53 protein-coding genes are annotated in these 56,806 nt (G+C 66.2%); 26 read left to right on the top strand and 27 right to left on the bottom strand.

Annotated features, from left to right (window positions below; genetic code table 11):
* Both AC1D34_RS05940 and AC1D34_RS05935 read right to left on the bottom strand, forming a co-directional pair.
* Positions 1-382 (bottom strand): DUF1989 domain-containing protein (locus tag AC1D34_RS05940; protein ID WP_476823733.1); only part of this gene is annotated, 382 nt, incomplete at its 3' end.
* Entirely contained in the window at positions 379-546 is a 168-nt protein-coding gene (locus AC1D34_RS05935) for a hypothetical protein (RefSeq protein WP_441504650.1), read from the bottom strand. The genes AC1D34_RS05935 and AC1D34_RS05940, both read right to left, overlap by 4 nt.
* A gap of 169 nt (positions 547-715) precedes the next feature.
* Between AC1D34_RS05935 and AC1D34_RS05930 the strand changes: the two genes are divergently transcribed.
* Positions 716-2,302, top strand: coding sequence for an ABC transporter substrate-binding protein (locus AC1D34_RS05930; protein WP_441504651.1), 1,587 nt, complete (start codon positions 716-718; stop codon positions 2,300-2,302).
* Between the two features lie 318 nt (positions 2,303-2,620).
* Positions 2,621-4,972, top strand: coding sequence for a xanthine dehydrogenase family protein molybdopterin-binding subunit (locus AC1D34_RS05925; RefSeq protein ID WP_441504652.1), 2,352 nt, complete (start codon positions 2,621-2,623; stop codon positions 4,970-4,972).
* A gap of 116 nt (positions 4,973-5,088) precedes the next feature.
* Here AC1D34_RS05925 and AC1D34_RS05920 read toward each other — a convergent pair whose 3' ends face one another.
* On the bottom strand, positions 5,089-5,982 hold the full coding sequence (locus AC1D34_RS05920; RefSeq protein WP_476823732.1) for an AraC-like ligand-binding domain-containing protein: 894 nt from the start codon (positions 5,980-5,982) through the stop codon (positions 5,089-5,091).
* 379 nt (positions 5,983-6,361) lie between these two features.
* Here AC1D34_RS05920 and AC1D34_RS05915 point away from each other — a divergent pair, with 379 nt between their 5' ends.
* The 3 genes from AC1D34_RS05915 (at position 6,362) to AC1D34_RS05905 (ending at position 11,180) form a co-directional block, all read left to right on the top strand.
* Positions 6,362-9,055: an autotransporter family protein gene (locus AC1D34_RS05915; protein ID WP_476823731.1), complete on the top strand. Its 2,694-nt coding sequence runs from the start codon at positions 6,362-6,364 to the stop codon at positions 9,053-9,055.
* A 38-nt stretch (positions 9,056-9,093) separates the two neighbouring features.
* A complete protein-coding gene (locus tag AC1D34_RS05910) occupies positions 9,094-10,224 on the top strand; it encodes a linear amide C-N hydrolase (RefSeq protein WP_441504655.1) in 1,131 nt (376 codons plus the stop codon).
* Positions 10,225-10,391: 167 nt separating this feature from the next.
* Positions 10,392-11,180: a hypothetical protein gene (locus AC1D34_RS05905; protein WP_476823730.1), complete on the top strand. Its 789-nt coding sequence runs from the start codon at positions 10,392-10,394 to the stop codon at positions 11,178-11,180.
* Positions 11,181-11,203: 23 nt separating this feature from the next.
* On the opposite strand, the gene AC1D34_RS05900 is transcribed toward AC1D34_RS05905, so the two are convergent.
* From AC1D34_RS05900 to AC1D34_RS05875, 6 genes are all read right to left on the bottom strand, one after another.
* Positions 11,204-12,049, bottom strand: a complete 846-nt coding sequence (locus tag AC1D34_RS05900) for an inositol monophosphatase family protein (protein ID WP_441504657.1) — start codon at positions 12,047-12,049, stop codon at positions 11,204-11,206.
* Positions 12,050-12,145: 96 nt separating this feature from the next.
* Positions 12,146-12,949 (bottom strand): inositol monophosphatase family protein, encoded by an 804-nt coding sequence (locus AC1D34_RS05895; protein WP_441504658.1) that lies wholly within the window; start codon positions 12,947-12,949, stop codon positions 12,146-12,148.
* On the bottom strand, positions 12,939-13,667 hold the full coding sequence (locus tag AC1D34_RS05890) for an ABC transporter permease (RefSeq protein WP_441504659.1): 729 nt from the start codon (positions 13,665-13,667) through the stop codon (positions 12,939-12,941). Before AC1D34_RS05890 ends, AC1D34_RS05895 begins: the two co-directional genes overlap by 11 nt.
* A gap of 2 nt (positions 13,668-13,669) precedes the next feature.
* A complete protein-coding gene (locus AC1D34_RS05885; protein WP_441504660.1) occupies positions 13,670-14,368 on the bottom strand; it encodes an ABC transporter permease in 699 nt (232 codons plus the stop codon).
* A gap of 88 nt (positions 14,369-14,456) precedes the next feature.
* The gene (locus AC1D34_RS05880) at positions 14,457-15,254 is read right to left on the bottom strand and encodes a transporter substrate-binding domain-containing protein (RefSeq protein ID WP_441504661.1); all 798 of its coding nucleotides are present in this window, start codon (positions 15,252-15,254) and stop codon (positions 14,457-14,459) included.
* An 11-nt stretch (positions 15,255-15,265) separates the two neighbouring features.
* The gene (locus AC1D34_RS05875; RefSeq protein WP_441504662.1) at positions 15,266-16,042 is read right to left on the bottom strand and encodes an ABC transporter ATP-binding protein; all 777 of its coding nucleotides are present in this window, start codon (positions 16,040-16,042) and stop codon (positions 15,266-15,268) included.
* Positions 16,043-16,264: 222 nt separating this feature from the next.
* Here AC1D34_RS05875 and pdxR point away from each other — a divergent pair, with 222 nt between their 5' ends.
* From pdxR to AC1D34_RS05860, 3 genes are all read left to right on the top strand, one after another.
* A complete protein-coding gene (gene pdxR / locus AC1D34_RS05870) occupies positions 16,265-17,746 on the top strand; it encodes a MocR-like pyridoxine biosynthesis transcription factor PdxR (protein WP_441504663.1) in 1,482 nt (493 codons plus the stop codon).
* Between the two features lie 70 nt (positions 17,747-17,816).
* Positions 17,817-18,611, top strand: coding sequence for a 2-keto-4-pentenoate hydratase (locus AC1D34_RS05865; protein ID WP_441504664.1), 795 nt, complete (start codon positions 17,817-17,819; stop codon positions 18,609-18,611).
* A gap of 90 nt (positions 18,612-18,701) precedes the next feature.
* A complete protein-coding gene (locus tag AC1D34_RS05860) occupies positions 18,702-19,613 on the top strand; it encodes an aminoglycoside phosphotransferase family protein (protein ID WP_441504665.1) in 912 nt (303 codons plus the stop codon).
* A 41-nt stretch (positions 19,614-19,654) separates the two neighbouring features.
* On the opposite strand, the gene hpaR is transcribed toward AC1D34_RS05860, so the two are convergent.
* The 9 genes from hpaR to AC1D34_RS05815 all read right to left on the bottom strand — a co-directional run bounded on the left by hpaR (position 19,655) and on the right by AC1D34_RS05815 (position 28,119).
* Positions 19,655-20,194 carry a homoprotocatechuate degradation operon regulator HpaR gene (gene hpaR, locus AC1D34_RS05855; RefSeq protein ID WP_441488563.1) on the bottom strand — a complete coding sequence of 180 codons (540 nt, stop codon included), beginning with the start codon at positions 20,192-20,194 and terminating at the stop codon, positions 19,655-19,657.
* Between the two features lie 64 nt (positions 20,195-20,258).
* On the bottom strand, positions 20,259-20,672 hold the full coding sequence (locus AC1D34_RS05850; protein ID WP_441488564.1) for a 5-carboxymethyl-2-hydroxymuconate Delta-isomerase: 414 nt from the start codon (positions 20,670-20,672) through the stop codon (positions 20,259-20,261).
* 20 nt (positions 20,673-20,692) lie between these two features.
* Positions 20,693-21,853, bottom strand: coding sequence for a pyridoxal-phosphate-dependent aminotransferase family protein (locus AC1D34_RS05845; RefSeq protein WP_476823729.1), 1,161 nt, complete (start codon positions 21,851-21,853; stop codon positions 20,693-20,695).
* A 48-nt stretch (positions 21,854-21,901) separates the two neighbouring features.
* Positions 21,902-22,639, bottom strand: a complete 738-nt coding sequence (locus tag AC1D34_RS05840; protein ID WP_441488566.1) for an amino acid ABC transporter ATP-binding protein — start codon at positions 22,637-22,639, stop codon at positions 21,902-21,904.
* 20 nt (positions 22,640-22,659) lie between these two features.
* Positions 22,660-23,772, bottom strand: coding sequence for an amino acid ABC transporter permease (locus AC1D34_RS05835; protein ID WP_441488567.1), 1,113 nt, complete (start codon positions 23,770-23,772; stop codon positions 22,660-22,662).
* Positions 23,769-24,953, bottom strand: coding sequence for an amino acid ABC transporter permease (locus AC1D34_RS05830; RefSeq protein ID WP_441488568.1), 1,185 nt, complete (start codon positions 24,951-24,953; stop codon positions 23,769-23,771). The genes AC1D34_RS05835 and AC1D34_RS05830 overlap by 4 nt, the downstream gene beginning before the upstream one ends.
* Positions 24,954-25,018: 65 nt before the next feature.
* Positions 25,019-26,056 (bottom strand): amino acid ABC transporter substrate-binding protein, encoded by a 1,038-nt coding sequence (locus AC1D34_RS05825; RefSeq protein ID WP_441488569.1) that lies wholly within the window; start codon positions 26,054-26,056, stop codon positions 25,019-25,021.
* A gap of 386 nt (positions 26,057-26,442) precedes the next feature.
* On the bottom strand, positions 26,443-27,246 hold the full coding sequence (gene hpaH, locus AC1D34_RS05820) for a 2-oxo-hept-4-ene-1,7-dioate hydratase (protein ID WP_441488570.1): 804 nt from the start codon (positions 27,244-27,246) through the stop codon (positions 26,443-26,445).
* 3 nt (positions 27,247-27,249) lie between these two features.
* Positions 27,250-28,119 (bottom strand): fumarylacetoacetate hydrolase family protein, encoded by an 870-nt coding sequence (locus AC1D34_RS05815; protein ID WP_441504666.1) that lies wholly within the window; start codon positions 28,117-28,119, stop codon positions 27,250-27,252.
* Positions 28,120-28,612: 493 nt separating this feature from the next.
* Between AC1D34_RS05815 and AC1D34_RS05810 the strand changes: the two genes are divergently transcribed.
* The 14 genes from AC1D34_RS05810 (at position 28,613) to AC1D34_RS05745 (ending at position 41,862) form a co-directional block, all read left to right on the top strand.
* Positions 28,613-29,407 carry an IclR family transcriptional regulator gene (locus tag AC1D34_RS05810; RefSeq protein ID WP_441504667.1) on the top strand — a complete coding sequence of 265 codons (795 nt, stop codon included), beginning with the start codon at positions 28,613-28,615 and terminating at the stop codon, positions 29,405-29,407.
* Between the two features lie 4 nt (positions 29,408-29,411).
* A complete protein-coding gene (locus AC1D34_RS05805; RefSeq protein WP_441504668.1) occupies positions 29,412-31,475 on the top strand; it encodes a hydantoinase/oxoprolinase family protein in 2,064 nt (687 codons plus the stop codon).
* 6 nt (positions 31,476-31,481) lie between these two features.
* The gene (locus tag AC1D34_RS05800) at positions 31,482-33,032 is read left to right on the top strand and encodes a hydantoinase B/oxoprolinase family protein (RefSeq protein WP_476823728.1); all 1,551 of its coding nucleotides are present in this window, start codon (positions 31,482-31,484) and stop codon (positions 33,030-33,032) included.
* 107 nt (positions 33,033-33,139) lie between these two features.
* Positions 33,140-34,279 (top strand): ABC transporter substrate-binding protein, encoded by a 1,140-nt coding sequence (locus AC1D34_RS05795; protein WP_441504670.1) that lies wholly within the window; start codon positions 33,140-33,142, stop codon positions 34,277-34,279.
* The gene (locus AC1D34_RS05790; RefSeq protein WP_441488576.1) at positions 34,276-35,022 is read left to right on the top strand and encodes an ABC transporter ATP-binding protein; all 747 of its coding nucleotides are present in this window, start codon (positions 34,276-34,278) and stop codon (positions 35,020-35,022) included. The genes AC1D34_RS05795 and AC1D34_RS05790 overlap by 4 nt, the downstream gene beginning before the upstream one ends.
* Positions 34,991-35,956, top strand: coding sequence for a branched-chain amino acid ABC transporter permease (locus AC1D34_RS05785; RefSeq protein ID WP_441488577.1), 966 nt, complete (start codon positions 34,991-34,993; stop codon positions 35,954-35,956). Before AC1D34_RS05790 ends, AC1D34_RS05785 begins: the two co-directional genes overlap by 32 nt.
* Positions 35,953-36,801, top strand: a complete 849-nt coding sequence (locus tag AC1D34_RS05780; protein ID WP_441488578.1) for an ABC transporter ATP-binding protein — start codon at positions 35,953-35,955, stop codon at positions 36,799-36,801. Before AC1D34_RS05785 ends, AC1D34_RS05780 begins: the two co-directional genes overlap by 4 nt.
* A complete protein-coding gene (locus tag AC1D34_RS05775; RefSeq protein ID WP_476823727.1) occupies positions 36,794-37,495 on the top strand; it encodes a branched-chain amino acid ABC transporter permease in 702 nt (233 codons plus the stop codon). Before AC1D34_RS05780 ends, AC1D34_RS05775 begins: the two co-directional genes overlap by 8 nt.
* A gap of 57 nt (positions 37,496-37,552) precedes the next feature.
* Positions 37,553-37,885 (top strand): cupin domain-containing protein, encoded by a 333-nt coding sequence (locus AC1D34_RS05770; protein ID WP_441488580.1) that lies wholly within the window; start codon positions 37,553-37,555, stop codon positions 37,883-37,885.
* Between the two features lie 256 nt (positions 37,886-38,141).
* Positions 38,142-38,684: a GNAT family N-acetyltransferase gene (locus AC1D34_RS05765; RefSeq protein ID WP_441488581.1), complete on the top strand. Its 543-nt coding sequence runs from the start codon at positions 38,142-38,144 to the stop codon at positions 38,682-38,684.
* Between the two features lie 171 nt (positions 38,685-38,855).
* The gene (locus AC1D34_RS05760; protein WP_476823726.1) at positions 38,856-39,947 is read left to right on the top strand and encodes an alpha/beta hydrolase; all 1,092 of its coding nucleotides are present in this window, start codon (positions 38,856-38,858) and stop codon (positions 39,945-39,947) included.
* A 78-nt stretch (positions 39,948-40,025) separates the two neighbouring features.
* Positions 40,026-40,454 (top strand): carboxymuconolactone decarboxylase family protein, encoded by a 429-nt coding sequence (locus AC1D34_RS05755; RefSeq protein ID WP_441488583.1) that lies wholly within the window; start codon positions 40,026-40,028, stop codon positions 40,452-40,454.
* A gap of 175 nt (positions 40,455-40,629) precedes the next feature.
* A complete protein-coding gene (locus tag AC1D34_RS05750; protein ID WP_441504673.1) occupies positions 40,630-41,112 on the top strand; it encodes a cytochrome P460 family protein in 483 nt (160 codons plus the stop codon).
* A gap of 18 nt (positions 41,113-41,130) precedes the next feature.
* On the top strand, positions 41,131-41,862 hold the full coding sequence (locus tag AC1D34_RS05745; RefSeq protein WP_441488585.1) for a DUF4405 domain-containing protein: 732 nt from the start codon (positions 41,131-41,133) through the stop codon (positions 41,860-41,862).
* A gap of 34 nt (positions 41,863-41,896) precedes the next feature.
* Here the strand turns inward: AC1D34_RS05745 and AC1D34_RS05740 are convergent, their stop codons facing one another.
* Entirely contained in the window at positions 41,897-42,790 is an 894-nt protein-coding gene (locus AC1D34_RS05740; protein ID WP_441488586.1) for a LysR family transcriptional regulator, read from the bottom strand.
* A 107-nt stretch (positions 42,791-42,897) separates the two neighbouring features.
* Here AC1D34_RS05740 and AC1D34_RS05735 point away from each other — a divergent pair, with 107 nt between their 5' ends.
* Positions 42,898-43,893, top strand: coding sequence for an aldo/keto reductase (locus tag AC1D34_RS05735; RefSeq protein WP_476823725.1), 996 nt, complete (start codon positions 42,898-42,900; stop codon positions 43,891-43,893).
* 17 nt (positions 43,894-43,910) lie between these two features.
* Here the strand turns inward: AC1D34_RS05735 and AC1D34_RS05730 are convergent, their stop codons facing one another.
* From AC1D34_RS05730 to AC1D34_RS05705, 6 genes are all read right to left on the bottom strand, one after another.
* Positions 43,911-45,089, bottom strand: coding sequence for a mandelate racemase/muconate lactonizing enzyme family protein (locus AC1D34_RS05730; RefSeq protein WP_441504675.1), 1,179 nt, complete (start codon positions 45,087-45,089; stop codon positions 43,911-43,913).
* 11 nt (positions 45,090-45,100) lie between these two features.
* The gene (locus AC1D34_RS05725; protein ID WP_476823724.1) at positions 45,101-46,588 is read right to left on the bottom strand and encodes a M81 family metallopeptidase; all 1,488 of its coding nucleotides are present in this window, start codon (positions 46,586-46,588) and stop codon (positions 45,101-45,103) included.
* 62 nt (positions 46,589-46,650) lie between these two features.
* On the bottom strand, positions 46,651-47,514 hold the full coding sequence (locus AC1D34_RS05720) for an ABC transporter permease (protein WP_441488590.1): 864 nt from the start codon (positions 47,512-47,514) through the stop codon (positions 46,651-46,653).
* Between the two features lie 2 nt (positions 47,515-47,516).
* Positions 47,517-48,461 (bottom strand): ABC transporter permease, encoded by a 945-nt coding sequence (locus AC1D34_RS05715; RefSeq protein WP_441488591.1) that lies wholly within the window; start codon positions 48,459-48,461, stop codon positions 47,517-47,519.
* Positions 48,462-48,568: 107 nt separating this feature from the next.
* On the bottom strand, positions 48,569-50,107 hold the full coding sequence (locus tag AC1D34_RS05710; protein ID WP_441504677.1) for an ABC transporter substrate-binding protein: 1,539 nt from the start codon (positions 50,105-50,107) through the stop codon (positions 48,569-48,571).
* Positions 50,108-50,139: 32 nt separating this feature from the next.
* Entirely contained in the window at positions 50,140-51,177 is a 1,038-nt protein-coding gene (locus AC1D34_RS05705) for a succinylglutamate desuccinylase/aspartoacylase family protein (RefSeq protein WP_476823723.1), read from the bottom strand.
* A 99-nt stretch (positions 51,178-51,276) separates the two neighbouring features.
* Between AC1D34_RS05705 and AC1D34_RS05700 the strand changes: the two genes are divergently transcribed.
* The 3 genes from AC1D34_RS05700 (at position 51,277) to AC1D34_RS05690 (ending at position 55,194) form a co-directional block, all read left to right on the top strand.
* Complete coding sequence (locus AC1D34_RS05700; protein ID WP_476823722.1) at positions 51,277-52,023, top strand: GntR family transcriptional regulator; 747 nt, start codon at positions 51,277-51,279, stop codon at positions 52,021-52,023.
* A gap of 23 nt (positions 52,024-52,046) precedes the next feature.
* Positions 52,047-53,219: a mandelate racemase/muconate lactonizing enzyme family protein gene (locus tag AC1D34_RS05695; RefSeq protein WP_476823721.1), complete on the top strand. Its 1,173-nt coding sequence runs from the start codon at positions 52,047-52,049 to the stop codon at positions 53,217-53,219.
* Between the two features lie 370 nt (positions 53,220-53,589).
* Entirely contained in the window at positions 53,590-55,194 is a 1,605-nt protein-coding gene (locus AC1D34_RS05690) for an ABC-F family ATP-binding cassette domain-containing protein (protein ID WP_476823720.1), read from the top strand.
* A gap of 187 nt (positions 55,195-55,381) precedes the next feature.
* Here the strand turns inward: AC1D34_RS05690 and AC1D34_RS05685 are convergent, their stop codons facing one another.
* Entirely contained in the window at positions 55,382-56,185 is an 804-nt protein-coding gene (locus AC1D34_RS05685) for a lipid II flippase Amj family protein (protein WP_441504682.1), read from the bottom strand.
* Between the two features lie 120 nt (positions 56,186-56,305).
* On the bottom strand, positions 56,306-56,806 hold a 501-nt coding region (locus tag AC1D34_RS05680), incomplete at its 5' end, for a hypothetical protein (RefSeq protein ID WP_476823719.1).

The following is a 56,806-nucleotide window of genomic DNA, read 5'->3' as shown; positions in this document are numbered from 1 at the left end:
GCCCGTATTCGCGTTGCGCTTCGGCCTGGATGTCGTGGCAGTTGGTGTGCCGTGCGAAGCCATAGGCGCTCTCATAGAGATAGGCGCTGCAACGCGGGAAGAGCACATCGTTCCGGCCGTAGGTATCTTCAAAAATATAGAGCATCGCCCGCTCGCGCGGCGGCGCCGACCAGAGGAACGTGCCCTTGCTGGGATTGAAGCCGTGCACCGTGCGCGTGCGCCCGCAATGCATGAATTCCTTGTAATCATGAAGATTGAAGCAGTTGAAGTCGACGCATTGCTGCCCCTCGATCTGCTGGATACGCAGAATCTGGCCCGCCCTGACTTCGATGGCCTTCCCGGTACCGGGCTCGAGCCGGATCCTGGCGACTTCCGTCCTCATTGCCGTGCGCTCCCGCCATTCGTCGTCGCCTGCTTCGCCGCAGCCTCGCGCAGCGCGAGTTGTACGAGCGCCTGCACATCGCGCTCCCCGGTCGCTGCGATCGCGCGCCCGAGTAACTCGATCTGCTGCTGATTGAGCTGAAGAACCACGCGACGGGTTGTCATTTGTGCCTACCGTTTTTGCCTCGCCACCGTGACGCTAGCACAGGATTGCATACAGTCACCCCTAAAAACACGCCACAATCCATAAAGGCTATTGCATGCAAAAACAGAACAATATCGTATGCATTTATTGTCGACAGTGCGATCCCGCACGACAATGGTGGAGGGATGGATGGGCCGTTTGCTTTCGATGGTGATGGCAGCCGCTTTCGCGGCGGGCGTCGGACATGCCGGAATGGGAGGCGCCGAAGCGCAGACTCTCAAATGGGGGTCGCCCCGCGAGATCGGCTCGCTGGACCCCTACTCCTACGGAGATACTTACGCCCTGTCGGTGCTAAACCATGTCTATGAGGGGCTGGTTCGCTACAGCGGCAAGCAGGAAATCGAACCCGCCCTCGCCACCGCCTGGACCGTCGCCTCGCCGACGCTCTGGCGCTTCACTTTGCGCCCCGGCGTCACCTTCCACGACGGCGCCCCCTTCAGCGCTGACGACGTTATCGCATCGCTGGAGCGGATCACGCATCCGACCTCGCCCATGCGGGGAGAGCTGCACGGCTACAAGAGCGCCCGAAAGGTCAACGACTCCGTCATCGAGATCGAGCTCGACAGCCCCAATCCGCTGCTTCTGAACGACCTGACCAATGTCCACATCTTCAACAAGGCGTGGCTGGTCGCGAATAACAGCCTTCTGCCCACCGATGCCGGCAAGGGCGTCGAGGGTTTCGCCACAAACAACACGAACGGCACCGGCCCGTTCAAGGTCGTCTCGCGGCGACGGGACACCCAGACAGTCTTCGTCAGGAACACTGGCTGGTGGGACAAGCCCGTCCATAATCTGGAGCGCATCGAATTCGTGCCGATTACGTCGGCGGCGACCCGCGTCGCGGCCATGCTGTCGGGCGAGATCGATTTCACAAACTCCGCTCCGCTCCAGGACCTGAGCCGTCTCGCGGCCTCGCCGGATATCAAGGTCCTGCAGGCGAACGAGGTGCGCTCGACATTCTTCGGGTTCAACTGGCGACAGCGGCTCGTGGAAAGCGATGTGCAGGACAAGAATCCGCTGCGCGACATCCGCGTCCGCGAAGCCATGTATCGCGGCATCGACGTCGCCGCGATCCAGTCGCGCGCCATGCGTGGCCTGTCTCGCACCACCGGCGCCCTTGTCGCGCCATCGATCCCGGGCTTCACGCCCGAGCTCGACCAGCGCCTGCCCTTCGACGCCGCCGAAGCACGCCGGCTTCTGACCGAGGCCGGGTATCCCAACGGCTTCTCCTTTCTGATGAACTGCGCCAGTGACGCACTCATCAACGAGGAGGAATTCTGCCAGGCCGTCGCCTCGATGTGGTCCCGCATCGGCCTGCGGCCCAATCTCAGCATCGCCCCGCGCAGCCAGCAGACGCCGAAGCGGGTTCGCGGCGAGTTCGACGTCGTCGCCTTCGGCTGGGCCAATGAGCCCACCCTGGATTCGTCCTCGCTGTTGACACAGGTGATCCACAAGAAGGACGCCGCGGCCGGCGTCTTCAACTGGGGCGAATGGGGCGATGACAGGATCGACGCCCTGAACGCCCAGGCCGCCGTCGAGAACGACGCCGCCAAGCGCACCGCCATGCTGACCGCGGCGATGAAAATCGCCAAGGATCAGCACATGTTCCTGCCAATGCATCAGCAACCCATGGCCTGGGCCGCCCGGTCGCGGATCACGTCCCTGGTGCAGAACTCGGACAACAAGCCGCGGATGTGGCTCACCGTCGTGAAGTAGAACCCGGCCCCGGTCAGCCCCGTGGCCTATCCGCCCGCACGCTGCTTCGCCATGATGCGCCGCGATCCCGATCGCGGCGCATCTCTTGTTCCAGGCCTACGCCGAGCCAGATAGAGCGGCCGTGCCCCTCCCAGGGTTCAGCGCCACCCCTTCGGATGGCGCCCAGAACCAGAACCTCCCTCCGGGCGGCTGACTTTTCGGAATGCGCCGCCTGCGGATAGCGCCTATGCGACATCTGCAGGACAGGCGCCGCCATTTTGGGTCAGTCTAGCGACGTTGCCTGCCGGTCGGCTCGCACGTTACTCACGGTGCCTCCTGATGAATAAGCACACGCCCTCAGCGGAGCTTTCGACGATGCCATTCGAGGTCGGCCAGCCCGTCCCGCGCAACGAGGACCCCGTGCTCGTGCGCGGCGAGGGCCGCTATACCGATGACGTCTCGCTGGAGGGGCAGCTCTACGCGGCCTTCGTCCGCAGCCCGCACGCGCATGGCGTCCTGCGCGGCATCGATATCTCGCAGGCCGAAGCCATGAAGGGCGTCGTCGCGATCTATCGGGGGGAGGATCTCGCGGGCCAAGGCTACGGCTTGCTGAAATGCGTTGTCGAGCATCCCAATCGGGACGGCAGCCCGATCAGGAAGCCCGCCCGCAACGCCCTGGCGACCGACAAGGTCCGCTTTGTCGGCGATCCCATCGCGATGGTCGTGGCTCGCACGGCCGTCCAGGCGCGCGATGCGGCCGAGGCCGTGCTGCTCGATATCGAGATCCTGCCCGCGGTCACGGCCAACGAGGATGCCCTCAAGCCGGACGCGCCGCAACTCTATGACGACGTCCCCGGCAATGTGGTCCTCGACTATCATTTCGGCGATGCCAGCAAGGTCGCGGCCGCTTTTGCCAGCGCCGCCCATGTCACGAAGCTGCGCATCGTCAACAGCCGCATCGTGGTGAACCCGATCGAGCCGCGTGCGGCGGTCGGAACCTATGACCGCAAGACCGGCCGCTACACGCTGCATGCGCCGAGCCAGGGCGCGTTCGGGATGCGCAACAACCTGGCCGCGGCAATGGGCGTGCCGGCGGAACGGATGCGGCTGCTCACCGGCCATGTCGGCGGCTCCTTCGGGATGAAATCCTCGGTCTTCCCCGAATATGTCGTGCTGCTGCACGCGGCCCGCCTGCTGAAGAAGCCGGTGAAATGGACCGATCAGCGCTCCGAGAGTTTTGTCTCGGACTATCATGGCCGCGACATGGTCTTCGAGGCCGAGCTGGCGCTCGACGCGCGCGGCCGGTTCCTGGCGACGCGCTTCAGCGGCATCGGCAATATGGGCGGCTATCTCTCGCCTGTCGGGCCGATGATGGCGACGACGAATATCGGCAAGAACAGCATCGGCATGTACCGCACGCCGCTCGTCGAGGTGCAGACCAAATGCGTCGTCACCAACACGGCACCGATCGGCGCCTATCGCGGCGCCGGGCGCCCCGAAGGCAATTACTTCATGGAGCGGCTGATCGATGCGGCCGCCGTGGAAATGGGGATCGACAAGACCGTCCTGCGGCGGCGCAACCTCGTCGCTCCGCAGCAACTGCCCTGGGCGACGCCGGTCGGGACGCTGTATGACAGCGGCGATTTCCCGGCCCTGTTCGCAGAAGCGCTCAAGGCGGCCGACTGGAAGGGCTACGGGGCGCGGCAGCGCCAGAGCCGGAAGGCCGGCAAGCTCCGCGGCCGCGGCATCGGCTGCTATCTCGAGGTCACCGCGCCGCCAAGCAATGAAATGGCCGGCCTCCATTTCGAAGCCGATGGCAGCGTGACCATCGTCACCGGCACGCTCGATTACGGACAGGGCCACTGGACGCCCTTCGCCCAGGTGCTGACGAGCAAGCTCGGCGTGCCCTTCGACAAGATCCGACTCGTCCAGGGCGACAGCGACCGGCTGATCGCGGGCGGCGGCACCGGCGGCTCCAAATCGATCATGGCGAGCGGGTCGGCCATCATGGAAGCGGGCGATCGCGTCATCGAGAAGGGCAAGCTCCTGGCCGCCCATTTTCTGGAAGCCGGCGTCGCCGATCTCGAGTTTGGCCGTGGCCGGTTCACGATCGCCGGGACCGACCGCGCGATCGGTATCATGGAGCTCGCGGAACGGGTGCGCATGACCCCCGACCTGCCCAAGGAGCTGCCCCGGAGCCTGGATGTCGATCATGTCTTCAAGTCGGCGCCATCGGCCTATCCCAATGGCTGTCATGTCGCCGAGGTCGAGATCGATCCTGAGACCGGGGAGGTCGCGGTGGTCAGCTATGTCATGGTCAATGATTTCGGCACGATCGTGAACCCGTTGATCGTCGCGGGGCAGCTGCATGGCGGCGTCGCGCAGGGCATCGGCCAGGCGCTCTACGAGATGACCGCCTATGACGAGGCCGGCCAGCTCATGACGGGGTCCTATATGGACTACGCGATGCCGCGCGCTGCCGACCTGCCCTTCTTCTCATTCGCCAGTCAGGGCAGCCCGACCGCGACCAATCCCGTCGGCGCGAAAGGCTGCGGCGAGGCCGGCTGCGCGGGCTCGCTGCCCTCGGTGATGAACGCGCTCGTCGATGCGCTCTCGCCCTATGGCGTGCGGCATGTCGACATGCCGGCGACGCCACAGGCGATCTGGCGGATGATTCACGGGGGGAAGTGAGAGATCATTTCGGCAGGGGGCCCGCCCCGAGCTGCTGCGCATATTGGTCGAAATGAACCTGCACATGCTGGAGGCGCTGATCGGCGAAGGGGCGTGCGGCTGCCGCGTCACGGGCTTCACCCGGGGCCATTCCGAAGCGCGCGCGGAAGGCGCGGTGAAACTGTGGCCAACTCGCGGAACGAGGCGTCGAGCCGCTTCTCGCGGATGATCGTGGCGACACCGCCATCGCCGGCAAACATCCGGTAGAGATGCGCGCGCGAGACCCGGAAGCGGGAAGTCAGCACGGCCGGGTTGAGGCCGGGATCCGACAGATTGGCCTCGATGAACGCCAGGATGCGCTGACGCAGGACGTTTCCCAGCACGGGGTCCTGAAGAGCGATCCCCGGCGCGTGACGAGCGAGGCCCGAGGCGATGAGGAAGATCGCCGATTCCTCGATCGCCCGCAGGTCGTCGTCGCTCATCACGGGCGAGACATGGGACAGGCTGACGATGAAGTCGCTCAGGAGGCGCGTGATCGGATCTCCGGTCCTGAGCACCAGGCCATGCAGGTTGCGCCCCCCCGCCACCCGGTCGACCCGCTCCCGCGGCAGGACCAGCGACAGCGTGGAGCCGGTCCGGACCCTGCTCCTGAAGGTCCGGGCGAGGTCGAAGACGCAGATATCGCCAGGGCCGACCGATATCGCCTCCCCCTCGCAATCGGCCTCGAGTGTGCCGGCGACGAAGAGCTGGACGAAGTACTGATCCAGCCCGCCCTGCAGGATGGTGCGCCGGTCCCGGCTGTATTGCTGCTGGTTGAAGCTGGTCGGACCGATCAGCAGTGCGCCCAGCGCCCGCGAGCGGATCGAGCCCTCAAGCACAGCTCCGCGATCGTCGGGATGCGCCGTCGTCTCGAAGAACGGGCGGGAGATCTCGCGCCAGAGATCGCTGCGCAGGTCAGGCTCGACCATGTCGGTCGACAGGACGAGCTCTTCCGCCGCCACCGGAGCAGTCGCCCCCCGGGCCTGCCGCATCGCTCGCTCTCCCCCGCCAAGATCGGAACTTGCCCCGCACGTTCGGAACCTGCCCGATCACTCCTAGGGTGATTTGCCTGGTGGAACCAATGCCGCCGACGCAGGGGCATAGGCCGTCCCAGGACGAGACGACGTCCGGACGATTGAGACGCAGCGTCATCACAAATGAGACGCAGCGCTACAGGCGGGCGCTCGCGAATATGCGATCCTGGCAGCGCGGCGGCACTGCTGGGGGGCATGTTGCGCAGCCTTGCGGCTGCGTGCGCCGCCTTCGGCACCTGACAGCAACGCCCCCGACATCACAGCGCTCCGGGGGATGAGGCCCCCGGCTTCGGAGTGGCCTATGCCTATCGAATTGACCATCCAGCCATCGGGAATCATGTCTGGACRTTCCGCATTGCCGGGGCTCAAGCGGAGTGCCAGCGCAACGGCGATCATTCTCGCGCTGACGGCGGCCTCGGCGGCTTCGGCAGCGGATTATCACTACGTTGCGTCCAGCGACGCCCTGTGGGGTCAGTTTGGAGGCACCCAGTGGGGCGTCGGCATACCAGGCCCCAACGACCGGGCGATCTTCGACCTGGCGGGAACCGGATCCACCTACACCTGGGGCAGCGCACGCAGTGTCGGACAGATCGTGTTCCTGGCTCCCTATACCGGGTTTGGCTTCGTCAATACCCCAGTGTCGACGAACGGTCTCGTCAGTATCGGCGGTATCGACGGGCTGGGCGTGGTCAGCCAGGTCAATCAGGCGATCACGCTCAGCGAGAGGATTACGCTGACAGGCAGCCAGGAATGGCGGATCGACAGCCAGAGCGGCAGCATCAGCCAGCTTTCCAAATCCGGGGCGGCCGCCCTCAATCTCGGCGCGCAGACCCTGACGCTGAACCCGGTGCAGAGCGGCAATRCCTTCTACCTGAACAACCCGATCTCCGGCACGGGCGGCCTCGTCGTGACCGGCGCCGGCACGGTCTATCTCATCGCAGCCAACACCTATTCTGGCGGGACGGTCCTCAACGGCGGCACGCTGTCGATGTCCTCGGACGCCAATCTCGGCAGTGTCGCGGGAGCACTGTCCATCAATGGTGGCGTGCTGCAGATCACCGGCACCGGCTTCAACAGCACCGGGCGCACCATCAACTGGGGCGCCAATGGCGGCGGCTTCGACATCGCCGATGCCAGCAACAATTTTGCCGTCGGCCAGGCGCTCGGTGGCGGGCCACTCACCAAGCTCGGGGCCGGCTCGCTGACGCTGACCGGAGCCAACAGCTTTACGGGCGCGACGACGATCCAGTCGGGCAGGCTCGCCCTCACCGGTGCGGGCAGCATCGCCGCGTCCAGCGGCGTGCGCAACAACGGCGTGTTCGACATCTCCGGAACCGCGGCCGGCGCCTCGATCAGGACGCTTTCGGGCAGCGGCGTGGTCGCGACCGGGGCGCAGACTCTGACCCTGACCGCCGCCGCCGACACGTTCGCCGGCCGCTTCGAGGGAACGGGAGCGCTGGTTCTCGCCGCTGGCCACGCAAACCTCACGGGCGACAGCTCGGGCTTCGGCGGCGCCACCACGATCCAGGCAGGCGCGCTCTCGGTGAATGGCATCCTCGGCGGCACGCTGGCGGTGCAGGGCGGCCGGCTGCAGGGCATCGGCACGGTCGGCACCACGATGAACGCAGCCGGCGGCACGATCGCGCCCGGTAACTCGATCGGCACGCTGACCATCAATGGCAATTATCGCGGCAATGGCGGCAGGCTCGAGATCGAGACGGTGCTCGGCGGCGATGCCTCGCCTTCCGACCGGCTGGTCATCACCGGCAGCAGCGCCGGATCGACGCTGGTCAACGTGCTGAACCAGGGCGGGACTGGCGCACCGACCGTCGAGGGCATCAAGATCGTCGATGTCGGCGGCGCCTCGAATGGCAGCTTCACCCTCGCCAATGGCGACTATGCCTTCCAGGGGCAGCCCGCCCTGATTGCAGGCGCCTACGCCTATACGCTGCAGCACAACGGCGTCAGCACGCCCAACGACGGCGATTGGTATCTGCGCTCGGCCTATGTCCCGCCGGCAGCCGCGGCGGCGCCAGTCGGCAGCCCGGCGCGCACCGTGCCGATCCTGCAGCCCGGCGTGCCGGTCTACGAGGCCTATGGCCAGGTGCTGCAAAGCCTGAACGGCCTGCCGACGCTGCGCCAGCGCGTCGGCGACCGCATGCATGGCGACGGCACGGCCCCGGCGGGTACGCCCGAGAGCCAGGCGATCTGGGCCCGGATCGAGGGCGCCCATAGCCGGATCACGCCCAGGCTCTCGACCAGCGGCACCTCCTACGAGATCGACAGCTGGCGGCTCCAGGCCGGGCTCGAGGGACAGCTTCTGGCGAACGGCGCCGGCACGCTGGTCGGCGGCCTGACCGCGCATCACGGCGGGGCCACGGCCGATATCGCCTCGGTCTTCGGCCGCGGCAAGATTGCGACCAGCGGCACCGGCTTTGGCGGCACGCTGACCTGGTATGGCGAGAGCGGGCTCTATGCCGATGCCCAGGCCCAGGCGAGCTGGTTCGACAGCGATCTCAGCTCGACCACGCTCGGGCGCCGGCTCGCCGACGGCACGGGCGGGTTCGGCTATGCCTTCGGCCTGGAGCTCGGCCAGCGGATCGCGCTGAACGGCGCCTGGTCGCTGACGCCGCAGGCGCAACTGATCTATTCCAGGGTCACTGGCGACAGCTTTACCGATCCGTTCGGCGCCCGCGTCTCGCTCGGGGATGGCGACAGCCTGAAGGGCCGCCTCGGGCTCGCGGCGGACTATCGCAGCATCTGGCGCGACAGCGCCGGACAGCTCGTCAGCACCACGCTCTACGGCATCGCCAACCTCTCCTACGAGTTCCTCGACGACACCACGGCCAGCGTCGCCGGCACGCGCTTCAGCAGCGCCGAGGAGCGGCTCTGGGGCGGGGTCGGCCTCGGCGCGAAATATGATTGGGGCCGCTACTCGCTCTATGGCGAAGCCTCCGTCAGGACGAGCCTCGCCCAGTTCGCCGACAGCCACGAACTCAGCGGACGCGCCGGCTTCCGCATGAGCTGGTGAGCCCTCCCCTGAACTAAACGAACCCGAGAGGAGGACCCATGCGTCTTCGTGCATCGTCCCCATGGCACCACGCCAAGCGCGCCGCAGCCGCCACACTGGTCGCGGCGATGCTGGCGACACCCCAGTCCGTGCTCGCCTGCACGAGCTTCCTGATCCGGACGACCGATGACGGCGCCGTCTATGGCCGCACCATGGAGTTCGGGTTCGAGCTCGAGTCGCGCGCGATGGTGATCCCGCGCAACTACAAGCTGGCTTCGACCGGGCCGGGCGGAAAACCGGCGATGAGCTGGACCGGCAAATATGCGGCCGTCGGGCTCAATGCGCTCGGCGTCTCCGCCCTGGTCGACGGCATGAACGAGAAGGGCCTCTCCGGCGGCATTCTCTATTTCCCGGATTATGCCGGCTACGCCGACCCGGCGAAGACCGACCCGGCCAAATCCCTCGCGCCATGGGACCTGCTCACCTGGGCTCTGACCAGTTTCGCGACGGTCGCAGAGGTCAAGGCGGCGATCGGCGACGTCGCCGTCATCCATGTCGTGCAGGAGGCGATGAAGATCGCGCCGCCAGTGCATTACACCTTGCACGATGCCTCCGGGGCCTCGCTGGTGATCGAGCCGGTCGATGGCAAGCTCAAGGTCTATGACAACCCGCTCGGCGTGATGACCAACGCGCCATCCTTCGACTGGCACCTCACCAATCTCAGGAATTATGTGAAGCTGTCGCCCGTCAACGCGCCGCCGCTGAAGGTCGGCGAGCAGTCCTTCGCGCCGCTCGGCCAGGGCTCGGGCATGCTCGGCATTCCCGGAGATCCGACGCCGCCATCGCGTTTCCTGCGGGCGCTCGGCTATACGATGTCCGTCGAACGCAAGCCGAGCGGCCCGGAAAGCGTCCGGCTGGCAGAGCATATCGTCAATAATTTCGATATTCCGAAGGGCTGGATCAGGCTGCAAGACAAGGGCCAGGGAGACAAGCCCAGGGAGCCGCTGGAATACACGCAATGGTCGACGGTGGCCGACCTCGTGAACCGGGTCTACTACGTCAAGACCTATGAGGATCCGGTCCTGCGCGGCATCGACCTGAAGAGCTTCGACCTCGACGCCAAGACGATCGTCAGCGCGGCGCTGGTGCCGGCGATGACGCCTCCCGCCCTGCCTTTCGCCAAACCCTGATCAGTGATCGCGTCCAGCCAGACGCCGGCGGCCATGGCCGTCCGGCCGCCTTGCCGCGGCGCACAGCCTTCATCCGCATCTCATCGATATCGCCAGGGCCGGGGGGCCACAGCACCATGACGTCAGCGACATCCGGCAAGCGGCATCGCTCCCGCCGGACCAGAGCCATGATCGGCGCGGCCGCCCTGCTTGCGGCGGCGGCGCCTGCTGCGGCAGCCGATCTCACCCCTGTCCGCATCGCGCAGGCAGGCGCCCCCCTCGCCCAGAGCGACTGGTCGGTCACCCTCAGCCCCTATCTCTGGGCGGCCTCGCTCAACGGGGATGCGGCCGTGCTCGGGATACACCGGCATGTCGACGTCCCGTTCCGCGACACCCTGAAGAATCTCGACCTCGGGCTGATGGGCAATCTCGAGATCCGCCGCGGCGCCTTCGGCGCCTATGTCAATGGCGAGTATGTCGATGTCTCCAGCGACGAAARGATTGCCTCCCTCAACATCGGCACCGGCATGAAGTCCTATCTGGTCAGCGCCGGCGTGTTCTACCGCGTCTATCAGTCCGAACTCGGCGGCAATACCGTGTTCGGCGCACCCCGCGTCTTTGCACTGGAACCGACGGCGGGCGCCCGCTGGACGCGCCTGACGGGCCGCATCCGGGTCGCCGGGCTGCATGTTTCCGACAGCGAGAGCTGGCTCGACCCCTTCGTGGGGGCGAGGCTGAATCTCGACCTGACCGACCGCTGGAACCTCTTCATGGAAGGCGATGCCGGCGGCTTCGGCGTCGGCTCGCGGCTGAGCCTCAACGGACAGGCGCTTCTCGGCTACCGCACCACGCTGGCGGGCTACAAGACCATGGTTCGCACCGGCTACCGCGTCCTGCACCAGGACTACCGGGATGGCGGCTTCCAGTGGAAGGTCACTCAGCACGGGCCGATCATCGGTGCGTCGATCGAGTTCTGAGGCCCCAAGGACCGCCAAGCACGCTATCGCGGGCGGGCCTCGCAAATAGCGTTCGTGGCAGAGGCGGTCCGGAAGATGTCGATGAAGAGGCTGTGAAACTGGCGCGGGGCGACGACAAGGCTGCGGCAGTGCAGCGGGTCGCCCTCGCCATCGATTTCCGTCGCGATGCAGCCGGCTTCGCGGGCGATGATCACGCCCGCAGCGAGGTCCCAGAGATCGAGCTTGGCGCCCGAGGTCCAGAACCCGTCGAAGCGCCCTTCTGCGACGTAGGCGATCTCGAGGGCGGCGGAGCCCGGACTCCTGATCCCTGAAACCTGCGGCATGATGGCTGCCATTTCACGCGCGGCTTTTTCCGTGTCGCCCTTGCCATGATAGGGGAAACAGGTGCCGACGACGGCATGGGCGAGCGAGTTGCGCTTCGAGCCCGTGAGGCGCTGGTCGCCGAGAAAGGCGCCCTCTCCTTTCGCGGCCCAGAACATGTCGTGGCTGAGCGGATGATAGGTGACGCCCGCTGTCACCTCGTCGCCCTCCATCAGGGCGAGCGACACGGAAAACTGCGGGATGCCGTGCAGGAAGTTGTTGGTGCCGTCGAGGGGATCGATGACGATCCTGCGACCGTCACTGGCGCCTGGGGATGCGCCGCTCTCTTCGCCGAGCACCGCGATATCGGGCAGCGTGTCCCCGAGATGCGCGATGATCAGCCGTTCGGATTCGATATCCGCGGCAGAGACGAAATCCGACGGCCCCTTCTCCAGGATCGGCAGGGCGGCGAGGCGGGCGAAATTCCCGGCGAGCGATGCGCCGCCGATCCGGGCAGCCTCCTTCATGCACTCGACGATATGGCTCCTGGAACGCGTGCGGTCATGCATGGCGAAGTCTCGACTGGGGATTGTGAGTGCTGCGCCCGGTGCGGCTGCGTGAGCCCTGGCCGAACACAGGTTTGGAATGCGGCATCGCTCGCTGTGTCAGGCGGCCGGCAGGGTTCGGTGCGAGGGTGCGATCCGGCCCAACGCGGCTGCGTGCAGGGCGGAGTTTGCCGCGGCCAGACAATGCCCGCCCGAGCGGATCGTCAGCGGCGCGCCGTCCCAATCCGTCATGACGCCGCCGGCATGGGTGATCACGGCGACATGGGCGAGGTAGTCATGCGGATTCTCGAAGCGGTCGATGGCGATGTCGATCGCCCCGGAGGCCAGCCGTCCATAGGAATAGCAACTGCCGCCATAGACGCACCAATGGACGGAGGAGCGCAGGGCCTTGAAGGTCGGCAGGCTGTCCTCGTCATAGAGTTCGATATTGCTCGTCGACATCACCGCTTCCGACAGGAGGCGCCGGCCCGAGGTCGTGACGCGCGCGCCGTTCAGCGTCGTCGGAAAGCCCTCCGCGCCGACCCAGCGTTCCCGTGTCATCGGCTGGTCGATGACACCGAGGATCGGGACGCCACGATGGGTCAGAGCGACGAGCGTGCCGAAGACCGGGATGCCGGCGACGAAGGCCTTGGTTCCGTCGATCGGGTCGATGACCCAGACAAAATCCTCGTCCATTCCCTGCGAACCGAACTCCTCGCCGAGGATGCCATGGCCGGGATAGGCCGCTTCGATGCGGCGGCGGATCTCGGTCTCGGCGCGCCGGTCGATCTCGGTGACGGGGCTGTCGTCGCCCTTGGGGATGAAGGCGTTGTTGTGCCTTGCCGCCTCGCGGATGATCTCGCCGCTCGCCTCGACCAGCTCCTGGGCGAAGGCAATGAAATTCCTGATGTCGCTAGTCGGCATGTCTGACCTGTCCGGGGATCGCTGCGCGGCTCTTGAGCGGGCGCTGGTGCTTGCTGAGGCTGTATTCGGCGAATTTGAAGCAACGCGTGATGACGAGCGTGATCGAGAGATAGATCAGCGCAGCCATGATGAAGATCTCATAGGGCGAGAACGTATCGGCCACGATGGTATTGGCCACGCCGGTCAGCTCCATCAGCGTGATCGTGCTGGCAAGCGAGGTGCCCTTCAACATGCCGATAGCCTGGTTGCTATAGGCCGGCAGCATCAGCCGCAGCGCGATCGGCAGCACGATCAGCCGCTGGACCTGGAAGGCCGACATGCCGCAGGCGCGCGCCGCCTCGATCTCGCCGGCCGGCACGGCCTGGATCGCGCCGCGCAGGATATTCGCGGTATAGGCGGCGGAATGCAGGGCACAGGCCAGCAGGGCGCAGATGAAGGGCTTGCGCAGATACGGCCAGAGAAAGCTTTCGCGCACGAACTCGAACTGCGCGAGCCCGTAATAGACGATGAAGATCTGGACGAGCAGCGGCGTGCCGCGAAAGAAATAGACGAAGCAATAGATCGGCGCCCGTACCCCCCTGCTGCCATTCGCGTAGAGAATGCCGAGCGGCAGAGCGAGCACGAAGCCGATGATCTCGGTCAGCAGCAGAAGCTGCAGGGTGACGACCGCGCCTTCGAGCAGGCGCGGGATGCTCTCGATCATGAGCGAGATGTCCATGATCAGACCCTCCGCACGCCGCGGTTCGCGCGGGTCTCGAGACATTCGATGATGAGGGAATTGATGATGGTCAGCGTGAGATAGATGACCGCCGCGAGCAGGTAGAAATGGAACGGGCTGCGCGTCACCGAGGTGGCGAGATAGCTGACGCGCATCAACTCCTCGAGGCCGACGACCGAGATCAGCGAGGTGTTCTTGATCAGCGAGATCCAGATATTGCCGAGGCTCGGCAGGGCGTAGCGCCACATCAGCGGCATGCGGATATGGATGAACAGYGTCAGCGGCGACATGCCGAAGGCCTTCGCCGCCTCGATCTGACCCGGCGGGATGGCGAGAAAAGCGCCCCGGAAGATTTCGGCCGCATAGGCGCCGAAGACGAGGCTGAGCGCGAACACGCCGGCCGCCATCGCCGGGATCTCGACATAGACCTCCGGTCCCGCGATCCAGCGCAGCATCGCCGAGAGCGCAACCGTGCTGCCGAAATAGACCAGCAGGATGATGAGCAGTTCGGGCGTCCCGCGGACGCAGGTCGTGTAGAAATCACCCGCCGCGCGCAGGAACCGCGACGAGGAGAGCTTGGCGAGCGCAACCGCCAAGCCGATCGCGAGGCCCGCCAGCAGCGACAGGAACGCGACCTGGAGCGTGACCATCGTGCCCCAGAAGAGCTGCGTTCCCCAGCCCTGGAAGAGGTCTGCCGTCATGAATCGGTCCTGTCGGGGCGGAGGTCGCGCTGGGCCTTGTCAGCCGCGCGGGCGATGCCGGGCGGCGGCTAGCGCCGCCCGGAGAGCGTCACTGAGTCCAGACGCTGGGGAGCACCGTGAACTTCCAGTACTTCTGGTTGATCGCCTTGAAGGTCCCGTCGGCGAACATGCCCTTCAGCGCATTGTTGACCTTGTCGAGCAGTTCAGGCTCGTTTTTGCGCAGTCCGACGCCGACGCCGGGGCCGAAATATTTGATGTTCTCGAGTTCAGGGCCGATATACTTGAAGTTCTTGCCCTGGGCGTCCTCGAAGAAGCCCTCCATCTTGATCGGCCCGGCCATGATCAGGTCGACGCGGCCGGAGACGAGGTCGAGGAGCAGGGTCTCGTAGTTCTCGTAGCGCGAGATCTGCACGCCGGGGAACAGTTCGGTGAAATAGCGGTCATAGGTGCTGGAGCGGATCAGCCCGACGACCTTGCCGTCGAGGGCCTTGGGATTGGGCTGCCCCTCGGCGGTGACGGGCGCGAGCGTGGACGATTTCGGGCCAACGAACCGGCCGGTCGACGAGCGGTAGGGGATGCTGAAATCGATGCTCTTCTGGCGCGCTTCGGTGATCGAAAGGCTCGCGAGGATGAGATCGAATTTGCGCGCCGTCAGGGCCGGGAGCGCACCATCGAGCGACTGGCAGACGAATTTGAGGTCGAACCCTTCACGCTTGCCGATCTCACGGGCGATATCGACGTCAAAACCCGCCAGTTCGCCGCTGGCGGTGCGGTAGTTGAAGGGTGGATTGGTGCAGTCGGTGCCGATCTTCACCTCGCGGGCGAAGGCGGTGCCGGCCAGCAGCAGCGCTGCGCCCGACAGGAGGGCGAGAGCGGTCTTTCTCATGGTTCTTCTCCTCAAAGAACGCGCTGCAGAAAGCGCCTGCACCGTTCCGACATCGGGTTGCCGAAGATCTGATCGGGGCTGTTGCGCTCCTCGATCTTGCCCTCGTGAAGGAAGAGCACCTCGTTCGAGACCTCGCGGGCGAACGCCATTTCATGGGTCACGACGATCATGGTCCGCCCCTCCTCCGCGAGAACGCGCATGACGCGCAGCACCTCGCCGACGAGCTCGGGGTCGAGCGCCGAGGTCGGCTCGTCGAAGAGCAGCAGCTTGGGCTCCATCGCCAGGGCGCGGGCGATGGCGCAGCGCTGCTGCTGGCCGCCGGAAATATGAGCGGGGTAATGATAGCGCTTGTCGAACAGCCCGACCTTCGCCAGCAGCGCCTCGGCACGTTCGATCGCCTCGGCCTTCGCAACGCCCAGCACCTTGATCGGCGCGATCGTAACGTTCTCGAGCACGGTCAGGTGGCTCCACAGGTTGAAGCTCTGGAACACCATGCCCATCCGGCTGCGGATTCGGCTGATCTGCCTGGCGTTCAGCACCGGCGGGCGGTCTCCGCTGCGCTGGAGCTTGATCTCCTCGCCCTCGAAGGAGATCGTGCCGGATTCCGGGGTCTCCAGCAGATTGATGCAGCGCAGGAAGGTGCTTTTGCCCGAACCGCTGGCGCCGATCATGCAGATCACGTCCCGTTCGCGGGCCGCGAGGCTGACACCCTTGAGAACGGGAAAGTCGCCATAGCTCTTGTGGATGACGTCCGCGGTGAGGACGGTCTTCGCCTCCGGTCGAGACACGTGATCCTCCCCTTTGCATTGCTGGATCGGCTCTGTCCGACCTCGATTGGCAGGGACGGTATCGGCGGCTCCTGGCCGCCTCAAGTACCAATTTTTCCAAATGGTACAGACCAATTGCGCCGAGCCGCTTGACCCTGCCGCCTGCGGGCGGCTCAATCCGACCCGGTGAAGGGTGAGGTGGCGACGCGCACGCTTTCGGCCTCGCGAAGGGTGCAACAGGACATGAATTCGGCCTTCAACTATCCGTTCTGGAATGCGCTGGCGCTGGAGCGGGACGGGCCGGAACCGCTCTACGACCAGATCGCGGGGCAGCTCCGTGCGATGGTCGTGGCCGGCGCCATCCCCCGCGGAGCACGGCTGCCACCGCAGCGAAAGCTCTCGGACGAACTCGATGTCTCCCGCTCGACGATCGTGCTCGCCTATGCCCGCCTGAAGAACGAGGGCTATGCGCATGGCCGCACCGGCGCTGGGACCTATATCGAGACCGACCTGCCGGAGGATCTGCACCGCCGCCTGGACGCCCCGGCCCCAGCCGGGCCGCCGCGGCAGCCGCGCATCCTGGCAAGGCGTGGCAGCGCGCTGATGGGCCTGCCGCTCCCGAGCGAGCGTGAGCTCGGCTACGATCTCAGCCCCCTGCTCCCGGCGCTCGACGAATTGCCGTTCAGCGACATCCGCCGCAGCACCGCCGAATACTGGGGCTCTGAGCCCTGGCCCCAGTTCAGCTTCAGCGAGCGCCTCGGGCTCCCGGCCCTGCGTCAGCAGATCGCCAAATATCTCGGCGAATACGAGGGCGTGCCCTGCGCGGCCGAGCAGATCGCGGTCGTCGCCAGCACGACACAGGCCTTCATCCTTCTCGCCCAGCTGCTGCTCGACCCAGGCGACGGCGTCATCGTCGAGGATCCGGGCTATCCGACCCGGGTCGCCGCGCTCGTGGCGAATGGTGCCCGCGTCCTGCCGCATGCGGTCGATCATGACGGGCTCTGCGTCGATCGCTTCAGCGCGGAGACTGAGACCGCCCGGATGGTGATCGCCTCGCCGACCAATCAGTTTCCCTACGGCTCGACGATGCCGATGGCGCGCCGGCTTTCGCTGCTGGCCTGGGCCCGCGCACGGGACGCCTGGGTGATCGAGTATGATTACAGCAGCCCGATCGGCATCAACCGCCAGCCCCTGGCTTCCCTGCTGTCGCTCGATACCGACCAGCGCGTCATCTTCATCGGCAACATCAACCGGATCTTCTCCCCGTCGCTCGGCCTGACCTATCTGGTCCTGCCCCCCGATCTGGTCGAGCTGTTCTACCGGGCCAAGCTGGTCTTCTCCTGCTATCTGCCGCCGCCGCTGCAGCAGATGGTGGCCGATATCATGGGCCGGGGCGTGCTGGCCCGGCATGTCAGGCGGATGCGGCTTCTGTATCGCGAGCGGGCGGCCATCCTCGTCGGAGCCCTGCGTGAGGCGCTCAGCGATCGGCTGGTCATTCCCGAGGTGACGGCGGGGTTGCATCTGACCGCCCATGCGCGCGGCCCGCTCGACGACCGCGCGGTCACCGATGCCGCCCGGCAGCGCGGCATCGATGTGCCGGCCCTGTCCCGCTACCGGCTGCAGAGCCAGGAGGCGACGGGGTTCATCTTCGGCTTCGGCAATACCGCGCCCGAGCGCATTCCGCCGGCGGTGCGGCGCTTTGCCGAGATCGTGGCGGCGACCTAGCGTGGCCGTGGCGAAGAATTTGAAATTTGACGCCGGGGCTCGAAGAAGCACCGGCCTGGGGGAGAACGAGATGATCGATGAGAATGGATTGGCGCAGCGCTTGATGCGCGAGCACGAGGAACAGGTGCGCTTCCGCCCGTTCGCGGCGGCGAGCGGCATCGCTTCGCTCGAGGACGCCTACAGGGTGCAGGACCGCTATGTCTCGCTGCTGCAAACCCGGTTCGGTGACGGGATCGGCTACAAGATCGGCCTGACCTCGCAGCGCATGCAGACGATGTGCGGCATCGACCAGCCGATCGCCGGGGTCGTCCTGGCCGACCGGCTGCACCATTCCGGCGCGAAGGTCGCAATCTCCGGCTATGGGCGGATCGGTCTCGAATTCGAGATCGCCGTGCGCCTAGCGAACGATCTTCCCGTCGGCGGCCCCGCCTTCACGCCCGAAACCGTCGCTGCCCATGTCGGCGGCGTCTGCGCCGCAATCGAGATCGTCGACGACCGCGCCGCCGACTATGCCGAGCTCGACGTGCTCTCGCTCGTCGCCGACAATTCCTGGAACGGCGGCATCGTCCTCTCCGAATTCCGCAGCGCATGGCCCGCGCTGGATGCGGTCACCGGCGTGGTCCACCGCAATGGCGTCGAGATCGACCGCGGCCACGGACGGGACGTGCTCGGCCACCCCTTCTCGCCCCTGGCCTGGCTGGCGAATGCGCTGGCGGCCAAGGGCCGGACGCTACGTGCCGGCGATGTGGTCATGACCGGCAGCCTGGTCACCACCCGCTTTCCGACCGAGACGGAAACCTACACTTTCGCGTTGGACGGCATCGGAGCCGTCGAACTCACTGTCGAAGCCGGCAAACCTGGCTGAAACAGGTTTGCTCCCGCCCCCTCTCCTTGCAGGCGTTTGTACCGTCGTGGCTGACTGGAAAGCCCCCGGTGCAGACTGTAAGCAAGAGCCATGGCGCAGCAGGACCATGATCTCTGTGTCCCGATCGATGCCGGACTTGTTCGACGATTGATCGCCGCACAATTCCCCGCATGGGCTGACCTGCCCATCGAGCCAATCGAGCCGGGCGGCTGGGACAATCGTACCTTTCGTCTGGGCGATCAGATGTCGGTCCGCCTGCCGAGTGCGGCTGCCTATGCGCCTCAGGTCGAAAAGGAGCGCCGCTGGCTGCCAAAGCTGGCGCCTCACCTCCCATTGCCGATCCCCGCGCCACTTGCCCTGGGCGCTCCAGCGGAGGCCTACCCGTGGCCATGGTCCGTCTATCGCTGGCTTGACGGCGAGCCAGCCGCGACCAACCCGATTGCCGATCTCACGCAGTTCGCCCGCTCGCTTGCCGGGTTTCTCGGCGCCCTTCAGCGCATCGACGCGACTGGCGGGCCGGCGGCGGGGCAACATAATTTTCATCGGGGTGGCAGGCTGGCGGTCTATGATGCAGAAGCCCGGGCTGCGCTTGCAGCGCTTGGGTGCCGCACCGACATCGCTGCGGCCGAGAGCGTATGGGCCGCCGCGCTCGGTTCGCAGTGGCGCGGCCCGCCTGTCTGGGTCCATGGCGATATTGCCCTTGGCAACCTGCTCATCAGGAATGGCAAGCTCTTTGCCGTGATCGACTTCGGGAGTTCGGGGGTCGGCGACCCTGCCTGCGACCTCGCGATCGCGTGGACGGAGTTTACCGGAGCGAGCCGCGACATGTTCCGTGCCGCGCTTTCCCTCGACGACGACACCTGGGCCCGCGCCCGCGGCTGGGCCCTGTGGAAGGCGCTGATCACGGTTGCCGGCCAYGATCGCAACCAGCGCGATGCGGACAAATCATGGCAGGTGATCGAGCGCGTATTGGCGGACCACCGGCAGTTCGACGGCAAATAGGTGAACCCGAACATCCCCGCCGGGAGCGCGCCTCTCCGGGCTTATCCCGGCCGGCGGTTTGATCCATGGGATCCGCCGCTGTCCAGGCCATCCAGGCAATCTTCGAGCTGCCGAAGCAGGCTTTGCAATTCGGCAAGACGCTCGCTGCCGTAACGTCCCGTGATCTCGCGATAGATCGCCTCGGACTCGACGCCGGCCCGCTCGATCAGCTCAAGACCCAGCGGCGAGATCGAGACGAGCCCCCGGCGCAGATCGGCCTGCGAGGTGCGCCGCAGGATGAGGCCGCGTTCGTCGAGGTCCTTCAGGATGCGCGAAAGACTGGGCGCGAGCAGGAACGTGTCCTCYGCCAGCGCCGTCACCTCGATCGTGTTCACGGCCGTCAGGGCGCGCAGAACGCGCCACTGCTGCTCCGTCATGCCGAAATGCCGAAGGCTGGCACGGAAATGGCGCATCACCGCTTCCCGGGCCCGCAGCAGGGACATCGGCAGGGATTTGGAGAAATGGCGCAGGCGCACGCGCGCTGCCGGCTGCCCGGTTTCGGCAGGCAGGTCCAGGCCCTCGGCTGGCGTCCGGTCGCTCATCAATCCCCCCGCTGCCAGGAATGGCCTGGCCAGCCCCATTTTCCGGCCTGCCGAGTCGCCCTTTTCAGGCCGACATCTTCTCTGGAATACCGCGCTGCTTCAAATACTCGCGGTAATTGCTCGTCTTGAAATTGACCGTCTCATCGGCCTCTTCCATCTGCACGGAAATGCCGAGGGGCCGCGACGCGCTGACCGGGGCGAGCAGCGCCTTCACCGCCTCGAACACCCGGCTGCCCGCCGTCTTGCGGTCGGCCTCGGAGCGCCCGGCCGCGATCCGCAGCAGGACATGCACGAACGCGTTATCGGGGTGACCGTCGACGATGAGATAGTTCGCGACGGGCACGCCGCGCGTGCGCGCCCCGGCGAAGGGGAAGATGCTGCCGTCGCCGATCAGGGCATCCTGCACGGTCTTCAGCAGCGCGGGCACGTCGACGCTGGCTTCGAGATTGGTCGAATACTCGACCCAGATATGAGGCATGGATACGATCCGTTGCTGGATTAGCGGAGGGCGGCAGCGGCGGCAGTGATGCCGGCACCGACTGAGGGGACGGGGTGACCGAGCGCAACAAGCGTGCGTTCGAGAAAATGCAGGTCGGTCAGGATATCGGCTTCGCTGATCTGGCCCATCGTGCCGATGCGGATGACCYTGCCGCTCAGCCGGTTGCGCGCACCGGCGATCATCGTGTTGTAGGTCTCGTTGAGGTGCTTGACGATCGCCCCGCCCGTCAGGGGCTCGGGCACCGACGCGACGACAACGGTCTGGGAGGCCACGGCAGGATCACCGAAAGCCGGCAGGCCAAGCGCGACACAGCCGGCGCGGAGCGCGCCCGAGAGCCGCTCGTGCCGCGCGAAGACCTGCGGCAGCCCCTCCTCGTGAATCATCTTCAGCGCCTCGTGCAGGCCAAAGAGCAACGAGACCGGGCAGGTGAAGGCGGTCTCCTGGTTGTCGACGACGGCCAGCGCCTTGCGCATGTCCCAGTAGAAGCGCGGGCAGCGGTCGGTGCGCTCGATGACCTTGCGGGCCTTGTCGCTGACGCTGGCGAGGCCGAGGCCGGGCGGGCACATCAGCGCCTTCTGCGAGCCGGTGACGACGATGTCGACGCCCCACTCGTCCTGGCGCAGCTCCATGCCGCCGAGCCCGCTGATCGAGTCGACGAGGAACAGCGTCTCGCGCTCGCGCAGGAGCGCGCCGATGCCGGCAAGATCGGTCACCGCACCGGTCGAGCTCTCGTTATGGACAGCGATCACGGCGCGGTACTCGGCCTTGTCGAGCTCGGCGGCGACCCGCGCCGGGGTCGGCGCATGCCCCCATTCGCTCTCGATGACGTCGACCTGCGCGCCCAGTGCCCGCGCGATCTGGGCATAGCGCTCGCTGAACTGGCCGTGGACCAGCGCCAGCACTTTCTCGCCGGGAGCGAGAATATTGACGAGGCTCGCCTCCATCACGCCGGTTCCGGAGCTGCCGAAGACCAGCACCGGCGCCTGCGTGCCGAAGAGCGGCTTGATCAGGCGCTGGATCTCGCCCAGCACGACACGCATCTGCGCGCCGCGATGGTTGACGATCGGCAGCGCGGTGGCACTGCGCACGCGCTCGGGGATCGAGATCGGCCCGGGGATGCGCAGGCGATAGGGATAAGCGGCGGAAGGCGTCGTGCTCACGGGGTTCAGGCTCCGGACTGGAATGATGGCTGCGGCTGGGCCGGCCGGTTAGTGAATGACCTGCTGGATGAACTGGCGGGCGCGCTCGGTTCGCGGCGCAGAGAAGAAGGCGTCCGGCGTCCCGACTTCGGCGATGGCGCCGTTATCCATGAAGACGACCCGGTCAGCCACGGCGCGCGCAAAACCCATTTCATGGGTGACGCAGATCATCGTCATGCCGGTGCCGGCGAGCTCGATCATCACGTCCAGGACCTCCTTGACCATCTCGGGATCGAGTGCGGAAGTCGGCTCGTCGAAGAGCATGACGTCCGGTTCCATGGCGAGCGCCCGGGCGATAGCGACGCGCTGCTGCTGGCCGCCCGAGAGCTGGTTCGGGAACTTGCGGGCCTGCTGGCCGATATGGACGCGTTCGAGCAGCTCCATGGCCTGGGCTTCCGCCGCGGCGCGCGGCAGGCGCCTGAGCTTGATCGGGCCGAGCGTCAGGTTGTCGAGGATCGACAGATGCGGGAACAGGTTGAACGACTGGAAGACCATGCCGACGCGCTGCCGGATCTTCTCGATATTGTCGTCGCCCTGAGACACGGTCTCGCCGCCGACCGTGATCCTGCCACCCTCATAGTGCTCGAGGCCGTTGATGCAGCGGATCATCGTCGACTTGCCCGAGCCCGACGGGCCGCAGACCACGATGCGTTCGCCCTGCTTCACCGCAAGGTCGATGCCGCGCAGGACGTGGAACTGCGAGAACCATTTATCGACGTTCTCGAGCCGGATGATGGGATTTTCCATGATTGCAATACCCGATGCGGTCAGGCCCGGTCGGCCCGTGCGAAGCCGCCCTCGATGGCGCGGCTGTAGCAGGACAGCCCAAAGCTCATGAGCCAGAAGACCAGCCCGACGACGAAGTAACCCTCGGCCTGCGAGCCGACCCAGAGCGGGTCCGCGACGCCGGCGGAGACGATGTTGAGCAGGTCGAACAATCCGACGACCATCACCAGCGTCGTGTTCTTGAGCAGCGAGATGGTGGTGTTGACGATGCCGGGCACGACCTTCCGGATCGCCTGGGGCAGGATGATGTAGAGCATCGTGCGCCAGTAGCCGAAGCCGAGCGCCATGGCCGCCTCGTACTGCCCCTTCGGCAGCGCCTGCAGGCCTCCGCGCACCACCTCGGCCATGTAGGCAGCCTCGTAGAAGATGATGCCGACCACGGCGAGCGCGAGCGGATCAGGCTTCATGCCGGAAGGCAGGAAGAAGGGCAGCATCACGATGGCCATGAACAGCACCGTGATGAAGGGCACGCCGCGGCAGAATTCGATGAAGCCGATGCAGAACCAGCGGACCAGCGGCATCTGGCTGCGCCGCCCGAGCGCGAAGAGCGCGCCGAAGGGCAAGGAGAAGCTGATGCCGGAGACGGCAAGGATCAGCGTGAGCAGGAGCCCGCCCCATTTGTCGCTGGGCACCACCGGCAACCCGGCGACCCCGCCATGCAGCAGGACGAAGGTGACGACCGGCAGGACCACCATCATGAACAGGCCGGCATAGCCCTTCCCCGGAATGCGGGGCACCATCAGCCAGGTCAGCCCGGCGATCAGCAGGGCAAAGACGGTATCCGGGCGCCAACGTTCCAGCGGAGGGTAGAAGCCGTAGATGAACTGCGAGGCCTTGGCTGCAACGAAGCCCCAGCAGGCACCGCCCGGCACGCAATCGGCCCGGCTTGCAGCGGTCCAGGTCGCCTTGAACAGCGCCCAGGGCAGGATGGTCCAGGCGATCGCCCCGAGGATGAGGGCGACCGCGAGCGACAGCAACGCGTCGCGCCAGGAGGCGAAGATGCGCCGGCGCAGCCAGAGCGCGATCCGGGCCGGCGCACCGGCATGGGCGGCCGGGCGGCGCGGCGTATCGGAGATGAGGGCGGCTTCGGTCACCGTTCGACGATCCTGGTCATGTGGTTGAACAGGTTGATCAGCGCGCCGATCAGCAGGCTGATCGCGAGATAGACGGCCATGGTCATGCCGACGATCTCGATGGCGCGGCCGGTCTGGTTGATGCTGATGCCGGTGAAGACGCCGACGAGATCGGGATAGCCGATCGCCACCGCGAGCGAGGAGCCCTTGAGGATATTGAGATACTGGTTCGACAGGGGCGGCAGCAGGACGCGCACCGCCTGCGGGATCACGATGAAGCGCAAGGTCCACCACCAGCCGAAGCCGAGCGCGGCCGCGGCTTCGCGCTGGCCCTTGCTCACGGACTCGATGCTGGCGCGTACCAGCTCGCCGATGAAGGCAGCGTTGTAGATCGCCATGGCGAAGACGAGTGCCGTCAGCTCCGGCACCAGGGCCCAGCCGCCGATGAAATTGAACCCTTTGAGCTGCGGCACGGAGACCGAGACCTGCGTGCCTGTCAGCGCGACAGTGAGGACCGGCAGGAGCACGAGCACCGCCAGCGACGGCAACCAGGCGTTCACCGAACGCCCCGTGCGCTCGGCATAGGAGGTCAGGCTGCGGAACAGGGCGAGCGCCGCAACGACTGCAATGAGGATGGCGATGACCAGGAGCCCCGGGCGATCGCTTGTCAGCGCCGGCAGGAAGACGCCGCGGTTCGAGAGATAGACCATGTCGCCGATACCGACGGCGACGCGCGGWGCGGGAAAGGCCCGGAGCGCGACATTGTACCAGATCAGGATATGGAGGAGCTGCGGCAGGTTGCGGACGAGCTCGACATAGATGCGAGCGGCGCGCGACACGGCCCAGTTGCCGGAGAGCTGCGCGATGCCGATGGCGAAGCCCAGGATCGTCGAGAGCACGATGGCGATCGCCGTCACCAGCAGCGTGTTGGTGATGCCAACGAGGAAGACCCGCCAGTAATTGTCGCTCGACGTATACGGGATCAGGTGGAACGCGATCTCGAAGCCCGCCTCCTGCCACAGGAAGTCGAACCCGAGCTTGAGGCCGCGGGCCGCGAGATTGTCGTAGAGGTTGCCGATGGCGACATGGGCCACCCAGGCCAGCGCGACCACGAGCAGCGCCTGGAAGACCCAGCCCATGACGCGGCGGCGTCCCGGCAGCGCAGTACGCTGAGATGATCGAACGGCAGGTGTGGTGGTCATTGTCCGGCTTGTCTGCGTGTGGGGAGATCGAGGCCGGCGGCTGGCGCCGGCCTCGCGCCTTTCGCTCAGCGGAGCAGCGGCGACGACATCAGGCCCTTGTTGTTCCAAAGGTTGTTGAGGCCGCGCTCGAGCTTGATCGGGCTCTTGTTGCCGAGATTGCGCTCGAACATCTCGCCGTAATTGCCGACGGCCTTGATCGCGTTGAGCGCCCAGTCATTGCCGAGCCCGAGCTTGACGCCGAAATCACCGGTCACGCCGAGCAGGCGCTGGACCTCCGGCGAGGTCGAACTCGCCTTCAGCTTCTCGACATTGGCCTGGGTGATCTCCAGCTCCTCGGCGGCGATCAGCGCATTGAGCGTCCAGCCGACGATATCCCGGAAGCGGCTATCGTCCTTGCGCACGACCGGGCCGATCGGCTCCATCGAGATCAACTCGGGCAGCACGACCCAGTCATCCGGCTTGCCGAGCTTCGACACGGCTCCGGCCAGGGCGCTCAGAACATTCGCATAGACGTCGCAACGCCCGGTTTCGAGGTTCTTCTCGTTCTGGTCGCGCGAATTGGCGGCGACCGGGGTGAACTTCAGGCCGTTCTTGCGGAAATAGTCGGCGAGGTTCAGCTCGTAATTGGAACCAGCGGAGACGCAGATCGACGCGCCATCGAGCTCCTTGGCGCTTTTGACGCCGAGCGACTTCTTCGCCAGGAAGCCCTGGCTGTCATAGAGATAGGCGCCGGGCCAGGCGACGTTCAGCTCGATATCGCGAACAAAGGTATGCGTGGCGGTGCGCGCCAGCAGATCGATGCCGCCCGACTGGAGCGTGGCGAACGCCGTCTTGATCTCGAGCGGCACGAACTTGATCTTCTCGGCATCGCCCAGCACGGCGGCGGCGACGGCACGGCAGAAATCGACCTCGAAGCCATTCCATTTCGCTGCGCTGTCGAGCGTGCTCATGCCGGTCTGCACGCCGCTGGACACGCCGCAATTGAGCAGCCCGCGCGCCTTGATCGTCTTCTGCGTGTCGCCGCTCTGGGCCGAAGCCACTGTCACGGCAGCCAGCATGCAGCCGGCAGCGAGGGTCCATTTGTTGCGCAGATATCCGAGCATTCCAATTCTCCCAGCAATTCCTACGGAGCGGTCATCGCGATCGGGGCCGCTCCGAAAACCGGGCCCCGATCTCACATAACAAGTTAATTATCAAGTTAATTATATCGGAGCGGGGAGCCGAAGAGATTGCATTCCCATTCCGATTTGATCTGGTTTGTCAGATGCTTGACTACGCGCCGGGGCTGCCGTCGCCATGACCGGGGCTGCATGGAGAGCCGACGGCTCCCCTGCCGAACGCATGCGGTGCGGCGCCCCCGCCAGCACTCCACCACTGGAGCCGAACGCCGCAAGCCGGCGCCGGCGCGACACGGCGCCGCGGGGGCCGTGGCCGCCCTCCGGGGACGCCGCCCCTTGCCCTTAGGGCAGAGGGAGCGACAGGCGTCTGCCTATTCGAAGAAGCAGCTGACGCTGCCCAGCGGGCCGTAATCGCCGGTGATGGTGTCGCCATGCCGCGCTTCCACCGGGCGAATGAAGGAGCCCGCCAGGACGATCTGGCCGGCCTCGATATGGTCGCCATAGGCGGCGAGCCGGTTCGCAAGCCAGGCGACGCCACGGGCGGGATGGTTCAGCACGCCAGCTCCGAGCCCTGTCTCCTCGACCTGGCCGTTGCGCGAGACGATGGCGCCGACCCAGCGAAGATCGACCTGGTCCGGCCGCATGGCACGGCCCCCGACGACGATGCCGGCATTGGCGGCATTGTCGGCGATCGTGTCGACGATAGTGCGGGCCTTCCCGCTCTGCGGATCGACGCGCAGAATGCGGGTATCGAGGATCTCGAGCGCCGGAGTGATGTAGTCGGTGGCATTGAGCACGTCGAAGATCCCGATATTGGGGCCCTTCAGCGGCGCCTTCATCACGAAGGCGATCTCGGCCTCGATCCGCGGCTGGATGAAGCGGTCCTTCGGCACGCTGTCGCCATCGGCGAACATCATGTCGTCGAACAGCACGCCTGAATCCGGGATGTCGATATTCAGCGCGTATTGCATCGCCTTGGAGGTCAGGCCGATCTTCCAGCCGATCACCTTTCGACCGGCGGCGATCTTGTGCTTCACCCAGGCGCCCTGGATGGAATAAGCGTCATCCATCGTCATCTGAGGATGCCTGAGCGACATCAGCCCCGTCTGGCGGCGCGTCCGTTCGGCCTCGTCGAGGCTCAGCGCCGCGGCGGCGATTTCATTGGCGTTCAGCATCGATCAGGCCTCGTCGGCAATGGTGTTGCGGAGAAGGCCGATCCCCTCGGCCTCGACCTCGACGACGTCACCGGGCTTCAGCCAGACCGGCGGCTCCAGGCGAGCCCCTGCCCCGGTCGGCGTGCCGGTGACGAGGATGTCGCCCGGCACGAGCGTGGTGAAGGTCGAGATGTAGCTGATGATCCGGCGGAAGGAGAAGACCATCCGGCTGGTCCGGTCCTCCTGGCGCAGCTCGCCGTTGACGCGGGTCGTCAGCGCGATATCGGCGATCTGCGCCTCATCGCTGAAGGGAACGAGCCATGGCCCGATGGAGCCCGAGCGGTCGAAATTCTTGCCCTGCGTGACGTTGAACTTGGCGTGCCGAACCCAGTCCCGGATCGTCCCCTCATTGCAAAGCGACAGGGCCGCGACATGGTTCAGCGCGTCGCGCTCGGCGATGCGGCGCCCCGCTTTGCCGATGACGATGACGATCTCGCCCTCATAATCGAGCTGCACGCTCTCGGGCGGGCGGATCAGCGGCTGGTCATGACCGGTGAAGGAGCGGGGAAAGCGCGGGAACAGGGAGGGATTGGCCGGGGCGGCCTGGCCATCCTTGTATTCGGCGTTGCGGTCGGGAAAATTGACGCCCACGCAGATGATCTTTTCGGGCGCGGCAATCGGAAGCTCGTAGCGGATCGCCTGGAACGGCAGATCCGGAGACAGCCCCGCCGCCGCGTCGGCAAGCTTCGCAAAGGCGCCCTCGGCTACCACCTCCTTCAGGCTCGGCCACCGAGCCGAGAAGCGGCTGGACAGGTCAATGACGCCCCCTTCCACGGCCAGGCCGTATCCGGCGCGGTTTTCAGCGGAGAAGCTGACGAATCTGGGGGCAAGCATGAATCCGGTCCTTCTGTCGCCTCGTGCCTTTGGCCGAGATCGACGTCTTCGAGAGTTGATTGCCAGGGGGATGGCGACGCGGCGGGCTGGCTTCAGCAACGGCGCAGGACCACACCGCCACGCAGGATTTATGATTATCATGTTAATTAGATAGCATGACCCGATCAAGAGGCGATCCGGCCTTATCCCCTACCCTGCCCTGACGTCCTGAGGTCGCGGCGGACATGTCGGGAAACCGCGCAGCGAAACCTGCGGTTCCGCATCGGCGCGCCATCGCTACGTGATCGATAGACGAGCAGTGGGACCACCGGTGCCCGCCCTTCACATCTGGGGAAGGCCGCCGTGACCGTTGGCGCCCATGCCGACGTCCCGTCAGCATTCCAGCCATCTCGGCGATCCGACTGACGCTTGACAGCCCGCTCGATCAAACCATAGCATATCAAATAACAAAATGATGTTTCATTATATGAAATGAAACACAGAGGGACGCTCCTTGACGCTCGATACCGACAAAGCCTCCGCCAAAGCTGTGCCTGCCGGCACAAGCACGCTCGACCTCGCCCTGCAGGCAGTCGAGTATCTGGTCCTGCAGAGCCGCCCCGTCGCACTGGCGCAGATTGCCGAGGCGCTCTCCTCCTCCAAGGCCACCATCTACCGGCATCTGGTGACGCTTCAGCGCCACGGCTTCGTCCGGCAGGATCCGAATACCGGCCGCTACGATGCCGGCATCAAGCTGATGGTCCTCGGCGAGGCGCTGCGACAGCGCTTCGATATCGTCTCGGCAGCACGCGAGGAGTTGATGACGCTCCGCGACCGCTCCGGCCAGGCCGTGACGCTTTGCGACGTGATCGATGAGGAATTGATCGTCCTCGAGCTGATCCAGGGCCGCACGATGATCGAATTCGCGATGCGGCCGGGCACGCGGCTCGCCTTCCACGCCAGCGCGCATGGCAAGATCTGGCTCGCCTTCGGCTCGCCGGAACGCAGTCGCACCGTTGCAGCCGGCGAGTTGAAGGCGTGGACGCCGAGCACGATCGTCTCCGGTGAGGCGCTTCTGGCGGAAATCGCACGCGTCCGCGAGTGCGGCTGGGCCACTGCGCCCGACCAGGTGATCACCGGCGTCAACACGCTGGCCGCCCCGGTCTTCGACCACCGCAAGGCGCTGGTCGGCTCGATCGCCATCGTCGGCTCCACGCAATTCATCGCGCCAGAACCCGATCCCGAACAGATCCGCGAAGTCGTCGGCGCAGCCGCACGCATCTCGCGCGGATTGACCTGGAAAGACTGAGATCATGACCTATTCCTTGGCCGTCGATATCGGCGGCACCTTCACGGACATCGTCCTGCGCGACTCCCGCGGCAGCCTCAGCGTCGACAAGACACTGACCACCCACCACGACCTGCTGGAGGGCTTCTTCCGGGGTGTCGATTCCGTGCTGGGCAAGGCCGGCATCGCGGCCGGCGCGATCGATGGTGTCGTGGTCCACGCCACCACGGTCGTCACCAACGCGCTGATCGAGCGCAAGGGGCTGCCGACGGCGCTCGTCGTCACGGAGGGCTTCCGCGACGTGCTCTCGATCCGCAACGAGCACCGCTATGACATGTACGATCCGCAGATCGAGTTCCCCGAGCCGCTGGTGACGCGCGAGCTGACCTTCGGCATCAAGGAGCGGGTCCTGGCAGACGGCACCCTCGCGCTTGCTCCGGCAGCCGAGGACATTACCGAACTCGCAGCCGAGATCCGCGCCTCCGGTGCTCGCGCCATCGCGATCTGCTTCCTCAACAGTTTCGCCAATCCTGAAAACGAGGTCGCGGTCGCGGCTGCCCTCTCTCGCGAACTCAACGACGTGTTCATCTGCACCTCGGCCGAGGTCGCGCCGCAGATCCGCGAATACCAGCGCGCCTCGACGGCGACGGTGAATGCCTACGCCATGCCGATCTCGCAGCCCTATCTCAAGCGGCTGAGCGACCGGCTGCGCGTCGAGGGTTTCGCCAACACGCCGCTGATCATGCTGTCCTCGGGCGGCGTCGTCGGCGCCGAGACAGCGGGCAAAAATCCCGTGCGCATGATCGAGAGCGGTCCGGCAGCCGGCGCCCTTGCTGCCTGCCACTATGCGGAGCTGCTCGGTATCGATCGACTGATGTCGTTCGACATGGGCGGCACCACGGCCAAGGCCTGCCTGATCGAGAACCGTACGCCGCTGATCACCGGGCTGTTCGAGGTCGACCGGCGCTACCGCTTCCGGGAAGGCAGCGGCCTGCCCGTCACGGTGCCTTCGATCGACCTGATCGAGATCGGCGCCGGCGGCGGCAGCATCGCCCATGTCGACGATCTCGGCCTGCTCAAGGTCGGGCCCGAAAGCGCGGGCTCCAATCCGGGACCTGCCTGCTACGGCCGCGGCGGCAAGAACGCGACCGTCACCGATGCAGATCTCGTGCTCGGCCTGATCGATGCCGAGAACTTCCTCGGCGGCGACATGTCGCTCGACAAGGCAGCCTGCGACGCCGCGATGGCGCGGCTCGGCGATGCGCTCGGCCTCAACGCCGTCCAGGCGGCGCGCGGCATCTACCGCATCGTCACGGAGGCCATGGCCTCGGCGGCGCGGACCCACGCCACCGATCGCGGCGTCGATTATCGCGGCCTGCCGCTCTTCGCCTTCGGGGGGGCCGGTCCGTTGCACGCCTGCGGCGTCGCGGACCTGCTGCAGAGCACCAGCGTGATCGTACCGCCGCAGTCGAGCGTGCTGTCGGCCTTCGGCACGCTCGTCACGCCGGTCCGGCTCGATCTGGTGCGCAGCGACCTGACGCGGGTCGACCATCTCGACTGGGGCCGCGTCGATCGTGTGCTCGGCGAGCTCGAGAGCGAGGGGCTGACGGCGCTCGGCGTATCCGGTTGCGCGGCGTCCGACGTCACGATCCTCATCGGCGCGGACATGCGCTATGTCGGCCAGCAGCACGAGGTCACGATCATCTTCGAGACCGACCCGCGCAAGAGCCGTGACAGCGCAGCGCTGACGGCACAGTTCGAGGCGGCCTATCGCACCCTCTACGGCGTCAACCCCTCGCATGTCCCGATCGAACTCGTGACCTGGCGCGTCGTGGCACGCGGTCCCCTGCCGCATTTCGACAGCCAGGCCCGGCCCCAGAACACAGCCGGTGCACCCAAGCGTCATCGTCCGGTCCATGCCTGGGAAGACGGTCAGTCGGTGCCGGTCTACGAGCGCTCCGCCCTCGCCACCGGCCAGACCATCGCCGGCCCCGCCATCATCGAGGAGCGCGAGACCACGACCGCGCTGCCCCCGGGCTGGAGCGCGACGATCGACGCGCTCGGCTGCATCGTCGCCACGAAAGGCTGAAATCCGATGGACGGAGTCGAACTCGAAATCCTCTGGTCGAACCTGATCGGTATCGTCAACGAACGCGCCAAGGCGCTGCAGCGCATCGCCTTCAGCCCGATCGTGCGCGAAGCCGGCGACCTCGCCTGCGCGCTCTTCGACCAGCGCGGACGCATGGTGGCGCAGGCCAATACCGGCACACCCGGCCATATCAACTCGCTCGCCATCGCGGGAGCCCATCTCGTGCGCCTGTTCGAAGGGCGGTGCGAACCCGGCGACGTGCTGATCACCAACGACCCCTGGCTCTCGGCCGGGCACTTCTTCGACATCACGATCCTGACGCCCATCTTCAACGGCACCAAACTGCTCGCCTATATCGGCTCGACCATCCACCACACCGATATCGGCGGCTACGGCATCGGCGCCGGTGCCCGCGACGTGCATGAGGAAGGCCTCTGGATCCCGCCGCTCAAGCTCTACGAGCGCGGCAAGCCGAGCGAGATGCTGCACGACATCATCCGCCGCAATGTGCGCACGCCCGACGCCGTCTTCGGCGACCTGTCGGCGCAGGTCTCTTCCGGCGAGGCCGCCGCCGAGCACCTGATCACGCTGTGCGAGCGCTACGGCATCGAGGACATCGAGGCCCTGTCCGACGAGATCATCGATCGCTCCGAGGAGGCGACGCGCAACGCCATCCGCAAGCTGAAGCCCGGCACCTATCATGGCGAGGCCGTCTTCGACGTTCCCGGCGGCGAGAWCATCACCTTGAAGAGCGCCGTCACCGTCGATGCCGAGAGCGGTTCGATCATCGTCGACTTCGACGGTTCCTCACCGCAGACGACGACCGGCATCAACGTGGTGCTGAACTACACCCACGCCTATTCGACCTTCGCGATCCGCTCCTGCCTCAATCCGGACCTGCCGAACAACACCGGCTCGCTCGCGCCGATCGAAGTCCGCGCTCCCGTGGGCTCGATCATCAACTGCGCCTATCCTGCGCCGGTGAATGCGCGCCATGTGGTCGGCATGTACGTCCCGATGCCGATCCTGAAGGCGCTGCATCAGGTCATGCCGGAACGGGTCCTGGCGGAAGGATCAGGCGCGGTCTGGACCATTCAGATCCAGGGCCGGCGTCCGAGCGGCGAACCCTTCACCTCGTCGATGTTCAACTATTCCGGCGGCATGGGCGCGCGCGCCGGCAAGCCGGGGCCGAGCGCCACCTGCTATCCGACAGGGGTCGCGGCTGTGCCGATCGAGATCCTGGAAGCAGCGATGCCGATCGTCTTCGACCGCAAGGAACTGCGGCCGGGGTCCGGCGGCAAGGGCCGGATGCAGGGCGGGGACGGCCAGATCATCCAGTTTCACATGCGTACCGACCATGCTTGGCTGCTCAACGCGGTGCCGAGCCGGCTCGAACGCGGGCCTGACGGGATCGATGGCGGCCTGCCGGGGGCGCCCGGGCGCTTCCTCGTCAACGGCACATCCGTCAGCGAGGCGAAGAAGCTGACGATGAAGGCCGGCGACGTCGTGCTGCTGGAGACGCCCGGCGGCGGCGGCTACGGCAAGCCGGCGGCCTGAGAACTGCCATCGGGCGCAAGACCAGATCGTTGCACAAGACCAAGAAAAAGGCGGAGCCCCGCACCGGGGCGACCAGTCGAAGCCAAGGGAAACCGGGAGGACAGTTGATGAAGCAGACCCTATTTGCGGCCGGCATCGCCGCAAGCGTCGCGATGGTCGGCGCGGCGCCCGCCCGCGCGCAGGAGCCCTACAAGATCGGCGTCTCGGCAGGTCTGACCGGCTATGCCGCGACGGTCGATCGCGCCTGGCGCGACGGCGTTGAACTGGCGGCCGCGGCGGTGAACGCCAAGGGCGGCGTCATGGGCCGCAAGATCCAGGTTGTCGTCGAGGACAACCGATCCGAGCCGCAGGAGGCGGTGACCGTCTATCGGAAGATGCTGAGCTCGGACAAGGTCGACGTCTTCGTCAGCGGCTGCGTCTCGGCCGGCAATTTCGCGGCCGCCGGCCTGCTCTTGCGCGCCAAGGTGCCGATGATGCTGTGCTCGATCCTGCCGCAGCAGGCCGAGCACCTGCCCTGGGCCTTCACCACCCTGCCGCCGGCCGGCTTCGAGGTCGACAAGCGCCTGGAATACCTCAAGGAAAAGACGCAGATCCGAAAGATCGCGGTGCTGCATGACCCGACCCCCTACGCCAATCTCCAGAAGGGCGTGGCCGAGCGCAACGCGGCCAAGTACGGCCTCGAGGTCGTCTCTGTCGATCAGTACAAGCAGGACGACCCTGATCTCAGCGTCCAGATCAGCAAGGCGCGTTCGGCGGGCGCCGAAGCGATCCTGAAGATCGGGCTCGGCGGCACGACGCTGACCGCGGCCAAGAACATCAAGCAGCTCGGCGCCGACATGCTGCTGCTGACGAGCCTCGAGGACCTGGCCGTGTTCGGTCCGGTCTCCGAGGTGCTGGGCGACAAGTTCTTCTTCGTCGCCTCGCCGTCGCAGGTCTATGAGGCGCTGCCCGAGGGCACCCTCAAGACCGGCATCAAGGCCTTCCTCGAGCCCTGGCGCGAAAAATACAGGGATCGCGACCCGAACTGGGCCTCGCGCGGCTGGGACGGCGTCATGCTGACGGTCGCCGCGATCGAGAAGGCGAAGTCCTTCGAGGGCGAGAAGGTTCGCGCCGCCTATGAGGAGTTGACCGGCTTCCAGGGCACGACCGGCATCTACAATTTCCGGCCGGACCTGCATCAGGGCATCACCGAGAACCCCTTTGTGCTGGCCACCATCGAAGCCGGCAAGGTCAAGGTGGTGCAATGAGCCTCGCGGTCGCGACCAAGATAGAAGCGAGCGCTGCTCCGCCGATCCTGGCCGCGACCGGCCTCTCGGCGCGCTATGGCCATGTCGAGGCGCTGCACGGGGTCGATCTGCACATCGGCGAGGGCGAACTCGTCGCCGTGCTCGGCCCCAACGGGGCCGGCAAGTCGACGCTGCTGCGCGCGATCATGGGGCTCTCCGCCAATAGCGGCGAGGTCCGTTTCCGGGGCCAGGCGCTGTCGCGGCACGATGCAGTCGCGGTCGCTTCGCGCGGCATCGTGCTGGTGCCGGAGGGGCGCGGTCTCTTCGCCCCGATGTCCGTTGCCGACAATCTCGAACTCGGCGCCTATCGCTTGCGGGACAAGGCCGAATTCAACCGCCGGCGCGAGCGCGTGCTGACCCTGTTCCCGCGCCTGAAGGAACGGCTCGGACAGGCCGCAGGCTCCATGTCCGGCGGCGAGCAGCAGATGCTCGCCCTTGGCCGTGCGCTGATGGCCGGGCCGAAGCTGCTGCTGCTCGACGAGCCCTCGCTCGGCCTCGCGCCGCGCGTCACCGAGGAAATCCTGGAGACGCTCGGCCTCCTGAACCGCGAAGGCCTGGCGATCGTGCTGGTCGAGCAGAAGGCGCCGCTCGCGCTCGAACTTGCCAACCGCGTCTACCTGCTTTCGCTCGGGCGCATCGTCGCCGAACTCGATCCGCGTGACATCACCTCCCATGACGAACTCGCTCAGCATTACTTCGCCTGAACGGCGCCCGCTCAGGCTGGTGGGCCTGCTGCCCTGGCTCTTCGCCGGGCTCGTCGTCGGCTATGCCATGATCGTGGGCGGCTATGCCGCAACGGTCGTCGCCTTTGCGCTGATCTACGCGGTCTTCGTGACCGGGCTGAACCTGTTCATGGGCTTCGCCGCGCAGGTTTCCTTCGGGCAGAACGCCTTCGCCGCGATCGGCGGCTATATCTCCGCCGTGCTGACCGCCACCCATGGCTGGAGCCCCCTGCCCGCCATGGTGCTCGGCATCGTCGCGGCCGTGATTGCCGCCGCGATCGTCGGCTATCCCGCGCTCAGGCTGAAGGGCCATTACCTCGCGATGGGTACGCTGGCCATCGGCCTGATCACCTACGAGATCACCGTCGAATGGCAGTCGGTGACGCAGGGCTATATGGGCATCTCCGGCATCCCGCCCTTCGGGATCGGTCCCTATGAGATCACCTCCGACCGCGGCCAGCTCATCCTGCTCTCGCTGGTTGTCGCGGCTTGCGCCTTTGCGGCAGCGCGCATCCGCCGCTCGCGTTTCGGCCGAGCGCTCTCGGCTGTCGCCGGCAGCGAGGAGGCGGCGACGGCGCTCGGCATCGACGTCGCGCGCTACAAACTCGCGGCCTTCCTGCTCTCGGCCGGTTTTGCCGCGCTCGCGGGCTCGCTCTTCGTGCATGTCGTCGGCTTCGTCAGCCCCGAGGTCTTCGGGCTGCACATGGTCATCGTCACCTTCACCATGCTCTATGTCGGCGGCATCGGCACGGTCGCCGGACCTTTGGTCGGGGCGCTGATCGTCAGCCTGCTGCCGGAGACTTTTCGCGCCTTCAAGGACTATCAGGACCTCGCCTATGGCGCGGCGCTGATCCTGCTGCTGATCTATGCGCCGCGCGGCCTCGCCGGCCTCTTTGCCCCGCGGGGGCGCTCGTGAGCCGGCTTCGCCTGGACGGCGTGACGCGCCGCTTCGGCGGCCTCGTCGCAGTCGACGATGTCTCGTTCGAGGTCCCTGCCGAGGGCGTCACCGCCGTGATCGGCCCCAATGGCGCCGGCAAGACGACGCTGTTCAACCTGATCTCCGGCTTCCTGCCGCCGAGCGCAGGCCGGATCGTCTTCGAGGGCAAGGACATCACCGGCCGGCCGCCCGCGGAGATCGCCACTGCGGGACTGGTGCGGACCTTCCAGCTCGTCAAGCTGTTCGAGGATCTGAGCGTGCTCGATAACGTCAAGGTCGGGTGTCACCTGCAGGGCAAGGCCGGCCTGTTCTCGGCATTGCTGCGGCCGGCCTCTGCCCGCCGCGAGGAGGCAGCCGTCGAAGCCCGGGCGCGCGACCTCCTCGCCTTCGCCGGTCTCGCAGGGATGGCCGACGAACCGGCATCGGGCCTGCCCTATGGCCGCCAGCGCATGCTTGAACTGGCGCGCGCCATGGCGGCGGGGCCACGGCTCATCCTGCTCGACGAGCCGGCGGCCGGCCTGAATACCGAGGAATCAGCCGTGCTCTCGCGCACCATCCGGCGCATCGCCGACGAAGGCACCAGCGTGCTCCTGATCGAACACGACATGACGCTGGTGATGAATACCGCCGACCGCGTCGTCGTGGTGGATTTCGGCCGCAAGATCGCAGAGGGCACGCCGGCCGAGGTCCGCGCCGACCCGGCCGTGATCGCGGCCTATCTCGGCACCGGCAAGTCTTTCTCGAACAAGTCCTCCTCGGACAAGTCTTCCCTGAACAAGTCTTCCACCGACACGCCCGGCACGCAGGAGGCGGCCCATGGCTGACTTGTCCTATATCCCGCAAGTGCTCGTCAGCGGGCTCGGCATCGGCTGCGTCTACGGCCTGATCGGCATCGGCTTCTGCGTGATCTACAACGCCAGCGGCATCGTGAATTTCGCGCAAGGCGCCTTCGTGATGCTCGGCGGCATGATTACCCAGGTGCTGTTCGCCCGTAACGGCGTGCCGCTGCCGGTCGCCGCCCTGATCGCGATCGCAGCCGTCGCCGTGCTCGGCGTGGCGATCGAGCGCGTCGTCGTCAGGCCGCTCTGGAACCGCAAGGCGACGATGTTCGTGATGATCCTGGCGACGCTGGCCGCCCAGATCGTGATCGAGCGGCTGACGCTGATCGCAGTCGGCGACCAGCCCAAGGCGCTGCAAGGCATCCCGGTCGCGCGCATGCTGGCACTGGCCTTCGCGCTGAGCGCGGCGCTCGGCGCCATTGCCGGCATCCTGATCACACCGACGCAGTACACCGCCTTCAATGTCGGCGTGCCCTTCGCGATCAGCGGCTTCATCGCCGCGATCGTCGGCGGCTTCGGGCGGCCTTTCGGCGCCTTTCTCGGCGGGTTGCTGCTCGGCCTGCTGCAGGCACTCGCCATCGTCGGCTTCGGCGCGGGCCTGAAGAACGTCGCGGCGCTGTCGGTGCTGCTGCTCTTCCTGTTCATCCGGCCGTCCGGCATCCTCGGCGCGGCCAAGTAGACAAGCRACGCACCCGACCGCCCGGACGGTCGCTCTTGTTCAATCGGGAGATCCACCATGGACATTCACAAGATCGACTGGAGCCAGATTCCGTGGACGCCAGTGCGTCCAGGCGTGGACCGCAAGGCCTTCTCCGGTAGTGCCGCGACAGTGGCGTTGCACCGGCTGATGCCTGGCCATGAGCCCAGGCCGCACAGCCATCCCCATGAGCAGATCGCCTATATCGTGAGTGGGACGCTGCGCTTCTTCATCGGCGGCGAAGAGCATCTCGTCGGCCCCGGCGGGCTCGTCGTGATCCCGTCCAATGTCGAGCATTGGGGCGAGGTCGTCGGCGACGAGCCCGTGCTCAATCTTGACGTCTTCACACCGCGCCGCCCGGAATACGCCTGAAACCAAGGGGTTCCAGGCCCAAGGGGGGCGCATTCGAGGGAAAAGTCACAGCCCACGAGGGAGCCGAGGGGCTGGTCGATCGCGCGTCCGGCCGCATCCCGTCGGGTCGCGCCAGTGCCGGACGTCGGCCTCTTGGCCGAATACGGACCTAGGCAGGACGGTGCGGCGGGGCCCGATGTCGCCCATTGCGGGCAATCACGACGGGCTTATCGTCATGGCCTTGGTGGCACTCATGATGATCAGCTGGCGGTAGACTATGGCTCGCATCCCTCCGCAACATTTGACAACGGATCGCCTGGTTCTGCGCCCAACGAGCCTCGCGGATGCTGATCGCGCCTTTGAAATACAGTCGGACTGGGAGGTGACGCGCATGCTGCGAATGGCGTCGTTTCCGCCCGATCGAGCAGACATCGCGCAATGGTTCGCCGACCATCCGCGCGAATGGGCAGCGGGAGAAGCCTATCGTTTTGCGGTCGAGCTCCAGGGCAGAGCCATCGGGGTCATCGACGTCGATGAGATCTCTCAAGGCGAGGGGGAACTCGGCTATTGGTTCGAGCAGGCCAGCTGGGGCTGCGGCTATGCATCGGAAGCGGCACGAGCGGTCCTGAACTTCGCGTTTCGAACAGTCGGCCTGTCGCAGCTTCTCTCCGGACATGCCGTCGACAACGCAGCTTCGGGGCAGGTGCTTCTCAAACTCGGCTTTCGCCCACTGGACACCGTTCAGCGAAGCTCCCGCTCGAGAGGCGAGACAATCCTGCAGCGCCGCTACGTCCTGCCCGCCTCCGTAACGCTGGAGTGAGCGAGGGGCGGCCGCCCCGGGACAGCCGCGTTTCCGTGCGGTGGTCGGCGATCGCGGCACCGCCGGCATTCATTAGCACCGCTTATCTGTCCTAGTGAATCATTGAGCCTAATCGAATATCGGCCAGATCGTTAGGTTCCCCGCGAAGCTGACGCAGCAACCGAGGGGCGCATGCCGACGATCAAGACGCTATTCCTGCTTCCATCCATCCTGATCGCGACCGGTCTGCTCAGTCTGACGCCTGCGCTTTCACAATCTGCCGGGAAGCCAGAGCCTTTGGTCATTCAGGACCAGGGCAGTTTCGCGGTCGGCGGCGTGATCGCCAGCGCCCCGGGCACATTCGATGCGATGAAACCCCTGCAGCCGGCCGGGCAGACCTTCCATGGCGATCATCTCTACGCCTTCTACCAGCTGCCGGTCGCCCCGCGGAAACTCCCCATCGTGATGTGGCACGGGGCCGGGCAATTCTCGAAGACCTGGGAGACGACACCAGACGGGCGCGAAGGCTTCCAGAACATTTTCCTGCGCCGCCGTTTCGCGACCTATCTCATCGACCAGCCGCGGCGCGGCAATGCCGGCCGCAGCACGGTCGAGGCGACTATCAAGCCGACTCCCGACGAGCAGTTCTGGTTCGGCCAGTTCCGCGTCGGCATCTGGCCGACCTATTTCGACGGCGTCCAGTTCGACCGCAAGCCGGAGACGCTGAACCAGTATTTCCGTGCCATGACCCCGAACACCGGCCCGTTCGATGCAAACCTGATTTCCGATGGCGTGTCGGCGCTGTTCGCCAGGATCGGTCCCGGCATCCTGATGACGCATTCGCAGAGCGGCGGGCCAGGCTGGCTGACCGCGATCAAGAGCAAAAACGTCAAGGCGATCGTCGCCTTCGAGCCCGGCAGCGGCTTCGTCTTCCCGCAGGGCGAGCTGCCGAAGCCTGTGCCGACCGCGTTCGACACGCTTGAAGGCACGCCGGTGCCGATGTCGGACTTCATGGCACTGACCAAGCTGCCGATCATCATCTTCTACGGCGACAATATCCCGTCGAAGGCGTCCGATGTTCCGACCCAGGACGCCTGGCGTGGCCGGCTGGAGATGGCTCGGATCTGGCGCGACACCGTCAACAAGCGTGGCGGCCAAGTCACTTTGGTCCACCTGCCGGAGATCGGCATACGGGGCAACACGCATTTCCCGTTCTCGGACCTGAACAACATCGAGATTGCGGACCAGGTCTCGCGCTTCCTGGCGGACAAGCAGCWGGACTGATCACTCCCAGCACTCTCGCCGGCACGACGACGGCGCATGCCTGTCGCGGCCACTCATTCGGACAAGGAAAGCCCCACCATGAGCCCCCTCGCGCGTGCCCTGCTCGCCGCCACATGCCTGTTCGCTGCTGGCCACGCAACGACCTCCTACGCCCAACCCCAGGCGCCAGCCCCGGCCCAGCCGGCGACGCCAAAGCCGCCTTCCCGGGCGCAGCAGCTGATGGGCGATATCGCGCCAAAGCTGGCCGAGCTCACCGACACTGTCCTGTTCGGCGACATCTGGGAGCGGCCAGGCCTCTCCAGGCGCGACCGCAGCCTGGTCACCGTCAGCGCTCTCATTGCCATGAACCGCCCTGATCAGTTGCGGTCCCATCTCGCCCTGGCGCGGCAGAACGGCGTGAAGGAGGAAGAGCTCGTCGAGGCGATCACGCAGCTCGCCTTCTACACGGGCTGGCCGAACGCCGTTTCGGCGGTCGCGGTTGCGCGCGACGTGTTCAAGCCGAAATGAGGCCCGGGATGGTCGTTCCAGAGCTTGCACCACCTGGTCCCGATGGAGCGAACGGTCGGCGCAGCCCCTCTGCAACGCAGGGCGTGGCCATTCCGCGACCTCCCCGGCCCTCGACGGCACGGCCGCGGCCAGAAGCAATCATGTCTCCAATGAGCAATCCAAGGACAACCCATTCATGAAGGTGCCTACGCTTCAGATCGCCCTGGCAAGCCTGTCCATGGCCGCCGTCCTCACGGTGGGCTGGCGGGTCCATGCGGAGGCCACGAGGGTGACGTTTCCCGAACTCGACACGCTGGTCCACTACACCACCGTCCGGCGCGGCAACGTCACCGAACATATCATGACGACGCCCGCGGCGATCGAGGCCGTGAAGAACCGCCAGCCAGTGCCGGCCGGAACCCATTTCGTGCTGGTCGACCATCGCGACGGCAAGCTGTTCCGCTACTTCGTGATGGAGAAGGGCCAGAACTGGGGCGCGGATTACGACGACGACCGCCGCACCGGCGACTGGCAGTTCCAGTGGTTCTGGCCGGATCGGACGATCAACACGAGCGAGAACACCGCCCGCTGCCAGTCCTGCCACCAGAGCCAGTCGGGCAGCGAATTCCTCTTCACCGGCTATCGCATCCCCCGTTTCGACGGCAAGCCGGTCGAATAGGTCCAGGGGAGCACGAAGGTGAGTTCTCTCTTCATATCCCGGCTATGGCTCGACGCTCTGGCGGCCGGCCTGCTGCTGCTCGGGTTTGCCTATTGGTGGCTTGGCAACCCCATCCATGAGATCGCGGGAACGGCGCTGTTCCTGCTCCTGATCGCCCATAACGTCTTCAACCGGCGCTGGTATGGCGCCGTCGCACGGACCCGGCACGGGCCGCGCAGCCTGTTCAACATCAGCGTCACCGTCGCGCTCCTGATCGCCATGCTGGCGCTGGTCGCGACCAGCGTGCTGATCTCGCATGCCCTTGCCGCCTATCTGCCGGCCTGGGGCGGCTTCACCATTCGGCAGATCCACACCCTTGCCGCCTACTGGGTCCTGGTGATCGTCGCGATCCATCTCGGGCTGCGCTGGCCGATGCTGATGGGCGTGGCCCGCAACCTGTTCGGCATCAGAACGCCCAGCAGGCTGCGAACGCTCCTGCTGCGGGCAGCAGCAGTGACGATCGCCGTCCACGGCGCCTGGAGTTGCATCGTCCTCGGGCTCGGAACCAGGCTTTCCATGCAGACGACACTGGATTGGTGGAATTTCGAGGAAGCGGTGGCGGGCTTCTTCATCCATTGCGCGGCTGCCGCCGGGCTGTTCATGGTCGCAACCTATTACGGCCTGAAGCTCGTCCAGCCCGGCTGGCCCATCGGCAGCAATCGCCAACGGGAATTGCCAGGCGCGGAGCCCGGTCAGGCCAGCCAGGCATGACGTAGCGCGACCGCCATCGGCTTCACCGGCGAGATCATTCCCGGTAGCGCAGGACGTCGATCAGGACGGCCAGGGCCGGCGAGACATGCCGGCGGCTCGGATAGTACAGGTGATAGCCAGGGAATGGCGGGCACCAATCCTCCAGCACGCGCACAAGGCGCCCGTCCCGGATATGCGGGATGGCCTGATCCTCTGGCAGATAGGCGAGCCCCAACCCGTCCAAGGCGGAGTTCAGCCGCATGGCGAGGCTGTTGAACACAAGCTGCCCCTCGCCGCGGACCTTGATCTCGCGGCCGTCCTTTTCCAGCCCCCAGGCAAAGAGGCCGCCATAGGTCGGCAGGCGCGACGCGATGCAGTTATGAGCGGTCAGGTCCTGAGGAGTCTCGGGAATGCCGTAGCGGGCGAAATAGTCCGGCGAGCCAATCACGGCCATGCGCATCTCCGGGCCGATGCGAACCGCGATCATGTCCTTCGCCAGTTGCTCGCCAAGGCGCACGCCGGCGTCGTAGCCAGCCGCGACGATATCGACGAGGCCATAATCGACGATGATCTCGACCGTGATGTCGGGATGATCCGGCAGGAATTTGCGCAGGGCCGGCTGCAACATGGCGACCGCCGCGTGCTCTCCGGCCGTGATGCGTACCGTTCCCGCGGGTTTACCTCGCAACTCGCCGAGCGCCGCGATCTCCGCCTCGATCTCCTCGAAGCGCGGACCGACCGTCTCCAGAAGTCTCTTGCCCGCTTCCGTGGGCGCGACGCTGCGCGTCGTACGGGTCAGCAGGCGCAGCTTCAGTCGTTCCTCGAGTGCCTTGATCGTCTGGCTCAGGGCCGATTGCGAGACGCCCAGCTTGGCCCCGGCCTTGGTGAAGCTGCGCTCCCGCGCCACCATGGCGAAGGCAGCGAGATCGTTGAAGTTCGGCTGCGCCATTGATTAGGGGACCTTATGAGCTCTTGCGGATTATAACTCCTAATCACCGCGGGCCACGCTCGCTACATACGCGCCATCAACATCGTGAGCAGAGTGTGAGGTGGACCATGCAGAAACGGACACTCGGCAAGAGCGGCCTGAACGTGTCGGCGCTCGGTCTCGGCTGCATGGGCCTGAGTTATGGTTATGGCCAAGCCGTCGAGGGGAAAGCCGGCGTCGAGCTGATCCGCCGGGCCTTCGACCGAGGGGTGACCTTGTTCGACACCGCCGAGTCCTATGGGCCGTTCGTCAATGAGGAGCTCCTGGGTCAGGCGCTCGCGCCGATCCGCGAGCACGTCGTCATTGCGACCAAGTTCGGGTTCGACATCGACCAGAATTCCGGAGAACGGCGCCCAGGGCTGAACAGCCGGCCCGAGCATATCAGGCGCGTCGCCGAGGCGTCCCTGAAGCGACTTCGCACCGATGTCATCGATATATTCTACCAGCACCGTGTCGATCCCGAGGTTCCCATCGAGGAGGTGGCCGGCGCAGTCCGGGCCCTGGTCGCGGAAGGCAAGGTCCGCCATTTCGGGCTGTCCGAAGCCGGCGCGGCGACGATCCGCAGGGCGCATGCGGTTCATCCCGTCGCTGCCGTCCAGAGCGAATACTCGCTGTTCTATCGCGACGCGGAAGCGGAGATCTTGCCTGTGCTCGAAGAGCTCGGCATCGGTTTCGTGCCGTTCAGCCCGCTCGGCGCCGGTTTCCTGACCGGCAAGATCGACGGCAACACGACCTTCGAACCGACGGATTTCCGCAATGCAGTGCCACGCTTCTCGGTGGAAGCCCGCAAGGCCAATGCAGCCTTGGTCACGCTCATTGAGGACGTCGCCGAGGACAAGGGCGCGACGCCCGCGCAAATCGCGCTGGCCTGGCTCCTGGCGCAGAAACCGTGGATCGTTCCCATCCCCGGCACGACGAAACCTCATCGCCTCGAGGAGAACATCGCAGCGACCGCGGTGCAGTTGACCGCGGCCGATCTCCACGAGATCGATCAGGCCCTGTCGACGATGACCTTGACCGGGGAGCGTTTGCCCGCAGCCGCATTGAAGTTGACAGGACTCTAGCCCCGTCAGGCCCCGCCTCAGATCTGCGGCGTCGCGTAGAGCACTTTGCCGTTCACCTTGATCTCGACATCCTGGAGATACTGGCGGATGCCCTCCTCGTCGATCTCCAGCCCCAGCCCGACCGCGTCCGGGACGCTGATGTCGCCATTCCCGTCCCTTTCCAGGTGGTTGCGGGTGAAGGCGAGCGCGACGGGCTTTGGCATGGCCGGATACTCGCAGATGACGTGGTCCTTCAGGCCGGCATAGGGCTGGATCGAGGCCGAGAGCGCCAGATGCGAGGTGAAGCTGTGATTGACGAAGGTCACGCCCCTGGCAACGGCGTAGTCGGCCACCTCCTTGGACGGGCCGACGCCGCCGATCCGGCCGCAATCGATCTGGATATAGCCGACGCCGCCATGATCGATCAGCTGCTTCGCCATATGGACGTTATGGGCACCCTCCCCGCCCGCCAGGCGCACGGTCGAACTGCGCTTGGCCAGGGCCGCATAGGCGTCGACGGCGCTCGCCTGGAACGGCTCCTCGAACCAGAGCGCGCCTGCCTTCTCCAGCGCGGGCAGTCTTGCGGCGGCGCGCTCGACATCCTCGATGAAGATCTGGCCGGTATCGACCAGCAGGATGCCGTCTGCGCCAAGCCCTTCGCGCGCGGCGACGAAATGCTCGGCATCCGCGGCGACGCTGCCCCGCCCGATCGGCCCCCAGCCGAACTTGGCGGCCCGGAAGTTGCGCGCTCTCGCATCGCGGGCGCGCGCCAGCGTCTCCTGCGGCGTGTCGCCGAACAGCACCGAGGCATAGGGCGTCTTGGGGTGGCTGCGCTCATAGCCGAGCAGGCGCCAAACGGGCTCTCCGCGCAGCTTGCCGAGCACATCCCACAACGCCATTTCGACGCCCGACAAGGTGTGCGGCGCCTGCAGCAGGTCCATCGAGTTATAGGCGACGTCAGCCGAGATCTGCGCGATATCGGCCGGGCTTTCGAGCGGCTTGCCGAGAACGGAATCGGCGACGGGGCGGCAGACCCCATGCGACATCGGGCAGATGAAGGCTGCGATCGAGGGCAACGGGGCTGCCTCGCACTCGCCCCAGCCGATCTGGCCGCCGGCGGCTACCCGCACCAGCAGGGCATCCTGGCTGCCATCGGCCTCGTCCGTCACCACGGGCATGGACAGGTAGAAGAAATCGACTGCATCGATCGTCGGCACGGGCTTGTCCTTCACAGCGTGTAGATGACGGGGTTCGGCGCGAAGGCCGCATCGGCCTCGAGCGGATACATCGGCCGGGCGCAGATGCTGTGCCCGAGGCTTTTCAGATTGGCCGAGGTCGCACCGGGCGCATCGATGTTGAAATTATGCTCGCACCATTGCTCGAACATGTGGTGCTCGGTATGGGGCGACTTGACCACGACGAGGTCGAAATCCTGCGGGTTCAGGCCGTTGGCGTAATACATCGCCCGGTCGAACAGGCTAACCGAATGGCTCATGACCACGATCGTGAACGGGCCCAAGGTCAGCACCGCCGTCGGGCCTGCCGCAAGCGGCGCCTTCATCRTTTCCAGCAGCGCTTCGCCATCCGAGAGCAGCTTGACCTTGGCCTCGACCTGCATCGGCGTGAAGCGGGCGGGGTCGATGGCGCCACCCAGCGCAACGCTGATCGTCGCGCCGACGCCGGCCTTGTGCGCGGCTGCGGCCGCCCCGGCATCGACCAATGGCGCCAGGACCCTGCCGCCGTAGCCGGCCGCGTACAAAGCCGCGATGATGGCGTTGCTGTCCCCCGACGCGCCCGAGGAGGTGGCGTCGGCCGCATCGGTGAAGATCAGCGGCCCTGCCATCGTCTGGGATTGGGCGATGGCGCGCTCGAGCCCGATCAGCTTGCCCTGCATCCGGAAGCGTTGCGGCCAGAATTCCTCGGCGAGGCGAAGCGCCTCGCGTTCAGCCGTGGCCGCGTCACCGTCGGTCAGGATCAGGACCTGCGAGCACAGTTCCGGYACATCGGTGAAGGGATTGCCGATCATGATGCCGGCGGCCAGCGCCCTGCCCTCCTCCTCGAGACGCCGGCAGTCGCGCAGGAGATCGCCATAGCAGCCGGTCTTGGTGATGAGCTCGTCGCCGCGGACCAGCGTCGGCATGACGACGCGTGCGGCGACAGGGCGAAGCCCGCCCTCCATCAGGCGCAGCAGCAGCGCGGCGGCGCGGCGCCCGGTATCGGCGAAATCGACATGCGGATAGGTCCAGTAGATCGCGAAGCCGTTGACCTGCCGCAGCATGCGATCGGTCAGGATGCCATGCAGGTCGAGCGAGATGACAATCGGCATGTCCGGCCCGACGCGCTTGCGCAGCGCCTCGAGCAGGTAGCCCTCCGGGTCGAGTTCGCCCTCGGCTGCCATCGCGCCGTGCAAGCAGATATAAATGCCGTCGATGCCGTCGAGACGCGCGAAGACGGCGTCGAGGAACTCCTGCGACAGGCGCTTCCAGCCTTCGGCGGAAAGCAGGCCGGCGCTGCCAGCGCGGGCGCCGATGGTCGGCACCACGGTGATGTCACCGCGCGCCTCGAACACGGCCAGCGCGCCACCGATCTCCTGGTTGGTGCCGCGCTGCTCATAGAGCGCGTCCCCCCGCCTGATGTGGAAATTGCCGTAGCCCGACGGCAGCGGATTGAACGACGAGATCTCCTGCTTGCATTCGGCGATGAGGATGCGTTTCACGTCTGGTCTCCGGTTTATCGCTCGGGCGCGGCTCTCCGCGCCGGCCTTCGGGATGGCGGTGGCTACATGGTCGAACGCGGATCGAGGGCGTCGCGCAGACCGTCGCCGAGCAGGTTGAGGCCGAGCACGGACAGGACGATCGCAAGCCCCGGGAAGATCGTGATCCACGGCGCCTCGCGCATGAAATCGCGGCCCTGGGCGATGATCGCGCCGAAGGAGGGTGCCGGCGGTGGCGGTCCGGCGCCGACAAAGGAGAGYGCGGCTTCGGCCAGGATGGCGACGGCGAAGACATAGGTCAGCCGGACGATCAGCGGCCCCATGGCGTTGACCAGCACATGCCGGAACAGGATCGACAATTCGCCCGCGCCGAGCGAGCGGGCGGCCTCGACATAGTCGAGTTCGCGCGCGACCAGCACCGAAGCGCGGACGATACGGGCCGTGTGAGGCATGGTGGCGATCGACAGGGCGATCACGACATTGGTCAGCGAGGCGCCGAGCACCGCGCTGACCACCATGGCGAGCACGATGGAGGGGAACGCCATCAGCGCATCCATCAGCCGCATGATCGGGTTGTCGAAGCGCGGGAAGAACCCTGCGACCGCGCCGATCACGGTTCCGAAGAGGCCGGTGAGAAGGACCGTCGCCGCCCCGATGCTGAGCGAGATCCGGGCCCCGACCATGACGCGGGAGAGGATGTCGCGGCCGAAATGGTCGGTGCCGAACCAGTGCGTCGCGTTGGGCGGCGTCAGGCGCATGCGGGCATTGCTGCGCAGCGGATCGAAGGGCGCGAGCAGATCGGCCAGCAGCGCGACCAGGACGATGGCGAGCACGATCGCGGCCCCGATCTGGAAGGAGCGGCTGCGGGCGAGCCGGCGAAGGCTTGCCTGCCGCGGGCTCAGGGCCGGTTTATGAAAGGCGATCGTCATGGTCAGGACAGCCTCACCCGCGGGTCGACGACTGCGTAGAGGAGATCGACGATCAGATTGATCAGGAGATAGACCACCGCCAGGAAAAGCAGGCCGCCCTGGAGCACGGGAAAGTCGCGGGAGGCGATGGCGCCGACGATCAGCCGGCCGATGCCCGGAATCGAGAAGACCTGCTCGATGATGACGGTGCCGCCGAGCAGCGCGCCGGCGACGATGCCGATCACGGTCAGGATCGGGATCATGGCGTTGGGCAGGCCGTGGCGCACCACGATGTAGAAGCGCGACAGGCCCTTGGCATTGGCCGTGCGGACGAAATCCTGGTTCAGCGTTTCCAGCATCGAGGCGCGCGCCATGCGGGCGATGAAGCCGACCTGCACGAGCCCGAGCGTGAAGGCGGGAAGGATGACCGTCTTGAGCCAGCCGAGCGGGTCGGTGCCGAAAGCGGTAAAACCGCCGCTCGGCAGCCAGCCGAGCGAGACGGCGAAGACCAGAACCATCACCAGCCCCAGCCAGAAATCGGGGACGGAGAGGCCGAGCAGCGCCGTCGTCATGAAAAGCTGGTCCGGCCAGCGATTATGGAAGACGGCGGCAGCCACTCCGGCGGGCACGCCGAGCGCAATCGCGATGGCGAGTGCAAAACTGGCGAGCGAGAGCGTCACGGGCAGCCGCTCCAGCAAGGCGCCGGCGACGGAGCGGTTCAGCAGCACGGATTGCCCGAGATCGCCGCTGAGGACGCGCCCATACCATTCCGCCATCTGCAGCGGCAGCGCCTTGTCCAGTCCGAGCGCGGTGCGCAGCGCCGCGACCTGCTCGGGCGTGGCCGAGGCGTCGAGGAAGGCGGCCGCCGTATCGCCCGGAACCAGCCAGATCAGGGCGAAGGACATCAGCGAGACCAGTGCGAGCACCAGGATCGCGCTGGCGATCCGCCGGATCATAAAGCTTGCCATCAGTTGTTCCGCTTCGAGAAGGCGCAGCCGCGCAGCCCGCCAGCGGCGGGCCGGCATATAGCGGGCCGATCTGCGGGCGCGCTGTCTGACGCGCCCGCAGGCTGGCGTCAGCGCTCGAGCCAGACACCCCACATGCGCGGGATGCGGTAGGGCTTGAAGTTCTTCAGCTTGGCAGTGCTGATCTGGAAGACGCCGTAATTGCCGGCCTTCATGGCGACCGCGTTGTCGTACATATGGGTCTGGAAGCGGTCGAACAGCGCCTTGCGCTTCGCCTCGTCCATCTCGCTGCCGAGCGACGCCGCCAGCTCGTCGATGACGGGGTCCTTGGCCTGCTGCGAGAGACCGTTGACCCAGGGCGCCATGACGGAGGCCGGCCCTTCGAAGGGCTCGATGCCGAAGCCGTGGGTCCAGAAGGTCCAGCCCTGCGGGGTGAAGCCGATCTTCGAGACCGTCGGCCAGTCGGCGATCGAGATATCGACATTGATGCCGATCTCCTTCAGCCGTTCCTGCAGCACGGTTGCGGTGTCGACATTGGCCCGCAGGTTGTCGACGATGAAGGTGGTCTTGCCGCCCTTGTAGGAGGATTTTGCCAGGAGCGCCTTGGCCTCAGCCAGATCGGCCTTGTTGTACTTGGCGCTGCCGGCCGTGCTGTAGAACGGCGCGCCGGGATAGAGCCAGCTCGGGTCGATCTGGTTGATGTCGGAATAGGCGATGCTCATGATGTCGTCCATGTTCAACGCGGCCTGGACGGCGAGCCGGAAATTCTTGTCGTTGCCCGGCGCCTCGGCATGGTTGAACTTGATCACCTGCAGGCCGAAGGGCACCACCTTGTGGATCGCGAAGCGCGGATCGCTGCCGAGGCGCTTGGCGGTCGGCCCATCCGCGGTTTCGTTGAACTGGATCTGACCGGATTCGAGCGCTGCGGTGCGAGCGCCGCCCTCCGGCATGAAGCGGAAGGTCACGGTGTCGAGGAAGGCTTCCTTCTTGCCGGCAAAACCATCGCGGCCCGTACCGTTGGGATTGGGCACATAGCCGTCGAAGCGCGCGAGCTTCACATGGCTGTCGGGCTTGTACTCCACGAATTTATAGGGGCCGGTGCCGATGATCTCGATCTTGCCGGCCTCTTTCGCGGCTTCGCTCGCCGGATAGATCGCCAGCGGCGCCCGCGGCGAGGACAGGTTGTCGAGGAATGTCGCCTGCACCTGCTTCAGCGTGATGGTGACTTCATGCGGGCCGGTCGCCTTGATGCTGTCGATGGCCGAAACCAGGGCCAGCGAGGCGCCGATCTTGCGGTAGCGTTCGAGCGAGGCGACGACGTCATTGGCGTCGAGCTCCTTGCCGTTATGGAACTTCACGCCCTTGCGGATCGGGAAGACATAGGTCTTGCCGTCGGGCGAGATGGTGACGCCCTCGGCCAGCTCCGGCACCGGCTTGGCGTTCTCGTCGCGGGCATAGAGCGTCTCGAAGATATGCAGGGTGACATTGCGCGAGGCCTGCGCCGAGGTGATCTGCGCATCGAGCGAAGGCGGCGCCTGGCTGATGCCGATGACGACGTCCCCGCCCTTCTGCTGGGCGGAGGCTCCGGCCTGCATCGACAGGAGCATGGTTGCTGCAAGCGCGTGGCCGAGAATGCTGTGCTTTTTCATGCCTGATCTCCCCTTTTTGATTATTCAGGACGTCACTGGGCAGCGCGGGTCTCGTCGTAATCCTCCATCACCACGGCCACGGCGTCGCCACGCTGGACGCGGCCCGGACCGGCCGACATCCACAGGACGCCGTCGAGCTGGTAGCGAATTTCGATCGGTGGCCGGTCGACATCCTCGACGAAATGCAGCAGCCCGGCGAGTTCGCCGGCCCGGCAGATGTCACCGACGACATTCTTCGGCTCGAACAGCCCGCCCGATGGCGCAAAGCTGTACCCGGCGGCGTTGCGGACCATCATGTGGCGGGTGCCTTGCGCCCCATCGCGCTGGCGCGTATCGGGGCTGCCCTCCATCAGCTTGAAATGCTTGAGAATGTTGAGCAGCGCACGGTCGGCGATGCGCACGCCCTCGACATTGACGCGCGCCCAGCCGCCGAGCTCGGTGCCGAGCGAGAGGATGCCCCGGCGCTCGACCGAGAATGTCAGCGTCGCGCCCTCGTCGACGCCCCAGAACACGACATTATAGGGCGCACCGAAGGCCGCGGCCGCCGCCATGGTGCGCTCCCGGAGCCCGGCATCGGCGACGTAATGCATGTTCGTCGACAGAGCTGAATCGCCGGAATGGCCGGCCGTGTGAAGGTCGACGGAGATATCGACATGCGGCAGCAGCACCGCATCGACGAAATGCGCCAGCATCTCCGAGAAGGTCCCGCGCGGATTGCCGGGGAAGCAGCGGTTCATGTCGCGGTTATCGACCGGCGACAGCCGCGTGTCGTTCATCACGGCCGGGATGTTCAGCGCCGGTATCATGATGACGCGCCCCTGGATCGCGCCAGCATCCAGGCTGCGCGCGAGCCGGGAGATGGCGATCGGACCCTCATACTCGTCGCCATGGACGCCGCCTGTAAACAGCACGGTCGGCCCAGTGCCGTTGCGCACGGAGATGATCGGGATCTCGACCGTGCCCCAGCCGGAGGTGTTTCGCGAGAGCGGCGCCTTCAGGTAGCCGGCCTGGCGGCCTGGCGCATCCAGATCGATTTCGCAGCGAATGCGGCTCTCGGCAACGGTGACCATCCCTACCCCCTCCTTGCTCTTGTGATCGTATGATCGTATACGATTCTACGATTAGTCAAGTGAGGCCGCCGCAGGGCGAGGCAAGTGCAGCAGACGAAGATGCAGCAGACAAAAACCAATGCGAGGGCGGAGGCGCCAAGGCCGGTATCGCGCGGCACGGGCTGGCTGCCGCTGCAGCCGCAGACCCTGGTCGACCAGGCGATCGAGGCCATCATCGCCGGCGCGGCCGCCGGCCTGATCCTGCCCGGGGACCGGATCGTCGAGGCCGAACTCGCCCGCAAGCTCGGCGTCAGCCGCGTGCCGGTGCGCGAGGCGCTGCGGCTGCTGGAGAGCCAGGGCGTCGTCGTCAACGAGCCCTACAAGGGCATCCGGCTGCGCCCGGTGACGAATGGAAGGGTTGCCGACCTCATCGAAACCCGCATCGCGCTCGAAGCCAGCGCGATGGGGCGGGCGACCGCGGCCGGGCGCAATCGCGGCCACCATCTCGACCCGCTGCGCAAGGCGGTTGCGGAAATGGAGCYGATGGCGGCCCGCCACGATGCCTATGGCGTCGCCGCGGCCGACACGCTGTTCCACCGCGCGCTCTGCGAACTCGGCGGCAACAGCGTGACGCTCGATCTCTGGGAGACGCTGTCGCGGCAATTCACCATCATTTTCGGCCTGGCGACCTTCGGCAAACCGATGCTCGGTGTCGTCGAGGAGCACCAGGATCTGCTCGTGGTGTTCGAGGCCGGCGACATCGCGGCGATCCGCGCCGCGCTGGACGAGCACATCACCGTGATGAACCAGGCCATGGATTACGAAGCCATCATTGCCCGCCGCCGCGCAGAAAGGGACGAAGCGTGACTGTTTCCCAGACGAGCCTAGCCATGACGACCCAGCGCCCTGCCAGCCTGCCCCCCTTCAAGATCACCCGGATCGAGGCCGCCCCGCTCTTCGGTGAGAGCCCCAAGGGCGGCTGGTCGGCGGAGATCCGGCCCGACGACTCGATCCATGCCCTGATCGCGGTCCATACCGACCAGGGGCTGATCGGCTATGGCAGCTCGTTCACGGATGGGCGGCTGGTGCAGGCCGGGCTCAAGGTGCTCGAGCCGCTGTACCTCGGCGAGGACGCGCTCTCCCCCGATCATCTCAGCGAACGGCYGCACCAGAACACGTTCTGGATGGGACGCGGCGGTACGCTCACCCATACGATCAGCGGCATCGACATCGCGCTCTGGGACATTCTCGGCCAGGCGACCGGGCTCAGCGTCGGGCGGCTGCTCGGCGGCAGCTATCGCCGCCGCGTGCAACCCTATTGCTCGCTGCTGATGGAAGAGCCGGCGGCGATGCGCGAGGTGATCGCGACCTATCGCGACAAGGGCTTCACCGCCTTCAAGATCGGCTGGGGTCCGTTCGGCCGGGCGCTGGACACCAGGCTCGACGAAGCGATCGTGCGAGCGGCGCGGGAGGCGGCCGGCGACAAGGCAAAACTCTTCGTCGATGCCGGCGCGAGCGATGCGCTCTGGCCGCATGGCTTCAAATGGGCCAAGCGCACCGCGGAAATGCTGGCGGATTTCGATGTCGGCTGGTTCGAGGAGCCGGTGCGGCCCGACGCGATCGAGGAGTATCGCGAGCTGCGGCTATGTTCGCCGGTGCCGATCGCCGGCTGCGAGGTGCTGACGCGGCGCCAGGCCTTCCTGCCCTGGCTGGCGCGCGGCGCCGTCGATATCGTCCAGCCCGACGTCACCAAGGTCGGGGGCTTGTCGGAGCAGCGCCGCATCGCCTGGATGGCCGACGATTTCGGCGTGAAATATATCGGCCATGGCTGGAACACGGCGCTCGGCCTCGCAGCCGACCTGCAGATGGCCGCCGCGTTCCCGAGCGCGGATCTGGTCGAGTTCATTGGCGGCAGCCCCTATGTCGACGGCATCCTCGCCGAGCCCTTCGTGCTCGACGGCGAGGGCTGGCTGACGATCCCCGACCGGCCGGGCCTCGGCGTCAGCATCGACCAGGACAAGCTCGCCCGCTACACGCCGAACCCCGGACTGCTCTTCGCCTGAGCCAGACTTTGGGGCCGCGCGGGCAAGGCACCGACATGCGAAGCCCCGCCGGATCGTGCGAAACGGCGGGGCCGATGCAAGCGCGACACAAGAGCTGGGGGGCTGAAGATGTGCCGCGCTGGGAGAAACATACACTCAGCAAGCTGACATTTAGCTGACAGCCCCCTGTCCTGTTCGCCCAGCTCCGGCTGTGCCAAAAGCGCGACCGTCCAGACCCGGCGTGCAATGCAAAGCCTCCGTACGACGCTTGATCCGGAGGGATCACGGAGCTAGATAACGCCCGTTATCAGTTCCCACAGGATGTCTGCAGCCATGGATTTCACCCCGACCGCAAAGCCAGTCCGCCTTGCCCCCGGGGAGATCCGTATTCATGCCTGCCTCCATCATCCTGTCCCATCTGACGCTGTCGGCACCTGACGGCCGCTCTCTCCTCTCTGACCTCGACCTGAGTTTCGGGCCGGAACGCGTCGGCCTCGTCGGCTGTAACGGCATCGGAAAGACCTCGCTTCTCCGGTTGATCTCTGGCGAACTCTCCCCCCAGTCGGGGCGCGTTTTTGTGAGCGGAACGCTCGGCGTCCTGCGCCAGGCCGTCCAGATCAATCCCGACGAAACGATCGCGGGGCTGTTTGGAGCGACTGAGGCGCTGGCGCTCCTGCACCGTGCCGCGGCCGGCGAAGCCACCATCGACGAACTCGGGAAAGCCGACTGGACGCTTGAGGCGCGCCTGTCGGCCGCCCTCGCCCAGGTTGGGCTTGAAGTGCAACCGCAGGCGCGACTGACTGCCCTCTCCGGCGGGCAGCGCACGCGGGCCAGCCTCGCTGCGCTTATCTTCGCGGAACCCGATTTCCTCCTGCTGGACGAACCCACGAACAATCTCGACCGGGAAGGCCGGAGCGCCGTGATCGATCTCCTCGCCAACTGGCGCTCTGGTGCCATCGTCGTGAGCCATGATCGCGAACTGCTCGAGACCATGGATGCCATCGTCGAGCTGACCTCTCTCGGCGCGACGCGCTATGGCGGCAATTGGAGCGCCTATCGCGAGCGCAAGGCGCTCGAGCTCGCCGCCGCGCAGCACGATCTCGCGGACGCCGACAAACATCTCGCCGAATTGGCCCGCGAGGCCCAGGCGGCAACCGAACGCAAGGCCCGCAAGGACGGGGCCGGCCGCAGGACAGGTGCGAAGGGCGGCATGCCACGGATCGCCCTGGGCCTGCTGAAGGATCGCAGCGAAGACAGCGGAGGCGGCAATGCCCGCCTCACCGAGGACAGACGCTCGCAGGCCTTGGCGGCCGCGACTGCCGCACGCGAGCGCATCGAGATTCTGCWGCCGCTCTCTGTAACCCTGCCCTCGACAGGGCTGCCGGCGAACAGAACCGTGCTGACGATCGATCGCGTCAGCGCAGGCCATGAGCGGGAGCGGCCGATTCTCCGCGACCTCTCCCTGACGGTGACCGGCCCGGAGCGCCTGGCCGTCACCGGCCCCAATGGCTCGGGAAAGACGACCTTGCTTGCGTTGATCGCCGGACAGTTGCGGCCCTGGGCGGGGAGCGTCCGCGTCCTGACCGGTTTCGCCATGCTCGACCAGCGCGTCAGCCTGCTCGATCCAGCGCTCTCGATCAGGGACAATTTCCTTCGGATCAATCCGCAGGCCGACGAAAATGCCTGCCGGGCCGCGCTCGCCCGCTTCATGTTCAGGGCCGATGCCGCGCTTCAGCGCGTCTTGTCCCTCAGCGGTGGACAGATGCTGCGTGCCGGCCTCGCCTGCGTTCTCGGCGGAAAGACCCCTCCTCCGCTGCTCCTGCTCGACGAGCCGACGAACCATCTGGACATCGACTCGATCGAGGCTGKGGAGGCCGGGCTGCGCGCCTATGAGGGCGCGCTCGTCGTCGTCAGCCACGACGAAGCACTCCTGGAGGCGTCGCAAATCTCCCGGCGGCTGGAACTGCCGTCGGGGAGAGCGACCACACTGTCTTAGCGAGCGGAAGCAAGGTGACCGGCGCCGCATCGGAGCATGTGCGAGGAGGAGATCGTCGCGGCGGGCGGCGAAGCCTGTCTCGCATGATGGCCGATGCAGCCGTCAGGCCGCCGCTGCTGGCGAGGGTCGGCGGGCAGCACTCGATCAGTCAGCTTGCCCCCCACTGTTGGAGCTCAGGCAACGGGCGCTAGATTGCCTTGGCGACCCAGACGATCAACTGCGCAGCAGGCACCAGAATGGCCTGAGCAGCGATGGTTCCCGCCAAACGCCCGGCAATCATCCAGACCACGACCTTTCGGAAGAAGCCGTCATCCGAGGTTCCGCTGACGGTGTCGTCCGTAAGGGCCGCAAGATAGGGATCGATCAGGATGAACATCATGATCGTCGCGACGCCGTTGATCACTGAGGACAGCGTGCTCGCAGTCACGCGCAAGTCCGGATCGATCGTTCCGGCATAGATCGCCGCCAGCACGCCAACGGTCCAAAGCGCACTGGCTACGAAATTCATCAGGATGACCGACACGGGAACATCTGTCGGGAGCTTGAGAAGATAGAGATTCTGGTAGCTCGGGATCTTGGCCGATGTCCCGAGGAGGGAAACGCCGCGTGGCGTCAGAGAGCGCGCCAACAGGCGCGGCATCGAACGATTTCGTTTGAAGCTCGACACCGCGATCGTCGAGTAGCGTTGAAAGGTCGGGATCAGCAGGCCACCGATCAAGGTGGCGGCCGAGGCACTGGCGATGATCAGCGCGAAATCGAAATGAAGATCATGGAGTATGGGACTCTTGATGGCGTTCTCGACACGCTTGGCCAGGAATGGCCCCTGAAATGAATTTGAAGTCCGCGAGATCAGGACGAGAACGTTGAAGAGGGAGAACGCGATGGCGATGTGGCCGGTGCGGATGCCCGCAATCCTGAAGGCATAGGCGAGCGTGCCGATCAGGTGGATCACGAAGGTCAGCCCAATGATGAGCGCCAACTGAAAATCCATGGTTCCCTCCCCAGGCGGCCGTGATCCCTGTCCCGGGCCCAGCGCTATCATGCCGACCGAGCCTCAGCCATGACCCCGGCTTTGCCTCTCCTTTCAGAGGACGGCCGCCTCGAGGCGGCGTCACGGAGGCGATGTCGTTTCGTCGAAGCGGCTCCAGCCTGCCCGCTCATATTCGCCGCGGCGCGCCTTCGCATCGATCGGACCGGCTCCATCCAGGATCTTCTCGATGACCGCGGCATGGGAATCGGAGGTGCGGACCGAGACCACCGTGCTGCCGCGCCGGATCGTTTCCGCGTAGAAATGGGCCTCGTCCTCGCTCAGTCCGGCGCCGGTCAGCGCCCCGATCAGGCTTCCGGCTGCGGCGCCGGCCGTGGTGCCGACGGCCAATGTGCCGAGCAGCCACCCGGCCGCCAGAACCGGCCCGATACCAGGCAGGGGAAGTGCTGCCACCCCGGCCAGAAGGCCCGCGCCCGCGCCGACAGCGCCGCCGAGCTCGGCTCCCCGGGAGGCATCTTTGCTGATGGTCGCTGTGGGGGAGCGAATGATGCTGATGTCATCTGGCGGCAGGCCTGCTGCTTCCAGTCTCGTGATGGCAGTCTCGGCATCGGCAGGGTCGTCGAA

The sequence above is a fragment of the Allobosea sp. P1_A7 genome, assembly GCF_056406775.1.
This window is presented reverse-complemented; position numbering and strand designations above follow the sequence as displayed.

Excerpts from the sequence above, each read along its gene's own strand:
- AC1D34_RS05935 (WP_441504650.1), bottom strand. The coding sequence starts at position 546 with ATGACAACCCGTCGCGTGGTTCTTCAGCTCAATCAGCAGCAGATCGAG.
- AC1D34_RS05930 (WP_441504651.1), top strand. The coding sequence starts at position 716 with ATGGGCCGTTTGCTTTCGATGGTGATGGCAGCCGCTTTCGCGGCGGGC.
- AC1D34_RS05925 (WP_441504652.1), top strand. The coding sequence starts at position 2,621 with ATGAATAAGCACACGCCCTCAGCGGAGCTTTCGACGATGCCATTCGAG.
- AC1D34_RS05920 (WP_476823732.1), bottom strand. The coding sequence starts at position 5,982 with ATGCGGCAGGCCCGGGGGGCGACTGCTCCGGTGGCGGCGGAAGAGCTC.
- AC1D34_RS05910 (WP_441504655.1), top strand. The coding sequence starts at position 9,094 with ATGCGTCTTCGTGCATCGTCCCCATGGCACCACGCCAAGCGCGCCGCA.
- AC1D34_RS05900 (WP_441504657.1), bottom strand. The coding sequence starts at position 12,049 with ATGCATGACCGCACGCGTTCCAGGAGCCATATCGTCGAGTGCATGAAG.
- AC1D34_RS05895 (WP_441504658.1), bottom strand. The coding sequence starts at position 12,949 with ATGCCGACTAGCGACATCAGGAATTTCATTGCCTTCGCCCAGGAGCTG.
- AC1D34_RS05890 (WP_441504659.1), bottom strand. The coding sequence starts at position 13,667 with ATGGACATCTCGCTCATGATCGAGAGCATCCCGCGCCTGCTCGAAGGC.
- AC1D34_RS05880 (WP_441504661.1), bottom strand. The coding sequence starts at position 15,254 with ATGAGAAAGACCGCTCTCGCCCTCCTGTCGGGCGCAGCGCTGCTGCTG.
- pdxR (WP_441504663.1), top strand. The coding sequence starts at position 16,265 with ATGAATTCGGCCTTCAACTATCCGTTCTGGAATGCGCTGGCGCTGGAG.
- AC1D34_RS05865 (WP_441504664.1), top strand. The coding sequence starts at position 17,817 with ATGATCGATGAGAATGGATTGGCGCAGCGCTTGATGCGCGAGCACGAG.
- AC1D34_RS05850 (WP_441488564.1), bottom strand. The coding sequence starts at position 20,672 with ATGCCTCATATCTGGGTCGAGTATTCGACCAATCTCGAAGCCAGCGTC.
- AC1D34_RS05840 (WP_441488566.1), bottom strand. The coding sequence starts at position 22,639 with ATGGAAAATCCCATCATCCGGCTCGAGAACGTCGATAAATGGTTCTCG.
- AC1D34_RS05825 (WP_441488569.1), bottom strand. The coding sequence starts at position 26,056 with ATGCTCGGATATCTGCGCAACAAATGGACCCTCGCTGCCGGCTGCATG.
- hpaH (WP_441488570.1), bottom strand. The coding sequence starts at position 27,246 with ATGCTGAACGCCAATGAAATCGCCGCCGCGGCGCTGAGCCTCGACGAG.
- AC1D34_RS05815 (WP_441504666.1), bottom strand. The coding sequence starts at position 28,119 with ATGCTTGCCCCCAGATTCGTCAGCTTCTCCGCTGAAAACCGCGCCGGA.
- AC1D34_RS05805 (WP_441504668.1), top strand. The coding sequence starts at position 29,412 with ATGACCTATTCCTTGGCCGTCGATATCGGCGGCACCTTCACGGACATC.
- AC1D34_RS05795 (WP_441504670.1), top strand. The coding sequence starts at position 33,140 with ATGAAGCAGACCCTATTTGCGGCCGGCATCGCCGCAAGCGTCGCGATG.
- AC1D34_RS05790 (WP_441488576.1), top strand. The coding sequence starts at position 34,276 with ATGAGCCTCGCGGTCGCGACCAAGATAGAAGCGAGCGCTGCTCCGCCG.
- AC1D34_RS05785 (WP_441488577.1), top strand. The coding sequence starts at position 34,991 with ATGACGAACTCGCTCAGCATTACTTCGCCTGAACGGCGCCCGCTCAGG.
- AC1D34_RS05775 (WP_476823727.1), top strand. The coding sequence starts at position 36,794 with ATGGCTGACTTGTCCTATATCCCGCAAGTGCTCGTCAGCGGGCTCGGC.
- AC1D34_RS05770 (WP_441488580.1), top strand. The coding sequence starts at position 37,553 with ATGGACATTCACAAGATCGACTGGAGCCAGATTCCGTGGACGCCAGTG.
- AC1D34_RS05765 (WP_441488581.1), top strand. The coding sequence starts at position 38,142 with ATGGCTCGCATCCCTCCGCAACATTTGACAACGGATCGCCTGGTTCTG.
- AC1D34_RS05755 (WP_441488583.1), top strand. The coding sequence starts at position 40,026 with ATGAGCCCCCTCGCGCGTGCCCTGCTCGCCGCCACATGCCTGTTCGCT.
- AC1D34_RS05750 (WP_441504673.1), top strand. The coding sequence starts at position 40,630 with ATGAAGGTGCCTACGCTTCAGATCGCCCTGGCAAGCCTGTCCATGGCC.
- AC1D34_RS05740 (WP_441488586.1), bottom strand. The coding sequence starts at position 42,790 with ATGGCGCAGCCGAACTTCAACGATCTCGCTGCCTTCGCCATGGTGGCG.
- AC1D34_RS05735 (WP_476823725.1), top strand. The coding sequence starts at position 42,898 with ATGCAGAAACGGACACTCGGCAAGAGCGGCCTGAACGTGTCGGCGCTC.
- AC1D34_RS05715 (WP_441488591.1), bottom strand. The coding sequence starts at position 48,461 with ATGGCAAGCTTTATGATCCGGCGGATCGCCAGCGCGATCCTGGTGCTC.
- AC1D34_RS05710 (WP_441504677.1), bottom strand. The coding sequence starts at position 50,107 with ATGAAAAAGCACAGCATTCTCGGCCACGCGCTTGCAGCAACCATGCTC.
- AC1D34_RS05705 (WP_476823723.1), bottom strand. The coding sequence starts at position 51,177 with ATGGTCACCGTTGCCGAGAGCCGCATTCGCTGCGAAATCGATCTGGAT.
- AC1D34_RS05685 (WP_441504682.1), bottom strand. The coding sequence starts at position 56,185 with ATGGATTTTCAGTTGGCGCTCATCATTGGGCTGACCTTCGTGATCCAC.